The organism is Nocardioides sp. J9 (assembly GCF_007829375.1).
Classification (GTDB): domain Bacteria; phylum Actinomycetota; class Actinomycetes; order Propionibacteriales; family Nocardioidaceae; genus Nocardioides.
Genome location: NZ_VLJQ01000055.1, coordinates 124,299 through 166,494 on the forward strand (window position 1 = coordinate 124,299; position 42,196 = coordinate 166,494).

The following is a 42,196-nucleotide window of genomic DNA, read 5'->3' on the forward strand; positions in this document are numbered from 1 at the left end:
CAGCCGGCCTCGAGGGCGGCGTAGGCGTTGGCGAGGCCCTGGCCCCGGGTGTTGTGGAAGTGCGCGGTGACCTCGACCCCGGGAAGGCGCTCGATGGCCGCCTCGAAGAAGCGCCGCGCGTACGCCGGGTTGCACATGCCGGTCGTGTCGCCGAAGCCGAGCTCCGTGGCTCCCGACTCGGCGAACTGCTCGGCCAGGTCGAGCACCCGGTCCATCGGCACCGCTCCCTCGAACGGGCACCCGAAGGACGTGGCGATGACGGCGGCGTAGTCGAGTCCTTCCGCCACGATGCGCTTGCCCATCTGGCGGACGTCGTCCATGGTCTCCCGGACGGTCCGGTTGATGTTGCGCTTGTTGTGCGTCTCGCTGGCGCTGACGAAGAGGGCGATCTCCTCGAACAGGTCGCGGTGCTCGAGGGCGTTGTCCAGGCCCTTGCTGTTGGGGACCAGCACCATCCGCTGCACGTCGTCGGGGACGTCGATGCCGTGGAGGACCTCGACACCGTCGGACAGCTGCGGGATGACGTCGGGGCGCACGAAGCTGGCGACCTCGATCCGCTTGACGCCGGCGCGGCCCAGTGCGTTGATCAGCCGGATCTTGTCGGCGGTCGCGATCGTCTCCGGCTCGTTCTGGAAGCCGTCGCGGGGGCCGACCTCCCGGATCCGGACGGTCCGCGTCTCGTCCGCGGTGCTGTTGGGGAAGGCGGTCGTGCTGGTCATCGGTTCTCCTGCTCTGCGAGGCTCCGTTGGAGGTGTTCTCGGTGCTCGGGGGCGGCCACCTCGATGAGCCGCAGCGCCCGCTCGGCCACCGTGCAGCCGGTCAGCATCGCGACGCCGTGCTCGGTGACGACGGCGTCGACGTCCACGCGCGCGGTCGTGACCACGCCACTCGCGAGGACCGGGACGATCGTCGACTGCGACCGGTCACCGGACCCGACGGTCGAGCGCAGCGCGATGATCGAGCGCGCCCCGGTCAGCGACGCCGCCCGGCTGAAGTCGACCTGTCCCCCGACGGCGCCGATGTGGACGCCGCGGGCCAGCTCGGCCCCGACCTGGCCCAGCAGGTCGACCTCGATCGCCGAGTTGATCGAGACCAGGGAGCCGAGCCGCGAGAGGACGGCGGGGGCGTGGGTGTAGCTCGCCGCGCGGAACTGGACCGCCTGGTTTTCGAGCCGGCGGTAGCCGTCGGTGCTGCACAGGGCCGCACCGGTGACGATGAGGCCCGCGTCGATCTCCTTGCGGGCACCGGTGATGACGCCCTTCTCGGCGAGGGTGAGCACGCCGTCGGTGAGCATCCCGCTGTGGAAGCCGAGGTCGGAGTGCCCGGCGAGGGCCTCGAGCACTGCTGCCGGCAGCGACCCGACGCCGATCTGGATGGTGGACCCGTCGTCGATGATGCTCGCCACGTTGCTCGCGATGGCGCGGTCGACCTCGTCGGCGGGCTTGGCGGGAGCCTCGGGCAGCGGACGGTCCGTCTCGATGACGGCGGCGAACACCGACAGCGGCAGTGTCGGACCTCCGACGGTGCGCGGCATCTGCTGGTTGATCTCGGCGATGAGGGTGCGCGTGTGCCGCAGCGCGTCGGCGACGTACTCGACACCGGTGCCGAGCGTGACCGTGCCGTCCGGCCCGGGCGGTGACACCTGGACGAGGCCGACGTCGTTGGGCAGCTGCCCGGTCGCGAACATCCGCGGGATCGCGGAGTAGTGGCACGGCACGACGTCGAGGCGGCCGTGACGGCTGAGCAGGCGCAGCTGGCCGAGGCCGCCGTACGACACGACCGTCAGCTTCTCCGGGAGGTCGCCGGACAGTCGATCGTTCCACGTCAGCCCGGAGAAGGCGCGGATCGGACCGACCCGGTCCACCGCGTCGAGCACCTGGTTGACGAGGGGCTCGGGCTCCGCGCTGCCCTGGCTCCACCACACCCCGTCCCCGGGGTCGAGGAAGTCCGCGACGTCGAACACGACGACCTCAGACCCGCTGGACCAGCGTCGCGGTGCCGAGCCCGCCGCCGCAGCACATCGTCACCAGGCCGATCTCGACGTCGCGGCGCTCCATCTCGGCCAGCAGCGTGGCGAACAGGCGCGAGCCGGACGCGCCGACCGGGTGGCCGAGGGCGATGGCGCCGCCGTTGACGTTGACCCGGTCCATGTCGGGCTTGAGCTCGCGCTCCCATGCGAGCGCCACCGGGCTGAACGCCTCGTTGACCTCGAACAGGTCGATGTCGTCGATCGTCATGCCGTTGCGCTCGAGGAGCTTGCGGGTGGCGGGGATCGGTCCGGTCAGCATGATGAGCGGGTCGACGCCCACCGTGGTCTGGTCGAGGACCCGGGCGCGCCTGGTGAGTCCGTGCCGCTCGACCGCGGCGTCCGAGGCGAGCAGCACCCCGGCGGCACCGTCGGTCAGCGGCGACGACGACCCGGCCGTCACGACCCCGGTCTCCGGGCGGAAGATGGTCGCGAGACCGGCCAGGGTGTCGAGGCTGGTCCCCGGTCGAACGCTCTGGTCGCTCGTGCGGACGGCGCCGTCGAGCTCCATCGGGATGATCTCCCGCTCGAAGCGGCCGGCCTGGGTGGCGGCGGCAGCGAGGGCGTGCGAACGGACCGCGAACTCGTCGTTCTCCCTCCGGCTGATGCCCCACTGCTCCGCGATCCGCTCGGCGCTCTCGCCCATGGTCGGGAAGTCGTAGAGCTCCTTGAGCTCTGCGGGCCAGGCGGCGCCGTACATCTCCTCGATCCGGACGACCGCGTCCATCGGGACGTGGCCCATGTTCTCGACGCCACCGGCGAGCACCACGTCGTGCGTTCCGGACGCGATGAGGGCGGCCGCCATCTCCACGGCCGTCTGGGCGGAGCCGCAACGCCGGTCGAGGACGGTGGCCGGCACCTCGGGCGGGTAGCCGGCCTGGAGCCAGGCGTTGCGTGCGACGTTGCGCGACTGCTCGCCGAAGGGGGCGGTGCAGCCGACGACCAGGTCCTCCACGTCGGCGGGCTCGATGCCTGTCGACTCCAGCAGCGCGGTGTAGACCGCGCCCAGCATGGCATTCGGGTGCACCTCGCGGAACCAGCCGCGCTCGGGGTGCGCCCGCCCCATCGGGGTCCGCAGCGCCTCGACGATCCAGGCGTCCCGTCCGGTCAGCGCCATCTCAGATCACCGTCCCGCCGTCGACGGCCAGCACCTGGCCGGTGATGTACGACGCGGCGTCGGAGGCGAAGAACACGAACGTGCTCGCGATCTCGTCCGGCTCGGCCCACCGCGCCAGCGGAATCCGTGCCAGCGTCATCTCCGCGAGCTTCTCGTTGCTGCGGATGTTCTCGGTCATGGAGGTGGCGGCCAGCGGAGCCACGGCGTTGACCGTGATCTGCTTGCGCGCCAGCTCCTTGGCGAGCGACTTGGTGACGCCGATGATCCCGGCCTTGGCGGCGCTGTAGTTGACCTGCCCGATCGTGCCCACCAGGCCCGCCGCCGAGGTGACGTTGATGATGCGGCCGGTGCCGTCGGTGGCGAGGAAGGGCAGTGCGGCCTGGCTGACCGTGAAGGTCCCGCCGAGGTGCACGCCGACGACGAAGTCGAAGCCGTCCTTGTCCATCTTCGGGAACATGGCCGGCGCGATCGCGCCCGCGTTGTTGACGACCACGTGCAGCGTCCCGTCGGCCAGGTCGGCGGCCTGCTCGGCCGCCGCGGCGGCGCCCCCTGCGTCGCGGACGTCGAGCGCGGCCGACTCGGCGCGGCCGCCGGCGGCGACGATGKCCGCAGCCACGGCAGCGGCGGCGTCCTTGTCGAGGTCGGTCACCATGACCGCCGCGCCCGCCCGGGCGTAGGCCCGGGCGACGGCGGCGCCGATGCCGTTGCCGGCGCCGGTCAGGAGGGCGCTGCGGCCGGTGAGGTCGAACGGCGTGGTCATCAGTAGCTCCTCGGCAGGCCGAGCACGTGCTCGCCCAGGTAGTTGAGCACCATCTCCTGCGACAGGGGCGCGATGCGGGTGAGCCGGGCCTCGCGGAAGTAGCGGGCGACGTGGTACTCCTCGGAATACCCCATGCCGCCGTGCGTCTGCAAGGCCCGGTCGGCGGCCTCGAAGCCCGCGTCGGCGCAGAGGTACTTGGCCATGTTGGCCTCCTTCGCGCACGGGAGGCCGTTGTCGTAGAGCCAGGTGGCCTTGCGGAGCACGAGCTCGGCCGCGTCGAGCCGGGCGAGCGAGTCGGCCAGTGGGAACTGCAGGCCCTGGTTCATGCCGATCGGGCGTCCGAAGACCTCCCGCTCGTTGCCGTACCGCACCCCGCGGCGCAGGGCGGCGCGGCCGATGCCGAGCGCCTCCGCGGCCACCAGCATCCGCTCGGGGTTGAGGCCGTCGAGGATGTACTTGAACCCCTGCCCCTCCTCGCCGATGCGGTGCTCCTCGGGGATGCGGAGGTCGTCGATGAACAGCTCGTTCGACGTGACCGCGTTGCGGCCCATCTTGTGGATCGGGCGGATGTCGACGTGCGCCCGGTCGAGGTCGGTGAAGAAGAGGGTGAGTCCCTCGGTCTTCTTCGGGGAGTCCTCGAACTTGGCGGTGCGGGTCAGCAGCAGGATCTTCTCCGACTCGACTGCCTTCGAGATCCAGACCTTGCGGCCGTTGACGACGTAGTCGGAGCCGTCGCGGCGGGCGAAGGTCGTGATGCGTGTGGTGTCGAGGCCGGCGCCGGGCTCGGTCACGCCGAAGCAGACGTGCAGGTCGCCGTTGACGATTCGCGGGAGGTTCTCCCGCTTCATCTCCTCGGACCCGTGGACGATCACGGGGTGCATCCCGAAGATCGACAGGTGCATGGAGCTCGCGCCGTTCATCCCGGCACCGGACGCGGCGACCTCCTCGAGGAGGATCGAGGCCTCGGTGATGCCGAAGCCGTGGCCGCCGTACTCCTCCGGCGTGGTGATGCCGAGCCACCCGCCCTCGGCGAACGCGTTGTAGAACTCGGTGGGGAACTCCTTGGCCGAGTCCTTCTCGTACCAGTACTGGTCGTCGAACTTCGCGGCCAGCTCGGCCACGGCCTTCTTGATCGTCTGCTGGTCCTCGGTCAGCGCGAAATCCACAGCGGGCCCCGTCCTGGTCGGTCAGTCCGGGGCGAGACCCCGGGGGTTGTTATGGCTTGATTGTATCTAATGGTACGACCAATAACTAGGTCAAGAGGGCAGCAGCTCCAGACCGTCCGCAATCCGCTCGTTCCACGTCGCCACGGAGCCGAAGAGCTGCTCGTCCAGCCGGGCGCGCTTGAAGTGCAGGTGGAGGTCGTGCTCCCACGTGTAGCCGATGGCGCCGTGCATGGTCAGGGCCGTGTCCGCGGCGCGTCCCGCCGCGGCGGTGACCTGCGCCTTCACCGCGGCGGCATGGAGGGAGCAGTCCGGGAAGTCACCGTCGACGCTGGCCGCGGCGTAGTAGACGCCGGACCGGCCCGCCTCCACGTCCACGAGGATGGTCGCCGCAGCGTGCTTGACGGCCTGGAACGAGCCGATCGGGACGCCGAACTGCTGGCGCTGCCCGCTGTACTCCACGGCGAGGTCGAGCATCCGTTGCATCGCACCGAGCGCATCCGCCGCAGCGAGGACGGCCGCGACGTCCGTGGCCCGGCCGAGCACGGCCGCAGGGTCGACGCCGTCGAGGGCCTCCGACGGAGCGGACGAGAGGACCAGGTCGGCGACCGACCGCGACCTGTCGAGGAGGCGGCGCGGCGTGACGGTGACCCCGGGTGCGGAGGTCTCGACGACCCGGAGGTGCGCGGCCGCACCGCTGCCGGCGCGCACCACGAGGAGGCCCGCGCGGTCCGCGCCCAGCACCCTCGCGACGACGCCGCTCACGCGCCCGCCGGCATCGACATCGAGGGTGGGCGCCGCGTCGGGCGCGGACTCGGCGGCAACCGCGATCGCCGCGTGCCCGCCGTCGAGGGCCACCTCGACGAGGTCGGGACGCTTCGTCAGGGCCGAGAGCGCGAGGACGGTCGCCAGCCACGCGGAGCTGGGGGCCGCGACGCGGGCCAGCTCCTCGGCGGTGATGGCCAGCTCGACCAGGCCCCCGCCCTGACCGCCCAGCTCCTCGGGGATGCCGACTCCCGCCATGCCGTCGGCCACCCACCGCTTTTCGAAGCCCGAGTGGTCGGGCGCGCCGCCGTCGAGCCCCCACCATGCGCGGACCTGCTCCGACCCGGCCACGTCCCCGAGCCAGCCACGCAGGGCCTCCCGGTAGGCGTCCTGCTCCTCAGAGAACTTCCACTGCATGGCGCTGCCTTTCCACTGTGCGTTCGTCCAGTCGTCCTGCCTCGCGATGTGCCTGCAGAGCAGCGTCGACTGTTAGTTTGGGTACGACCAAAGGTGCGGTACGAGCCGCGAAGGAACGGGATGAGATGACTGACTCCACCAGCGCGGCAACTCCGAACGGCAGCGTGCGCCGCCCCGTCCAGCTCACGCCGATGCAGGTCCCGAAGGCCTCCGACGTGCTGGCCGACGACCTCCGCGAGCGGATCCTGCGAGGCGAGTTTCCCGAGGGGACCGCCCTGCCGCCCGAGCGCGAGCTCGTGGCGCAGACCCGGATGAGCCGGACGACGGTGCGCGAGGCCCTGCGGATCCTCGAGGTCCAGGGGCTCGTGCAGATCCGGACCGGCCGGGCCGGCGGCGCCTTCGTGCAGCGCCCGGGCGAGGAGTCGATCGCGAGCACCGTGAGCCTGCTGATCCGCGGCCGGCAGGTCCGGCTCGCGGCACTGCTCGAGACGCGCGAGGCCGTCGAGCCGGCATGCGCACAGCTGGCCGCGAAGTACCGCACCGATGCCGACCTGGAGGCGCTCGACCGCGCCAACGACGCCATCGCCGCCGAGGGCACGCTCGCGGAGTTCCTGCAGGCCAACGTCGACTGGCACGTCGCCGTCGCGGTCGCCTCGCACAACGAGCTGCTGACCGGCTTCATGGGGGCGCTGTCGCGGGCCATCTACGCCGCCACCGACAACCAGGGATTCATCGACGCCTCGGTCCGCAAGACCACGGTGCGGGCCCACCGCAGCATCACCGACGCGATCCGCAAGCGCGATGCCGCGGCCGCCGTACGACGGATGACCCGGCACGTGCACGAGTACGCCTCCGCGGTCCTCGAGGTCGAGGAGCGCACCGAGATCGAGGTCCCGGGCGACTGAGCCCGGGACGCCGGGGAAGGGGTGTGCGAGGTCATCGCAGGCCCTTCACGAGCTCGCGGATCTCGCCGACGGCCTGCGGGTTCTCCGCGCCCGACAGGTCACCCGGGTCCTTGTCCATGACCGCGGCGCGGATGGCGCGGCGCAGGATCTTCGCCGAGCGGGTCTTCGGCAGCCCGTCGGCGACCAGCCTCCGGACCCTGCCGGCCACGGTCGACNCGACAGGTCACCCGGGTCCTTGTCCATGACCGCGGGCCGCTCGACGCGGACCACCTGGCTCGGCGAGAAGGGCTTCCCGACCCCGTCGGCGACCAGCCTCCGGACCCTGCCGGCCACGGTCGACTCGTCGTCGGCGTCGTCGCGGGCGACGTAGAAGACCCACACCGCCTCGCCCTTGGTGTCGTCGGGGATGCCGACGACGGCGGACTCGGCGACGGACTCGTCGACGGCGACGACCGACTCGATCTCCGCAGGGGCCACCCGCTTGCCGGCGACGTTCATCACGTCGTCCGACCGGCCGAGGATGAACCAGTCGCCCGCGTCGTCGACCAGGGCGAAGTCGCCGTGGCGCCACAGCCCGTCGAAGGTCGACCAGTACGACTCGTGGTAGCGCGACCCCTCGGCGTCGTCGCCCCAGATGCCGCGCGTCATCGAGGGCCACGGCTGACGGCACACCAGCTCCCCGATCACACCGCGCACCGAACGCGCCTGGTCGTCGACCACGTCGACGTCCATGCCCAGCGCAGGACCGCCGAGCGAGCAGCTGCGGATCTCCTCGACCGGGTAGGGGCACAGGAACGAGCCGCCGACCTCGGTGCCGCCGGAGAAGTTGATGATCGGCACCCGGCTGCCGAACACGTCACGGGCGAGCCACTCGTAGGACTCGGGGTCCCACGGCTCACCGGTCGACCCGAGCACGCGCACGCTCCCGAGGTCCTGCGAGGGGAGGTCGCCGGCGGCCCGCAGCGTGCGGATGAGCGTGGGGCTGACGCCGAGCATCGAGACCCGGTGCCGCTCCACCAGCTGCCACAGCCGACCGGTGTCCGGGACGTCCGGCGAGCCCTCGTAGAGCAGGAGGGTGCCACCGTTGGCGTGGGTGCCGAAGATCGACAGCGGGCCCATGATCCAGCCCATGTCCGTGATCCAGCAGAACGTACGACCCGGCGCGATCTCGAAGCCGTAGGCCACCTCGGAGGCGGTCTTGGTGACGAAGCCCGCGTGCGTGTGCACCGCTCCCTTGGGCTTGCCGGTCGTCCCCGACGTGTAGGCCAGGAGGAGGACGTCGCTCGCCGACGTCGGCTCGACCACGGGGTCGGGGTCGTGCGCCAGCAGGTCGTCCCAGCCGACCTCGCCCGCCGAGAGCTCGACCGGCCCGAGGTTGCCGACGACCACGACCGTCTCCACGGTGGGGCAGTCGTCGAGCGCGGTCCGCAGCGCGGGCAGCATCGCCGCCTGCTTGCGACGGCGCACCGTGCCGTCGGCCGTGATGACCGCCTTCGCCGCGGCGTCCTGCACACGGCTGGCGATCGCCGGCGCGGCGAAGCCGGAGAACAGCGGGACGAGCATCGCACCGAGGCTCGCGACGGCGTACGTCGCGACGACCGCCTCGGTCGTCATCGGCAGGTAGATCGCCACGGCGTCGCCCTTGCCGATGCCACGTGCCCGCAGGCCGGCGCGGAGCCGGGCGACCCGGTCGTCGAGCTCGGCGAAGGTCAGCTGCGCGACGGTGCCGTCCTCGGCCTCGTGGACGACGGCGACCGCGTCGGGCGTCCTGGCGACCCACGCCCCCAGGCAGGCCTGGGTCGCGTTGAGGCCGCCGCCGACGAACCACTCGGGCCACTTGATGCCACGGCTCTCGTCCAGCACGGCCTCGAAGGGGCGGTGGAACGGGATGCCCAGGTCCTCGACCACGGCGCCCCAGAAGGCCGCCGTGTCCTTGACCGACGCCGCGCGGAGCTCGTCGACGTCGTCGACGCCCAGGGTGCGCATCAGGCGCGCCACGTTGGAGTTGTGGAGGTAGTCGGCGTCGGGCTTCCAGACGTAGGCCATCTCGATCGGGCTCCTTCGGATCAGGACCGCGGCATGCCGAGGATCCGCTCGGCCGCGATGTTGCGCTGGATGTAGGTGGAGCCGCCGGCGATCGCCGTGCCGCGGCCCTGGTTGGCGAGGCGGAGCCAGGACCGCGTGGCGGCGATCTCCTCGTCCTCCTCGTCGAGGTCGAACTGGCCGCCGAGCGGGGCCAGCGACAGCCGGAAGTCGGCGAGGTCCTCCACCAGCGGGCAGAAGTAGAGCTTGCCGATCGAGGTCACCGGCCCCGGGGGCGCTCCGTTCGCGGCGCCGGTGATCACCCGCTGGCTGATCGTCTTGTGGATGAGGGCCCGCGCCCAGAGGTCGGCGACCTCCTGGCGCACGACGGGGTCGGCGCCGAGCGGTCGTCCGTCCGGTCCCGTCATCCCCCGGATGTCGTCGACGACGTCCGCGACGGCCTTCGTCGTGTTGACGCGGCCGGTCGCGATCGCGACCCGCTCGAACGCGAGCGTGCCCATGGTGACCTGCCAGCCGCCGTCGACCTCGCCGACCACGGCCTCGTCAGGCACGAAGACGTCGTCGAGGAAGACCTCGTTGAACTCCGCCTCGCCGAGCATGTGCTGGAGCGGGCGCACGGTCACCCCCTCGCTGTCCATCGGCAGCAGGAAGAAGGTGATGCCTCGGTGGCGTGCCTTGGCGGGGTCGTTGCCGCCGGTCCGGGCGAGCAGGATCGCGTGCGCGGCAATCTGCGCCCGGCTGGTCCAGATCTTCTGCCCGCTGACCCGCCAGCCGCCCTCGACCCGGACGGCCCTGGTCCGCAGGCTGGCGAGGTCGGAGCCCGCGCCGGGCTCGGAGAAGAGCTGGCACCAGATCTCCTCGCCCTTGAGGATCGGTTCGAGGAGCCGCTCCTTCTGGGCCGGCGTGCCGAAGTGGGCGATCGTGGGGCCGCAGAAGTCCTCGCCGATGATGTTGAGCCGCTCCGGCGCACCCGCCAGGTCGCACTCCTCGCCGAAGATCGCGCGCATCCGCTCGTCGAGCCCCTGGCCGCCGTACTCCGTCGGCCAGGTCAGCCCGGCCAGGCCCGCGTCGTAGAGCATCCGCTGCCACTTCTGCCAGAAGGGGACCTTGTCCTCGAGGCGCGGCGGCTCGGGCCAGTCCAGCTGGGGGAGCGCATCGGCGATCCACGCGCGCACGCGACTCCGGAAGGCTGCCTCGTCGGGAGCGTCCGCCAGGTCCATGAAGCCACCCCTGCCTGGGTCCGGGCCGCCCGTGCGGACAGGCGGCGAGGGTCGAGTGCCGTGCACTCACGTCGGTCTCAACGTTACAATGGTCAGACCGAAACGGCAACGGACGCAGGCTTCACCGCCCTGCGCCCTCCGCGCTCAGTCCTCCCGCGCTCCGATGGTCGAGCGGAGGTAGAACGAGATCGCCTCGGCCCGGTTCTCGACCCGCAGCTTGCGCAGCACCTGCTTCACGTGCGACTTCACGGTCCCGGTCGCGATCACCAGCTGGTGCGCGATCCGCTCGTTCGTGGCCCCGGTCGCCATCAGGCCCAGCACCTCGAGCTCGCGGGCGGTGAGCAGGCCCTCGAGCTCGTGGGCCCGGTCGGTCGCGACCGGCCGCAGGGGTGCCGGTACGCCGACCGACGCCCCCTCGCTCCGGGTGACGAGGTCGATCGTGTTGGTGGCGACGTCGTCCAGCACCCGCTCCACCGTGCGCATCGCGTCACGGACCTGGTCCCGCTGCTCGCGCAGCCGCTCGAGGAGGACGGCGCGCTCGAAGACCTGGGCGAACCCGATCGCGAAGAGCCACAGGACGTCGCGGTCGAGCTCGACCATCTCCATCCCGCGGTTGTCCGCGTGCAGCAGGCCGATGGCCCGGTCGCCGGAGAGGACGGGGGCAGCGACGTACGAGGTCAGCACCGCCGCACGGGCCAGGGGCGCATAGACCCGGGGGTCCCGCTCGGCGTGCAGCACCATGGCCGGCTCCTTGCGGCGCACGAGCTCGCTCTCCAGCAGCAGCTCCGACAGCTCGATCGCGGGAAAGGCGCGGATCCACTCCGCGAAGGCGCGCTCCGCCTCGCCGATCGTGGTGGCGTGGCTGCGCCAGGGCCGCCAGGTCGCATCGTCGACGCGGGAGAGCATCACCCGCTCGAAGCCGCAGGCCTCGACGGCGACCTCGCAGGCGATGTCGAGGAGCTCGTCCTGGTCGGTCACGCTCCGGAGCCGGCTCAACCCGCGGTCCAGCTGGTCGAGGCGCCGCAGGCGCTCACTACCGAGGTGGTCGTGCACCGCCAGGCGCACCGCGTGCACGTCGTTCAGCACCTGGGCGATCTCGGCGGTCTCCTGGGGGCTCGGCGGGCGGCCCTCGTCGACCAGGCACTCCCGGAGGATCCCACCGAGGATCGCCAGCTGGCCGTCGAGCGTGCGCAGGTCGGTCGAGGGCACCTGGGCCATCTCGTCGGCGTACTCGAGCTCCTCGAGGACGTCGAGCCTCCACAGCAGGTCGACCGCCGCGACGTGCGCTGCACGTCCCTGCCCGGCGAGCTCGCCGCGGCGGCGCGCTGCCGCAGAGCTTCCGTGGTCCATCTCTCCCACTCCTGTTCGCGCGAGCGGCACGCCCCGGATCGCGCCGACCGTCCGCATCCGTGAACGATCGTTCCGCTCCATGTTAGTCTCCCGGCGTGGGACGCGACCGACGGATCCTGGAAGCCGCGGCGGTGGCGTTCCAGGAGAAGGGCTTCCACGGCGTCGGCATGGACGAGCTCGGCACCCGTGCCGGTCTGAGCGGGCCGTCGCTCTATCGCTACTTCAGTGGCAAGGACGAGATCCTCGCGACCCTTCTCAACGAGGCCATGGACGAGCTGCTCGCGGCCACGGCACCGGTGGAGGAGGACCCGGCCGCCGACCTGCGCCGGGCACTGCGGCACCACGCGGAGTTCGCCTTGGCGAACCGCGCCCTCGTCACGCTCTACCAGCGCGAGGTCGGCTCGCTGGTCGACCCCTGGTCGCGGAGCTTCACCCGGCGCCGCGGCCACTACACGCGCCGCTGGGAGGCGCTGGTCGCGCGGGCCCGCCCGGACCTCGACGACGCGACCGTGGCGGCGACCAGCCAGGGCTGCCTCGGGCTCGTCTTCTCGGTGTCGAGCTGGCCCGACCGGACCCTCGTCCGGCCGCGGCTGGCCGAGCTGATCGTCGACCTCGCGCTGCGGGGCATCGACGGAGCTGCCTCAGCGGCCTGAGCGGAAGTCCCACATGCCGGCTGCGATCCGGCGGTACTGCAGCTCGTCGGAACCCTCGGTGATCCGGTAGCGGCGGTGGTGCCGGTAGATGTGCTCGAACGGGTGGTGCCGGCTGTAGCCGACACCGCCGTGGACCTGCATGGCCCGGTCGGCCGCGTCGCAGGCGAGGCGGTTGCCACGCACGTTGACCATCGAGACCTTGTCACTCACCCCCGTACGCCCGTGCACGTCCATCTCCCACGCCACCTTGAGGATCGTGTTGCGCACCAGCTCCGCCTCGGTCTGGAGCTCGACGAGCTGCCACTGGACACCCTGGTAGTCCCGCAGCGCCGTCCCGAACAGGCGCCTCTCCTCGGTGTAGGCGACCGACCGGTCGATGCAGAACTGCGCAGCACCCAGCGAGCTCGCCGCCTGTCGGATGCGGTTCTCGTGCACGAACAGCTGGGCGCAGTCGAGGCCACGCCCCTCCTCCCCCACCATCGCAGCGGCCGGCACCCGGACACCGTCCAGGCGGACCTCGGCGTGGTCGGTCGGCATGTTGAACGTCCACCAGTAGAAGGGGACCTCGAAGCCGGGGGCGTCGGTGGGGACGAGGAACGCGGAGATCCCCTCGGCCTTGCCGTCCTCGCCACTGGTGCGTGCGAACACGAGGTCCACCTCGGCCACGTCGACCACGCTGTTCCACCGCTTCGCGCCGGTGATCACCCAGTCGTCGCCGTCCCGCACGGCGCGCGTCTCGAGCCACGTGGCATCGCTGCCGTGGTCCGGTTCGGTCAGCCCGAACGCCATCTCCAGGTCCCCACTGACCAGTCGCTCGAGGTACTGCTCCTTCTGCTCGTCGGTCCCGTACTCGTGCAGGACCAGGGCGAGCGGGAGGTTGGCGACCACGGAAGCCTCGTGGCTGAGCTCGGCGTGCAGGCCCGGCCCGCGGTGGGCGAGGTGCTCCCGGACGAGCGCCATGGCGACGTTGGTCGCGTCCTGGCCGCCCAGTGCCTTCGGCAGGGGGTAGCGGTAGAAGCCGGCCCCGTCCGCCAGGCGACGCGCCTCACTCATGATCTCCCGCCACCGCCGGGTCGGGACGCCTCCCCGCTCGACGTCGGTGCGGGCGAACTCTCGCCGGTGGTCGAAGTACTCGGGGTTGGCTTCCTCGATCGGCTTGATCCGGGTGTCGATGAAGTCGTCGAGCTCGGCGAGGAAGGTCGTGACGTCCTCGGGGATGGACCAGTCCATTGTCGTCTCCTGTGGTCGGCCCGGCCGTCGGTCGGGTGGCGCCGACGCTAGGTGCCGCAGGCCCGGGGCCGGGCGGGCCCAGGTGCTCGGGCTGTGGACTTCTCCACCGCCCCGACCGGGCGCGGTCGCGGAGTCGCGCAACCGGGTCGACGATGCGGTCAGGACTCGCCGACCACGAGGAGGGTGACGTGCGCGCTGTCGTGCGGCTCCCCGACTCCATGTCGTTCGTCGAGGGGGCGGGGATCTACATGAACTACGCCACGGCCTGGTACGCGCTCGACCGAGCCGGCGCCCGACCCGGCGAGACCGTCCTCGTCACCGGTGCCGCCGGCGGCGTGGGCACCTGCGTGCTGGACCTCGGCCCCGCCTTCGGCGTCTCCACGATCGCCCTGGTGTCCAGCCGCGACAAGGAGGTGATGGCACGCAACGCGGGCGCGACCCACGTCCTGCGCAGCGACGGGGACTGGCTTCCCCAGGTCCGCGAGCTCACCGGGGGTCGAGGGGTCGAGGTGTTCGTCGACATGGTCGGGGGCGACCGCTTCCTCGACACGGTGCGCTCGCTGCGGATCGGGGGACGCGGCGTCATCGTCGGGTTCGCCGGCGGGTCCATCCCGGAGCTGCGGATGAACCGGCTGCTCCTGCGCAACCTGACGCTGACCGGCATCACGATGGACGTCATGGAGACCGAGCACCCCGGGACGCTCGAGCGGGTCCGGCACGGAGTCCAGGCACTGCTCGACGAGGGCCGTCTCTCCCCCGCCATCGGTGCCGTCTACCCGATGGACCGCGCCGCCGACGCCCTCGCTGCACTCGACGACCGGACCGCGGTGGGCAAGGTGATCGTGCGGGTGCGGTGAGACCGCTCACCGCGCGTCTAGCGCTACGTGCCCCGCCCGCAGCACGTCGGTCAGGTGCCTGCTCGCCGTCACCAGCTTGGGATCGGGGTCCGCCTGCCGCCGTTCCCGCTTCCAGATCACGGCGATCGTCGAGGCCGTCTTGTAGTGGCACACGGCGAGGAACCACGCCAGGTCGCGCCGCACGCCCGCGGCGTCCTGCTGTCGCGCTCCCGCGGCGAGCCGCTCGCGTTCGTACACCTCCAGGGCTTCCTCGGCCGTCGGCAGGAGGGAGGCAGCGGCGCGGTCGGCCGCGGGCCGCGCGGCGTGGAAGACGTGCGCGGGCCGGAGGTGCATGAGCAGCCACGCGAGGTCGGTCCGGGGGTCGCCGAGGCTCCAGATCTCCCAGTCGATGACGGCTGACAACCGGTCCCCCTCGAACAGCATGTTGGCGAGCCGGAAGTCCCCGTGCAGCAACCGCGGCGCCACTCCTTCCGGGACCTGGGCGGCGAGCCTTGCGTAGAGCTCCTCGTGCCCGGGCGCGATGTCGTCGTCCACCGTCCCGAAGAGCCGGCGCCAGCGTTCGAGCTCCTCGCCCGGGCCGGTGACCGGCTCGGGGCCGAGGGAGAGGCGCTCCGGCTCGATCGACTGCAGGCGGGCCAGTGCGCGCACCGCGGTCCGGTACCGCTCCGCGACGGTCGCGGCTGCGGGTGGAGCGGGCGCCACGTCCAGCCCCGGCTCGTAGGAGTCGCCGGGGCTCAGCTCCATGACGAACAGCGGCGGCACCTCGGGGGGTGCGCCGCCGTCCTCGAGCAGGACCTCTGGCACCGGGAACCCGGCGGTCCCGTGCAGGGCGTGGAGGACCCGCGCCTGGCGCAGGACGTCGCGGTTGCGGACCGGCGCCAGGCCGGCGGGGGCCACCTTGAGCACCACCCCACGCTCCGGTCCCGCGCCCACGAGCGTCGAGGCGTGGGTGAGGCTGGAGACACCGCCCTCGAGGCGGCGCAGCCCGAGCAGCTCTGCCCCGGGCCAGCGTCGCCGCGCCACCGCGGTGACGCGGTCCAGGAGGTGTCGGGGGTCGAGGGCGTCGGTGTCGTCCATGTCGTCCATGTCGTCCATGCCGTCCGTGTCGTCCGTGCCAGCCATGCCTGCCAGCGTCGGGCGGTCATCGACCGGCAGCAACGGAGCGGAGGCCCCGTGCTGGAGAGGCCCACACCGCCGGGGGTGCTGACCGTGGGCCCCGGGGCCACCGCCCGGACACACTCCGCGCATGACGAGCTCGCAGGACAACCCCTACACGTCGTCGCCCTGGACCGGGCGATTCCGCCTCGACGGCAAGGTCGCGGTGGTGACCGGGGCCTCCAGCGGCCTGGGTGTCGCGATCGCCCAGGGGATGGCGGCCGCTGGCGCCGACGTGGCGATCGGCGCGCGCCGGCTCACGGGACTCGCACGGACCCGCGAGCTGGTCGAGGCCCTCGGTCGACGATGCGTGGCCGTGGAGACCGACGTGACGTCGGTGGCGGACTGCGACCGACTCGTGGCCGCGGCCGTCGACGAGCTCGGTGGGTGCGACGTGCTGGTCAACAACGCCGGTGTCGGTGGCGCCTACAACGCCGCGACCGAGGACCCGCCCGAGCACTTCCGGTCCGTGGTCGACGTGAACCTGTTCGGCTCCTACTGGATGGCCCAGGCTGCCGGGCGCGTCATGCCGCCCGGCAGCGCGGTGGTCAACATGTCCAGCGTCATGGCGGTGACGACGGCCCGGATGCCCGCAGCCGGCTACAGCGCGGCCAAGGCAGGCGTGCTCGGGATGACGCGTGACCTCGCCGCCCAGTGGGGCTCGCGGGGCATCCGGGTGAACGCCCTCCTACCCGGCGTCTTCCCGACCGAGGCCACAGCGCACTACAGCCCGCGCTACCAGCAGAAGCTGATCGACGCTCGGGTCCCTGCCGGCCGCCTGGGCGATCCCGTCGAGATCGCCAGCACCGCGGTCTTCCTGGCGTCGGACGCGGCCGGGTACATCACCGGGGTCGGGATCCCCGTCGACGGCGGGGTGCTCCTACTCTGATCAGGCGGCTGTGCCGGCTCAGTCCGCCGCCACGTCGATGACGACCTTCCCGAGGGCCTGCCTGCGGTCGAGGATGCCGAGGGCGCCTGTCGCCACCTCGAGGGGCAGCCGGTGGCCGACGTACGGGCGCACGCTGCCGGCGGCTGCGGCCGCCTCGAGGCCGGCGATCAGCTCCGGCGCGTAGCCGGGGAAGCGCTGCTCCCACGGGTCCAGGGCCACGCCGACGACGCTGAGGTTGCGCAGCAGCAGGCGGTTCAGGCGCACCTCGGGGATCGTGCCCTCGGCGAAGCCGACGACCATGAGCCGGCCCCCGACGTCGAGGGCGCGCAAGGAGTCGGTGACCCGGTCGCCACCGACCGGGTCGACCACGACGTCCACCCCGTCGCCGGTCAGCTCCCGCGCACGCACGGCCCAGCCGTCCTCGGTGCGCAGCACGACGTCCGCGCCGCACTGCTCGGCCACTGCGGCCTTCGCGTCCGACGAGACCACGGCGATCGACGGCTTCGCCCGGCCGCGGAGCAGGTCGAGCGTCGCCGTCCCGACGCCGCCGGCCGCGCCGTGCACGAGCACCGCCTGGCCGTCCTCGAAGCCGGCCCGGTCGAGGGTGAACCAGGCGGTGGCGTAGTTGAGGAAGAACGCAGCTGCGTCGATCCACGACATCGAGGGCGGGATCTGGACGGTGTAGCGAGGGATCCCGAGGACGCGCTCGGCCACCGCACCCCAGACGCTGAGGCCGGCGACGCGGTCTCCGGGGCGGAACCGGGACCCCGGCGAGGCCTCGAGCACGACGCCGGCGTACTCGCCGCCGGTGACGTAGGGCGCGGGCGTGCCGTGCTGGTAGGCACCCCGGCTCTGCAGCAGGTCGGGGAAGGCCACAGCTGCGGCTCGGACCTCGACGAGGAGCCGCTCGCCGTCCGCCCACGGGTGCGCTCCCCGGGGCTCGGGCAGGTCGTCGCGCAGCTCGAGCCCGTCCGGGCCGGTCGTCCGCGGCACCACCAGGCCGCGCATCAGCGGCGGGCCACCGAGGAGGTGACGGACCTCGTGTTCAGCTCGTCGCCGCCGTCGACGGTGAGGACCTGGCCAGTCACCATCCCGGAGCGGTCGTCGGCGAAGAAGGAGACGGCGTTGGCGATGTCCTCGGGGTCGACGAAGCCGTTCGGCAGGCTCTCGAGCCACGCGGCCCTGATCTCCTCGGGCATGCCGAGGATGCCGGAGGAGGCCGTCATGCCGGGAAGGACGCAGTTCGCGGTCACACCGTGGCGCAGGTTCTCCGCCGCGACGGTCTTGACCATGCCGATCAGCCCGGCCTTGGAGGTCGCGTACGACACCTGGGCGGGCATTCCCTGCGTGCCAGCGGTGCTGGAGATGACGACGATCCGGCCGTACCCGCGCTCGCGCATGCCGGCGAGGCACTGCTGCAGGACCCGGAAGGTGCCGGTGAGGTTCACGTCGAGGTCGAGCTGCCACTTCTCGAGCGAGAACGAGTGGGCAGCACCGAGCAGGGTGGTGATGGCCGCGTTGGCGACGTACACGTCGACCACGCCGAGGTCGGGCAGCTCGTCGCGCGCGATGTCGAGCTGCCAGGTGCACCCGGGCTCCTTGTCCAGCGTGACGACCTCGAAGCCGTCGTCCGCCAGGCGCCTGGCGATCGCCTGGCCGATGCCCCCCTCGCGACCTGCCCCGGTGACCAGGGCACGCCGCGTCATGCGCTGTCCTTCCCACGGGCCGCAGCGTCGTGCTCGGCGTCACCGATCGTGGGGATGGCAGGGTGCCCCTCGAGCCTGAGGACGAGCAGCGCGGTCTGGGCGGCGAGCTGGTCGTTGGCGTTCGCAGCGACGTCCAGGCCAGTGAGGTCGTGCACCTTGGCGAGGCGCAGGCGCACCGTGTTCTCGTGGATCCCCAACCGGGCCGCGGACTCACGCACGCTCCGCCCGGTGTCGAAGAAGCTCTGCAGGGTGCGCAGCAGGTCCGCCGTCCCCGGTCGGCCGTCGAGCAGTGCCCCGATGACGTCGTGGACGTAGCGCCGCACCGCACCGAGGTCGCCGTTCGCGACGAACAGCCGGGCCGGGCCGAGGTCGTCGACCGCGATCACCCGCTCGCCCGACCCGTTGAACCGGTCGACGCACAGCACGACCTCCCGGGTCTCGCGGTAGGCGCGGTGGAGCGCCGAGGCCCGGGTCACCCCGGAGACGCCCACGATGCAGGTCCGGTCCGGGAGCGAGCGGGTGAGGTGGCGCAGGACGCGCTTGACCTCGTGCACGAAGGCGACGGGTGCGCACCCCCCGGGCGCCTCGACGAGCAGGATCATGCCTTCGCGCCCGCGGGTCGCCAGCACCTCGACGCCCAGGTCGGCCGCGACCCGCGTGGAGACGACCTCCTCGTCGAGCGGGGCGGTGCCCTCGCACGGGTCCGCGAGGTAGACCAGGACCCGATCGGCATCGGCCTGGACGCCGAGGTACTCGGCGGCGTCGGCGATGTCGTCCGGCCGCGTGTGGCCACGCACCAGCTGCCGGGCGAGGGTGGCGCGCGCGTTCCAGGACGCCCGAGCGACCCGACGCTGCACGTCGTACTCCGCGGCGAGGTGGACGGCCGTCCTGCTCAGGAGGGCCGCGTCGTCGCGGCCCATCCGGCCCGACACCTCGGCGATCACCAGCCACGCGAACAGGCAGTCCTCGCGGCGCACCGGCATGAGCAGGTGCCGGCGCTCGATGCGCAGCGCCGGTTGCGCGTTGACGACCAGCGGTCCGGGAGCCGCGAGGTCGACCGGCCCGTGATGGGCCAGCAGGTGGTCGACGTCCGGCGGTCGGAAGTCCGACCCTCGGGCCCGCTCGGAACGAGAGACGACCCGGCCCTGCGGGTCGATCAGCCAGACCGGGTTGGCGGTCAGGCCGGCCGCGGTCTGGACGAGGCCGGCGATGCCACCACCAGCAGCGGCCGTCGCGGAGAGGCGCATCTCGACGGCGTAGCGGCGGGCCAGGTCGTCGTACCGCTGGCGGAGCTCGGCTGCGGACAGCGCCGGGGCGCCGGCCTCGGCGACGCTCATCGCGCCACCGCCCGGCACCGAGGCAGCACGCGGTCCGGTCCGGACGGGTTCGAAGCACACATCGTCGTCTCCTCGGCGGGCGCAGCGGCGGTATTGCTCCGAGATTAGAATGGTCAGACCGTTTCGGCAAGGGGTGCCGGACGTCATCGCCTCTCCAGCATGGCCGCTCGGAAGGCCCCGACCTCCTCGGCACGGAGCCCGTGGTCCACCAGCCAGGCCTCGGCGCCACCCCGGGCGCGCAGCCACTCGAGGAGGGACTCCACCTGCCGGGGCGCCGGCGCCTGGTCCTCGACGCTGCTGTCGGAGAGCATCTCGGCATAGAGGTCGTGGCGTCGCAGCCGGGTCAGGACGGGTTCCACGCTCGGCGCTGACAGCAGGTGCTCGGCGACGATGTCCTGCTCCGCGACACCGAGCACGGAGAGGAGCAGCGTCGCGACGACGCCCGTGCGGTCCTTGCCCGCCGCGCAGTGGAACAGCACGGCGTGCCCGCGCGGGTCCATCACGGCGCGGACGGCGCCGACGACCGACTCGGGCTGGGTCTCCAGGTAGGCCGCATATCCCGCCCGCCACGAGCTCTCCTGCCCCGCGCTCAGCCCCCAGCGGCACCACCGGACGCGGTACGCCGACCAGTCGACGCACTCCACAGCGACCTCCGTGCCTCGGCGCAGGTCGACCACGGTGGCGAGGCGGAGCTCGTCCCACGCGGCAGCATCGGCCTCGGCGAAAGCTGGGTAGTCACACCGGAAGACGCGGCCCGTGCGGACGCGACTCCCGTCCTCGGTGACGACTCCCCCCAGGTCGCGGAGGTTGTGGGAGCCCACCACCTGCCGGACACGGCTGGTGGGTTTGCGCGCGGGATCGGTCTCGGTGCTCATCCCTCGACCTTGCAGCGGTGGCGCGGCGTCGACCACCGACCCGCTGCGCGGGGGTGTGGACCTCCCCAGCGATGCCGACGACCGGCACAAAAGAAGACCGGACCGGGCCCTCGCAGGACCCGGTCCGATCTGTGCGGCGGTGACGGAGGGATTTGAACCCTCGGTGGACTTGCGCCCACAAACGCTTTCGAGGCGTTCTCCTTAGGCCGCTCGGACACGTCACCGCGGGAGACATTACCGGAGCGGCGCGGGAGGCCCGAAATCCGGCCCCGCCCTGACATCGGGGGCGCCGGGAGACCGGCGCCCCCAACGGGGCCAGGCGGGCTGGTGGTCAGCGGTTGGCCCGCGGGACCACTGTCTTGCTCAGGGACACGCCCGTGGCGCCGCCGGTCGGCGTGTAGACGATCGACAGGCTCGAGCTGGTGATGAACGAGCCGGTCCCGAGCTCGCGGGCGACGAGGGCGACGCTGTGCGAACCCTTCAGCACCGGCACGACGACCGTGACGGCGCCGTTCTCACCAGCGCCGGAGCCCTTGTAGTGGAGCTGCCGGTAGCCGGCGAGGACCTTGCCGTCGATCCGCAGCGAGTACTGCAGGCGGCCGTCGCCGGCGAGGGTGACGTCGTCCTCGGCGTACACCGTGGCGGTGATCGCGAGGAAGCCCTTCGCGGACGTGTTGAGCGACCGCGACACGATCGGCTGGTAGCTGGCGGTGACGAAGTCGTTGATGTACGTCGTGTACGCCGCACCCCACGCCCGCGGCTCGTCGCGGACGTCCTTGGCCGTGAGGCTCTCGTTCTTGATGTCGGCGCCGGTGACCGTGCCGTCCTTGATCTTCGCGCCGGTGATGATGCCGTGCGCGACGGCTCCGCCGGTGCTGCCCAGCAGCAGGGCGACGACGAGGACGGCGAGGGCGACCGGCGAGAGGCGTCCGCCGGGCCGGCGGTCTGCGGTGGTGGTCATGGGGGGCTCCTTCGATGAGGGGAGGGGTTCCTGCCTCTCCTCAGAGCGCGCCCGGACCGTCGCTGATACCGCGACTTCTCATGCCTCCACACGAGGTGCGTGACTTTCCACCGCGAAGTGCGCGAGTTCGCACCACGAGGTGTGCGGGTTCCCACCACGAGGTGTGCGAGTTCGCACCACGGAGTGTGCGGAGGCTCCTGCGGGCGACCGGTCGCGCCGGACCACTACCGCCAGCAGTGACCACTCGACGGGCCGGAAGTGACGTGCCGACCCGCCGGAGGTGACCACTCGACGCGCCGGAAGTGACCACTCGACGGGCCGGAAGTGACGCCTCGACGGGCGCGGCGGTCACCAGCGCGGGTGGATGGCCTCGCGCAGGTGGCGGTCGTAGATCGCGCGGACGCCGTCGAGCAGCTCGGCGGGGAGCGGGTCGAGCAGGCCGGCGGCGGCGTTGGCGCGGGCCTGCTCGGGGTTGCGGGCGCCGGGGATGACGGTGGTGACGCCGGGCTGCTGCCAGCACCACGCGATCGCGGCCTGGGCCGGGGTGACCTCGTCGCCGAGGGCGGAGCGGACGAGGCCGGTGAACTCCGCGGCCGCGGCGACGCCGGTGCGGTAGTCGACGCCGGAGAAGGTCTCGCCGACGTCGAAGGCGCTGCCGTCGCGGTTGTAGGTGCGGTGGTCGTCGGGCGCGAAGGTGGTCGACTCGTCGTACCGGCCCGACAGCAGGCCGGAGGCCAGGGGCACGCGGGCGATGATCGCGACGCCGGCCTCGGCCGCGGCGGGCAGCACCTCGTCGAGCGGCTTGAGCCGGAAGGCGTTGAGGATGATCTGCACCGACTGCACGCCGGGGCGGGTGATTGCGGACAGGGCCTGGGCGCAGGTCTCGACGCTGACGCCGTAGCCGGCGATGACGCCGTCGGCGACGAGCTGGTCGAGGGCGTCGTAGGTCGCGTCGTCGTCGATGACCTCCGACGGCGGGCAGTGCAGCTGGACGAGGTCGATGGTGTCGACGCCGAGGTTGCGCCGCGAGCGGTCGAGCCAGTCGCGGAAGCTGGCGAGCACGTAGTTGTCCGGCACCTGGTCGACGCGGCGGCCCATCTTGGTGACGACGGTGAAGCCGTCGTCGGCGTGGTCGGCGAGGAAGCGGCCGACGATCTGCTCGCTGCGGCCGTCGCCGTAGACGTCGGCGGTGTCATAGAAGGTGACGCCGGCCTCCGCGGACGCCTCGAGGACGGCACGGGCGTCCGCCTCGCTGACGTCGCCCCAGTCGGCGCCGAGCTGCCAGGTGCCGAGGCCGACGACGGAGACCTCGCGGGCCAGGGCGCTGCCGGGCCGGCCGAAGGGTCGCTGTTCCATGGAGGTCCTCCTTGCGAGGGGTCAGGAGCGGGCGCGGGCCAGCCGCGCGTCGACGGCGGCAGGGCTGAGGACGGCGTCGAGCGCGAGCGCGGCGCAGCCGACGAGACCCGCCCGGTCACCGTACGTCGCGGGCAGGAACTGCAGCTCGCGGGTCGCGAGCGCCGACGCCTTCGCGTAGACGGCCTCGCGCACACCGGCGGCGTACACGTCGTAGGCGCCGGCCATGTCGCCGCCGAGGACGACGGCCCGCGGGTTCAGCAGGTTGATGGCGACGGCGAGCAACTCGCCGACCTGGCGGCCGCTCTCGCGCAGCAGCTGCTTGGCCTCCGCGTCGCCGGCCAGCGCCTGCGCGACCAGGTCGCGGACGTGGTCGACGGTGCGGCCCTCCTCGCGCAGCCGGGCGACGAGCGCCCAGCCGGAGGCGACGGTCTCGAGGCAGCCGACGTCGCCGCAGCGGCACGGCCGTCCGGCGGCCTCCGCGACCTTGGTGTGCCCGAGGTCGCCGGCGCCACCGCGGGCGCCGGTGACGATGCGACCGCCGGCGAGGACGCCGAGCCCGATCCCGGTCGACGCCTTGACGACGAGCAGGTCGTCGGTGGGCGTGGCGTGGCCGAGGAACTCCGAGCGGGCCATGGTGTCGGCGTCGTTGGCGAGCAGGATCGGGGCGTCCGCCACGTCGGCGAGGTACGGCGCCAGCGGGACGCCGTCCCAGCCGGCCATGACCGGGGTGTCGACGCTGACCCCGCGCTCGGCGTCGACGACGCCGGGCAGGGAGACCCCGATCCCGAGCACGCCCAGCGCGGTGGCCGGGCCGGCGGCGAGCAGCGTGCGCAGCTGGTCGGCAACGACGGGCATCACGTCGTGGGGGCCGGCGCCGACCTCGTGGTCGACGGCGGAGGAGGCGAGCTCGGCGCCGCCGAGGTCGAAGACCGCGACCTGGGAGCGCGAGCGGCCGATGGCGGCGGCGAGCACGACGCCGGCGCCGGTGTCGAAGACCAGGCTCCCGGGCGGGCGCCCGCCGGTGGAGGCGAGCTCGGCGCCGGTGCGGAGCAGCCCGGCGTCGGTCAGCGCGGCGACCCGGGCGACGACTGCGGTGCGGGACAGGCCGGTGAGCCCGCGCAGGTCGGCGCGGGTGCTCGCCCGGCCGGAGCGCAGCAGCGCGAGGAGCTCACCAGCAGTCGCGGACTCGCGCGCCATCAGCCCTCACCCCGGCGGGTGGAGGTGCGGCGCAGGCGGGCGCAGGACATGACCGGAATCTAAGCACGACCACTTTGATCTCAAAAAGACCTAAGTAGGGTTCCCTCGATGCATCCTTTGGCTCTACCGTGGAGGGCGTGAGTGTGACTCCCGACCTCGAGGTCCCCGCCTGCGACTTCACCGTCTTCGGCGGAACCGGCGACCTCGCCCTCCGCAAGCTGCTCCCCGGCCTCTACGAGCGCGAGCGCCAGCGCAACCTCCACCCCGACACCCGGATCATCGGCGTGTCCCGGCACGCCCTCGACGACGCCGGCTACCGCGACCTGGTCACCCAGGCCCTGTTCGAGCACGTGCCCGAGGACCACCTCGAGGCCGGCGCGGTGCACCGGCTGACCCGCCGGCTGCACCACCTCGCCATCGACGCCCACGTCCCCGACGGGTGGCACCAGCTGCACGGCCTGCTCAAGGACCACCCGGGCCGCACCTCCCGCGGCGAGGGTCCGGCCACGCGCGTGTTCTACCTCGCCGTCGGCTCCGACCTGTTCGGCCCGATCTGCGACCGCCTCGACGACCTCGGCCTCGTCGAGCCCGACAGCCGCGTCGTCCTCGAGAAGCCGATCGGCTCCGACCTGGCGTCCTCGCGCGTCGTCAACGACGCCGTCGGGCGGGTGTTCGAGGAGGGGCAGGTCTACCGGATCGACCACTACCTCGGGAAGGAGAGCGTGCAGAACCTGCTGGTCACGCGCTTCGCCAACACCTTCCTCGAGCCGGTGTGGAACTCCCGCTGGGTCGACCACGTGCAGATCACCGTGTCGGAGACGCTCGGCGTCGGCGGCCGCGGCGGCTACTACGACCGCGCCGGCGCGCTGCGCGACATGGTGCAGAACCACCTGCTGCAGATGCTGTGCCTGGTCGCGATGGAGCCCCCGACGTACGTCGGCGGCGACCCGGTGCGCGACGAGAAGCTCAAGGTGCTGCGCGCCCTCAAGCCGCTGGCCGGCGCCGACGTGGACCGCCACACCGTGCGCGGGCAGTACACGACGTACGCCGAGGAGATCGGCCGGCAGAGCACGACCGAGACCTTCGTGGCGCTGCGCGCGGAGGTGCAGAACTGGCGGTGGGCGGGCGTGCCGTTCTACCTGCGCACCGGCAAGCGGCTGGCCCGCAAGGAGTCGACCATCGAGGTCGTCTTCAAGGAGCCGCCGCACGCGATGTTCCCGCACAGCGAGGGCGTCACGACGCCGAACCGGCTGACCATCCGGATGCAGCCCGACGAGGGCATGCAGCTGCACCTGACCGCCAAGCACCCCGGCCCGGGCGGCATCCGCATGCACCCGGCCTCGCTCGACCTCAGCTACGACGACACCTTCGACGAGCGCAGCCCCGACGCCTACGAGCGGCTGCTGCTCGACGTGATGCGCGGCATCCCGACCCTGTTCATGCGCCGCGACGAGGTCGAGGCGGCGTGGGCGTGGGTCGAGCCGATCCTCGACCAGTGGGAGCGCGCCGGCATCGAGCCGGTCCGCTACCACCCCGGCACCACCGGCCCGGCCGCGGCGGCGATGCTGCTGGCGCGCGAGGGCCGCACCTGGCAGGAGTGACATGACCCAGCAGCCCCTCCACCCCGTCCTGGCCGACGTGACCCGTCGGCTCACCGAGCGCAGCGCCGCCACCCGCACGGCGTACCTCGCTCGCGTGCGCGAGGCGGCCCTGCGCGGACCTGCGCGGGGTCGCCTCGCGTGCGCCAACCTCGCGCACGGCTTCGCGGCCGCCGAGGGCCCGGCGAAGGCGGAGCTCGCGCGCGGGCAGAAGCCGAACCTGGCGATCGTCACCAGCTACAACGACATGCTCTCGGCGCACCAGCCGTACGGCGACTACCCGCCCGTCCTCAAGGACGCGGTCGTCCGCGCAGGTGGTCTCGCGCAGGTCGCCGGCGGCGTGCCGGCGATGTGCGACGGCGTCACCCAGGGCCGCGACGGCATGCAGCTCTCGCTCTACAGCCGCGACGTGATCGCGATGTCGACCGCGATCGCGCTCTCCCACGACATGTTCGACGCCGCCCTGCTGCTCGGCGTCTGCGACAAGATCGTGCCCGGGCTGCTGATCGGCGCGCTGTCCTTCGGGCACCTGCCCGCCGTGTGGGTGCCCGCCGGGCCGATGGCCTCGGGCCTGCCCAACAAGGAGAAGGCGAAGGTGCGCCAGCTCTTCGCCGAGGGCAAGGTCGGCCGTGAGGAGCTGCTCGAGGCCGAGTCGGCGTCGTACCACTCGCGCGGGACGTGCACCTTCTACGGCACCGCCAACTCCAACCAGCTGCTGATGGAGGTGATGGGCCTGCACCTGCCGGGCTCCTCCTTCGTCAACCCCGACAACCCGCTGCGCGACGCACTCACCCGCGAGGCGGCGGCGGTGGCGGTGCGCCGCACCCAGCAGCACGATGCGGCGCCGGCCCTCGGCGAGATGGTCGACGAGAAGGTCGTGCTCAACGCGTGCGTGGCCCTGCTCGCGAGCGGCGGGTCGACCAACCACACGCTGCACCTGGTCGCGATCGCACGTGCTGCCGGGATCCTGCTGACGTGGGACGACCTCGCCGACCTGTCGGCCGTCGTACCGCTGCTGGCGCGGGTCTACCCCAACGGTGCCGCGGACGTGAACCACTTCCACGCCGCCGGCGGGATCGGCTTCCTGGTGAGCACCCTGCTCGACGCGGGACTGCTGCACGAGGACGTCGAGACGATCGTCGGCCACGGCCTGCGCCGCTACACCGAGGAGCCGGTGCTCATCGACGGCGAGCTGTCGTGGCGTCCCGGCCCGGCCGAGAGCCTCGACCTCGACGTGCTCCGTCCAGCCACCGACCCGTTCTCCGCCGACGGCGGGCTCAAGGTGCTGCGCGGGCCCCTCGGCACCGGGGTCGTCAAGACTTCCGCCGTGGCGGTCGAGCACCGCACGGTCACCGCGCCGGCGCGGGTCTTCGACGACCAGCAGGACTTCCTGCAGGCCTTCGCCGACGGCGACCTCGACGGCCAGGACCTCGTCGCGGTCATCCGCTACCAGGGCCCCGCCGCCAACGGCATGCCCGAGCTGCACAAGCTGACCCCCCCGCTCGGCGTGCTGCAGGACCGTGGGCAACGGGTCGCGATCGTCACCGACGGCCGGATGTCCGGTGCCTCCGGAAAGGTCCCCGCCGCCATCCACGTCACCCCCGAGGCCGCCGTCGGCGGGCCGCTCGCCCGGGTGCGTGACGGCGACGTCATCACCCTCGACGCCGGCGCCGGCGTGCTGCACGTCGAGGCCGACCTCGCGCATCGCGAGCCGACCGGCGCTGCGCCCTCGGGCGCGGCGCGGGCCGGCACCGGGCGCGAGCTCTTCGCCGCGTTCCGTGCGACCGTGGGACCAGCCGACGAGGGAGCATCGGTGTTCCCCTCGCCCGCCGCCGACCCGACCACCGCCCCGGAGGCTCCCCTTGTCCGCTCCTGAGTCCGTGCTCGACGTCGTCCCCGTCATGCCGGTGGTCGTCGTGCACGACCTCGCGGCCGCCGTACCCATCGCGCAGGCGCTGGTCGACGGCGGCTTGCCGGCGATCGAGCTGACCCTGCGCACCCCGGTCGCCCTGGACGCGCTGCGCGCCATCGCGGCCGAGGTGCCGGACATCCTGCTCGGCGCCGGCACCATCACCACCCCGCACCAGGCCGAGGCGGCCGTCGAGGCGGGGGCCCGCTTCCTGGTCTCCCCGGGCTCCACGCCCGCGCTGCTCGCGGCGATGCAGGCGACCGGCGTGCCGTTCCTGCCCGGCACGTCGACCGTCTCGGAGGTGCTCGCGGTGCTCGAGGCCGGGCAGCGCGAGATGAAGTTCTTCCCGGCCGAGGCGTCCGGTGGTGTGCGCTACCTCAGGTCTGTCGGCGACCCGGTGCCGCAGGCCCGCTTCTGCCCCACCGGCGGCATCACCCCCGCCTCGGCCCCCGACTACCTCGCCCTGCCGAACGTCGGCTGCGTCGGCGGCTCGTGGATCACCCCCGCCGACGCCGTCGCCGCGGGCGACTGGGACCGGATCCGCACCCTCGCCGCCGAGGCCGCCGCCCTCCGCTGACCCGCCTCACCCCACCCCAGCCCATAACACGGGGCGGTCGGTTCGTCCAGACCTTCGCGATAGTCCCGGGCCAAAAGCACCTTCCGGCGGCGTGTCGCGGTGCTTTTGACCCGGGACTACCGCCGTTGGCGAGCCTGGTGACCGGACGGGGTGGGGCGGTCGGGCTGGGGTAGTCCCTGACGAAAAGCACCGTCGTACGGCGTGTCGCGGTGCTTTTCGTCAGGGACTACCGCGCTCAGGCGCGGCGGCCGAGGAGGGCGAGCAGCTCGAGCAGGGGCGGGGCTCCGGGCGGGACCGGGAGGGGCGGGCCGAAGGCGGAGCCGCGCTCGGAGAGGGTCTCCGGGGTGGAGAGAACGGGCGGGCGAAGGACAGGCAGGCCGCGACGTCGGCGTCGGTGACCTCGAAGGGGCGGCCGAGGGCGGTCGCGAGGTCCCAGCCGTGCACGACGACCTCGTTGAGGGCGACGGCCGCGGCGACGTCACCGGGCAGGTCGATGCCGCCGGCGGCGGTCATGCCGTCGTACGCCGCCGGGTCGCGCCACGCCGCCGCCAGCGCGCCGAGGTCGGCGCCGATCCGGTCCCGGAAGCCCGGCTCGAGGCGGGGGCCGTCGCCGACGGCGCCCTGCTCGGTGCCCGGCACCGGCTCCTTGCGGGCTGCGCCGGTGAAGGCGACGGCGAGGCCGCCGACGTGGTCGACGAGGTCGGCGACGGAGTACTCCGTGCACGGGGTCGGTCGGGCGAGGTCCTCGTCGCGCACGGCGGCGACGAGGGTGGCGAGGGTCGTGGTGGCCGGTCCGAGGTCGAGGGTCATGCCCCTACCGACCGGCGGGCGCCCGCGGAATCATCGGTGGTCCAGCTCGGTGGCTCAACCGCGCTGCGCGGAGAAGAACCGCTCGAGGAGCGCCGCGGACTCCGCGGCCAGCACGCCGGACACCACCTCGGGGCGGTGGTTGAGACGCCGGTCGCGCACGACGTCCCACAACGACCCCACGGCGCCCGCCTTGTCGTCCCAGGCACCGAAGACGACCCGGTCCACCCGGGACAGGACGGCGGCGCCGGCGCACATCGTGCACGGCTCGAGGGTCACCACGAGGGTGCAGCCGGAGAGCCGCCAATCCCCGCGGGCGGCGGCCGCGGCGCGGAGCGCGACCACCTCGGCGTGGCCGGTGGGGTCGCCGTCGCGCTCGCGGACGTTGTGGCCGACGCCCACCACCTCGCCGGCGGCGTCGACGACGACGGCGCCGATGGGTACGTCGCCGCTCGTCAGCGCGGCCTCCGCCTCGGCGAGGGCGCGCTGCATCGGCGCGGCCCAGGCCGCCTCGACCGGTCCTGTCACGCTGTCACGCCGAGGGTCACGCGGAGGTCAGGCCCACGACGTCGTCGAAGAGCTGGCCGAAGCCCATGCCGCGGGCGATCTCCGAGAGCATCTCGTCGGGGTAGAGCTCGTCGTCGTCCAGCACCTCGGCGAGGAACATCGCGTCCACGCCCAGGTCGCTGAGCAGCTCGAGGTCGCCGGCGGGCTCGGGGTCGTCCTCGTCGTCGACCGGCGGCAGGCCGAGGTGCTCGACCACGTCGGCAGCCAGCTCCCACTCCGAGGCGGCGGTGATGTCGGAGAGCATCACCCGCACCTGCTGGCCGGTCACGCGGACGACGAAGAAGAAGTCCTCCTCCACCGCGACCAGCCCGACGACACCGCCGTCACCGGGGAACCTGCGCAGCGCGGACACGAGGGTGTCGACGTCGGTCGCGTGGTCGGGCGTGAGCTCGGCGACCTGCCACACCCCCTCCTGGCGGTAGGCGGCGAGCGCGAAGTCGACCGATTCGGTGGACGGGCCGGCTGCGGTCATGCGCCAAGCGTGACACGGGAATCGGGACAGGGCCAGAGGTTTGGCCCCCTCGCGCAGGACGGTCCCCACCGCCCACGTCACCCCGGGCGCCCGGGCCGCGGGGTGGCGGCAGCGCCGGGGAGTCCGACTAGGGTTGGCCCATGCGCACCCTGGTCGTGGACCACCCCCTCGTCGCCCACAAGCTGACCGTGCTCCGCGACCAGCAGACCGACTCGCCGACCTTCCGCTCGCTCGCCGACGAGCTGGTCACCCTGCTGGCCTACGAGGCCACCCGCGACGTGCGGGTCGAGACCACGGACATCGTCACGCCGGTCGCGCCCACGACGGGGGTCCGGCTCGCGACGCCCCGACCCCTCGTCGTACCGATCCTGCGGGCGGGCCTGGGCATGCTCGACGGGATGATGCGGCTGCTGCCGACCGCCGAGGTCGGCTTCCTGGGCATGGTCCGCAACGAGGAGACCCTCGAGGCGGTGACGTACGCCGAGCGGCTGCCCGACGACCTGACCGGCCGGCAGTGCTACGTGCTGGACCCGATGCTGGCCACCGGCGGCACGCTCGCCGCCGCGATCCGCTTCCTCGTCGACCGCGGCGCCGACCACATCACGGCGGTCTGCCTGCTGGCGGCGCCCGAGGGCTGCGACCGTGTGGAGCAGGAGCTCGCCGACCTCGACATCCCGGTCACCGTGGTGACGGCGGCGGTCGACGAGCGGCTCAACGAGAAGGGCTACATCGTCCCCGGCCTGGGCGACGCCGGCGACCGGCTCTACGGCATCGCGGGGGGCTGACCCGCTCCTGCCGCCCCCTCTCCGGAGCCCGTCGGACAGGGTCCAGGGCAGACGTAGATCAAATCATGATCATGATTTGAGCGCAAGGGACGTAGGTCACACGTAAGACGCCCCCCGTGAACCCGTGAGGGCTGTGTAGTTTGCTGACCGCTGCGCCCACACCCGGGTGCTGCCGTTTGTTGTGTCCCTCAACGCTGGAGGCTCGATGCTGATCGGCATCCCGCGCGAGTCGAAACCGGGCGAAACCCTGGTAGCGGCAACCGCCAAGACCGTTTCCCAACTGACCAACCTCGGCTACGACGTGATCGTCGAGACGGGCGCCGGCGAGTCCGCCGACCAGCCCGACAGCGCGTTCACCGCCGTCGAAGGGGTGCGCGTCGGTACGCCGGAGGAGGTGTGGGCCGCCGACGTCGTCGTCAAGGTCAACGCCCCCACCGACGAGGAGATCGGCCGGCTCCGGCGTGGCGCCACGATCATCTCCATGATGGCCCCGGCCCGCAGCCCCGAGCTGCTGGAGCGACTGCAGGCGCAGGGCGTCACCGCGCTGGCCATGGACGCCGTCCCGCGCATCTCGCGCGCGCAGTCGATGGACGTGCTGTCCTCGATGGCGAACGTCGCGGGCTACCGCGCCGTGGTCGAGGCCGCGCACGAGTTCGGCCGGATGTTCACCGGCCAGGTCACCGCCGCGGGCAAGATCCCGCCGGCCCGCGTGTTCGTCGTGGGCGCCGGTGTCGCCGGCCTCGCCGCGATCGGTGCCGCGTCGGCGATGGGCGCCGTCGTGCGCGCCTTCGACGTGCGGCCCGAGGTCGCCGAGCAGGTCGAGTCCATGGGCGCGGAGTTCGTGCACGTCGAGTTCGAGGCCGAGGTCTCCGCCGACGGCTACGCCAAGGAGATGACGGCCGAGCAGGTCGCCGCGACCGCCGCGATGTACGACGAGGAGGCGCGTGCCGCCGACATCGTCATCACCACGGCGCTGATCCCGGGCCGTCCCGCCCCGGCGCTGATCACCGCCGAGACCGTCGCCGGCATGAAGAACGGCTCGGTCATCGTCGACATGGCTGCGGCCAACGGCGGCAACGCCGCGGGCACGGTCGCCGACCAGAAGGTCGTCACCGAGAACGGCGTGACGATCCTCGGCTACACCGACCTCGCCGGTCGCCTGGCCGCGCAGACGTCGCAGCTCTACGGCACCAACATCGTCAACCTGCTCAAGCTGCTGACCCCGGAGAAGGACGGCAACCTGGCGCTGGACTTCGACGACGTCGTCCAGCGCGGCATCACCGTCGTCAAGGACGGGGAGTCGACCTGGCCGCCCCCGGCCGTCCAGGTCTCGGCCGCCCCGGCGGCCGCTGCCGCCGCGCCGGTCGAGCCGAAGCCCGAGAAGAAGCCGATGTCGCCGCAGGCGAAGGTCGGCGCCGTGCTCGGCGCGATCGCGCTCTTCTGGCTGGTCAACGCCCTCGCCCCGACCGACGAGCTGCGTCGCCACTTCACGGTGCTGATGCTGTCCGTGGTCGTCGGCTACTACGTGATCGGCAAGGTCGCGCACGCCCTGCACACGCCGCTGATGTCGGTCACGAACGCCATCTCCGGCGTCGTGGTCGTCGGTGCGCTGGTGCAGGTCGCCAGTGACGACAAGCTGATCGTCGGGCTGTCCGCGGTCGCGATCCTGCTCGCGTCGATCAACGTCTTCGGTGGGTTCGCGGTCACGCGCCGCATGCTCTCGATGTTCAGCAAGGGAGCCTGACCATGGACATCTTCTCCATCACCGGTGCGGCGTACCTCGTCGCTGCCCTGCTGTTCATCCTCTCCCTCGCCGGCCTGTCCCGGCACGAGTCGGCCAAGAGCGGCCTGACCTACGGCATGGTCGGCATGGCCGTCGCCCTGGTCGCGACCATCGCCACCGTCATCGACGTCAGCGAGTACGTCGACGACCGGGGCCTGGTCATCGCCCTGATGCTCGCCGCGGTCGCGATCGGTGCGGTCATCGGCCTGTGGCGCGCCCGCATCGTCGAGATGACCGGGATGCCCGAGCTGATCGCGCTGCTCCACTCGTTCGTCGGCCTCGCGGCCGTCGCGATCGGCTGGAACGGCCACATCCTCGGCTCCCACGAGGGCATGCCCAGCCTCGTCAACATCCACGAGGCCGAGGTCGCCATCGGCATCTTCATCGGTGCGGTCACCTTCACCGGCTCGATCGTCGCCAACCTGAAGCTGTCGGCGAAGATGAAGTCCGCGCCGCTCATGCTGCCGGGCAAGAACCTCATCAACATCGGCTCCCTCGTGCTGTTCGCGGTCCTGACCGCGGTCTACGTCTCGCTCGACACCCACGACAACGCCACTGCCGACGTCCTGCTGGGCGTCCTCACCCTGCTGGCGCTGGCGCTGGGCTGGCACCTGGTCGCCTCCATCGGCGGCGGTGACATGCCGGTCGTCGTGTCGATGCTGAACAGCTACTCCGGCTGGGCCGCGGCGGCGTCGGGCTTCCTGCTCGGCAACGACCTGCTGATCGTTACCGGTGCGCTCGTCGGCTCCTCCGGTGCCTACCTGTCCTACATCATGTGCAAGGCGATGAACCGCTCGTTCATCTCCGTCATCGCCGGCGGCTTCGGCATCGAGGCCCCCAGCGGCGACGACAAGGACTACGGCGAGCACCGCGAGATCCAGGCCGACGCGGCAGCCGAGCTGCTGGCCGGTGCGAAGTCGGTCGTGATCACGCCGGGCTACGGCATGGCGGTCGCGCAGGCGCAGTACCCCGTCGCCGACCTGACCGCGAAGCTGCGGGCCCGGGGCGTCGAGGTCCGCTTCGGCATCCACCCGGTCGCGGGCCGCCTGCCCGGGCACATGAACGTGCTGCTGGCCGAGGCCAAGCTGCCCTACGACATCGTGCTCGAGATGGACGAGATCAACGACGACTTCCCGGAGACCGACGTCGTGCTGGTCATCGGCGCCAACGACACGGTCAACCCGGCCGCGTCGGAGGACCCGTCCTCGCCGATCGCCGGCATGCCGGTGCTCGAGGTCTGGAACGCCCGCGACGTCATCGTGTTCAAGCGCTCCATGGCCGCGGGCTACGCCGGCGTGCAGAACCCGCTGTTCTTCCGCGAGAACACGCAGATGCTGTTCGGTGACGCCAAGGACAAGGTCGAGGAGATCGTCCGGCACCTGGACGACTGACCTCGCTGGGTACGACGAGGGGCCGGTCCCGCTGCGGCGGGGCCGGCCCTTCGTCGTACCGGGGGTCAGGTGGTGCGGTTCGCGAGCCCGTCGAGGCGCAGCATGTCCGACGGGTCGCTGTGCGTGCCGCCGGAGCCGACGTGCTTGTCGCTGATCTGCGGGCCGGTCCTGACCACGTGCACGAGCGCCATGGCGTGCCCGCGGCCCAGGCCGTAGTCCTCGGCGAGCCAGGCGACGATCTCGCCTGCCTTGGTGTCGGGACCGTAGCCGCGGGCGTGCGCCTCGTCGACGAGCTCCTGCGGGATGCGGCCGGTCTTCTTCTCGATCGCGTCGATGTAGGCCTGGAACGACATGGCTCCTCCTTGGTCCATCGGGGGGTGTGCCCGGACAGCCCGGCGCTGCCCCCGGGCCTCATCGCTCAGAGCAGGACCTGGGCCAGGCTCTCGTAGCGCGGCGTGCGGCGCGGTCCCTCCCCCAGGTGCGAGGCGACGACCTCGACGGACGCGAGCGGCCACGCGGGGCCGCTGTAGGACTCCAGCAGCCGCACCCAGCTGGTCATCCCCGTGGGCCGACCGCCGGTGCGGGCGATCGTGACGTGCGGGCGGAAGCGGGTGCCGTCGACCTCGATGCCGCAGGCGACGGCGGCGTTGCGGGCGCGGACCGCGAGCCGCTCGACGAGGTCGGTGGCGCCGGTGACGCCGGTGGCGAGGACGCGGGCCTGGTCGACGTTCGGGAAGACCACCGGCCCGGCCAGGGCGACGTCGGCCGGCTCGAGGTCGTCGAGGGACTCGGCCAGCCGGTCGACGTACTCGTCGACGCGGTGCTCCGCGGCGTCCGGCATGAACGCCAGGGTGAGGTGCAGGTGCTCCGGACGCGTCCAGCGGAAGCCGGCGGCGGCGCGCCGCGGCTCGAGGAACCCGTCGAGGTGCTCGACGGCGTGCGCCGGCGGGACGATCGCGGTGAAGACACGCACCGGCGCTAGACCTGGGTGCCGAGCAGCTGGCCGATCCCGTGCGTGACAGCCATGGCGAGCAGGCCCCCGAGGACGTTGCGGATGACGGCCGGCCGGACGGCGCCGTACCCGAAGCGGGCGCTGGCCCAGCCGGTCAGGGCGAGCGCTGCGGCGACGGCCGCGACGGTCACCCAGACGCGGTGGTCCTGGGTGACGAGCAGGATGGTCAGCAGCGGCAGCAGCGCGCCGAGGGTGAAGGAGACCATCGACGCCCACGCCGCTGTCCACGGGCTGGTGAGGTCGTCAGGGTCGATGCCGAGCTCGACCTCGGCGTGTGCCGCGAGCGCGTCCTTCTCCGTCAGCTGCTTCGCGACCTCGAGCGCGAGGTCCGGCTCGAGCCCCTTGTCGACGTACAGCCCCGCCAGCTCGGCGAGCTCGTCCTCCGGGTCCTCGCGCAGCTCGCGCCGCTCCTTGGCCAGCAGCGCCTCCTCGGAGTCCCGCTGGGTGCTGACCGAGACGTACTCGCCCGCCGCCATGCTCATCGCGCCGGCCACCACGCCCGCGACACCGGCGATGAGGATGGCCGTGCGGTCGGTGGTCGCGCCGGCGACACCGAGGACGATGCCGGCCGTCGAGACGATGCCGTCGTTGGCGCCGAGAACTCCGGCGCGCAGCCAGTTGAGGCGGTCGTTGAGGCCCTGCTCGTGGGGTTCGTCCTCGTGCGGACCGATCTCGCCGTCCGCCGCCTGGGTCTCCGTGGTCACCCCTCCATGATCCCCGATCGGGCCGGACTCATGCGAGCGCCTTCCGGCCGGTACGACGAGAGCCCCTCCCACGACGGGCGCGGGAGGGGCTCTCGGGGTGGATCGTCAGAGGCCGAGCTCGCGGCCGATGAGCTCCTTCATGATCTCGTTGGAGCCCGCCCAGATCTTCGTGACGCGGGCGTCGCGCCACGCGCGGGCGACGCGGTACTCGTTCATGAAGCCGTAGCCGCCGTGCAGCTGGACGCAGTGGTCGAGGACCTCGGACTGCACCTGGCTGGAGAACCACTTGGCCTTGGCGGCGTCGATGGCGGTGAGCGTGCCCTGCGAGTGGTTGAGCACGCACTTGTCGATGTACGCCTCCGCAGCCTCGATCCGGGTGACCAGCTCGGCCAGCAGGAACTTGTTGTGCTGGAAGGTGCCGATCGGGGCGCCGAACGCCTTGCGCTCCTTGGCGTAGTCGATCGTCTCGAGCAGGATCTGCTTGGCGTGCGCGATGTTGGCGACCGCGCAGCCGAGGCGCTCCTGCGGCAGCTTCTGCATCATGTGGATGAAGCCCATGTTGAGCTCGCCGATGATCTCGGCGTCGGTGACCCGCACGTTCTCGAAGAACAGCTCGGCCGTGTCGGACTCCTCCATGCCGACCTTGTCGAGCTTGCGCCCGCGCGAGAAGCCCTCCATGGTCGCCTCGATGCCGAAGAGGGTGATGCCCTTGGGGCCCTTCTCCGGGTCGGTGCGCACGGCGGTGACGAACAGGTCGCCGGAGTAGCCGTTGGTGATGAAGGTCTTGGACCCGTTGATGACCCACGAGTCGCCGTCGCGCACGGCCGTGGTCTTCAGCGCCGCGAGGTCGGAGCCGCCCGACGGCTCGGTCATGCCGATGCCGGTGAGGATCTCGCCCGACGCGCAGCCCGGGAGCCAGCGCTGCTTCTGCTCCTCGGTGCCCAGGTCGACGATGTAGGGCACCGTGATGTCGGCGTGGATGCCATGGCAGGTCGGGTACGCCGCGCCGACCTTGGCGAGCTCCTCCTGCAGGACGGCGTTGAACCGGAAGTCGCCGGCGTCCGCGCCGCCGTACTCCTCGGGGATGCTCAGGCCGAGGAGGCCCTGCTTGCCCGCCTCGAGCCAGAACTCGCGAGGGAGCGCCTTGTTGGCGATGTGCTCCTCGACGTTCGGCAGGACCGACCGGTCCACGAACTCCTTGACGGATGCGCGGAAGGCCTCGTGGTCGTCGTCGTAGATCTCACGCTTCATGCCGGCGACTCTACTCGCGAGTCACATACGCGGTCGTTGTCGTCGCGCACAACGCCGGGCGGGTCCGGGGTGGGCGCGGGACCGGTGGCGGCACCACCACGACCGGCACCTCGGACGGCCATGAGGCGCACCTCGCGCAGCCACGACGCGCACCTCGCGCAACCACAAGGCGCACCTCGGACGGCCATGAGGCGCACCTCGCGCAACCACAAGGCGCACCTCGCGCAACCACAAGGCGCACCCCGCGCAACCACAAGGCGCACCCCGCGCAACCACAAGGCGCACCTCGTCGGGCGCAGGACGGTCAGTCGGCGGCGGGCTCGACGCGCTTCGGCATGAGGAGGCCGGAGACGACGAGGAGGAGGGAGGTGGCCAGGACGGCGAGGAAGACGGCGTGCAGGGCGGGGTCGAGGACGTCGACGGGGAGGCTCTCCAGGTCGATGTCGCCGGCGACCTGGCCGCCACCGAGGCGGGAGGCGACGACGCCGTTGGCGATGGCACCGAAGACGGCGATGCCGACCGCGCTGCCGACCGAGCGGGCGAACATGTTGGTGCCGGTCGCGACGCCACGGTTGCGCCACGACACCGCCGACTGGGCCGCGACGATGCCGGGGCTGGCGACGTACCCGAGGCCCAGGCCGAGGACCAGGCAGCCGAGGGCGAGCAGCCACACCGGGCTGTCCGGGCCGACCGACGCCACCACGGCGGTGCCGGCGAGGCCGAAGAGGGCACCGGCGAGCAGGCAGGGCCGGAAGCCCCAGCGCACGTAGAAGCGGCCGGCGGAGCTGGCGGCGATCGGCCAGCCGATCGCGAGCGCGGCCACGGCGAGGCCGGACACGACGGCGCCGGCGCCGAGCACGCGCTGGGCGTAGACGGGGACGTAGGAGGTGACGCCGAGCATCAGCACGCCGACCACGAGCGCGCCGACGGTCGAGGAGTTGAGCACCCGGTCGCGGAACACCCACAGCGGCAGCACCGGGTCGTGGACCCGGCGCTCGACGGCGACGAAGGCGGCGAGCAGGACGGCGGCACCGGCGAAGATCCCGACACCGGCAGGCGACCACCACGCCCAGCGGATGCCGCCCTCGAGCAAGCCCGTCAGGACGAGCAGCGCGGCCAGCGCCAGGAGCACCGCGCCGCCGACGTCCAGCGAGCGCCGCTCCTTGCGGGCCTCGGCGGCCGCACCCTCGTGGAAGCGGCGGGCCAGCACGAGCGCGGCGACCAGGCCGAGGGGCAGGTTGATCCAGAAGATCCAGCGCCACGACAGGTGCTCGGAGAACAGCCCGCCCAGGGTGGGGCCGACGACGGCGGCGGTCGCCCACACGCCGGCGACGTAGCTCTGCGCGACGGCGCGCTCGGCGACCGAGTAGATGTCGCCCATGATCGTGATGCCCGCGGGCTGGATCGCACCGGCACCGAGCCCCTGCACCGCGCGGAAGACGATCAGCGCGGTCATGCTCCACGCCACGGCGCACAGCACCGAGCCGAGCACGAAGAGCCCGATGCCCAGCAGCATCAGCGGCTTGCGGCCGAAGACGTCGGCGAGCTTGCCGTAGATCGGGGTGGTGACCGCCTGGGCGAGCAGGTAGGTCGAGAACAGCCACGGGAACTGGGTGAACCCGCCGAGGTCCTCGACCACGGCGGGCACCGCGGTCGCGAGGATCGTCGTGTCGATCGCGACCAGCGCGGTGCTCAGCATGACCGAGGCGAGGATCGGTCCGCGCTCGCTGCGCAGCCCGACGCTCGCACGCGTCACGGAGGCAGCGGCGGGAGCGGTCACGACCAGCCGCAACCACCAGCGGTCGGCGGCCATTCCCGCCGACGCTCATAGACTCCGGCCATGGCCGCCCACGACACCCGGATGCTGCTGCTCGGGGCGGTCGCGCTGTTCGAGCCGGTCAACGGCTACCAGATCCGCCGCGAGCTGATGTCGTGGCAGGTCGACGAGTGGGCGCACGTGAACCCCGGGTCGATCTACAACGGCCTCACCACGCTGACCAAGCAGGGCCACCTGGTCCGCCACGACCTGGTCGACGGCGGGCGACCGGTGGCGGTCTACGAGCTCACCGGCTCCGGGCGCCACGAGCTCGAGCGGCTGCTCGAGGTCTCGCTGACCACCGTCGACCTGTACGACGGCGTCGGGTTCCACGCCGCGCTGGGCCTGCTGCCGCTGGTCGACCGGCCCACCGCCGTACGCCACCTGGCACAGCGGCTCCGGGCGCTGGAGGACCTGCTCCCCCACCTCGAGGGGGTCACCGCGCCGGGCCGGACGGACGTGCCGCCGCACGCCCTGCGCTCGATGGAGCTCCAGCTGCTGCGCGGCCGGGCCGAGCGGGCCTGGCTGGTCGAGCTGCTCGACGACGTGCGCAGTGGGCAGCTCTCGTTCCGCGACGAGCCGATGGCCTGGGCACCCGCGGACGACGACCCGGGCTGGCAGATGAACGCCGACCGGGAGCGCTACCGCGCGCTGCTCGGCCGCTGAGGCGCACACCCGCCGGCCCGATATCCGGTTGCGATTGGTTGCGATGAGTCCGCGCCGGTGGTGCGGTCGGTCCCGTGGGGCGCGCTCCGCGCTCCGGGTTGACAGCGCCGTGTTCAACCTTGAACATGGTGTTTGTTCAAGGTTGACCACGAGGGGACACGAACGATGATCCGAGCACGAGGACTCGTGCAGACCTTCCACACCGGCAAGGGCAGGCAGAAGCGCGAGGTGCACGCCGTGCGCGGCGTCGACCTCGACGTCGCCGAGGGCGAGGTGGTCGGCTTCCTGGGCCCCAACGGCGCCGGGAAGACCACCACGCTGCGGATGCTGACCACGCTGCTCAGGCCGACGGCGGGCACCGCGACGGTGGCGGGCTACGACGTCGCGACCCAGTCGGTCGACGTGCGGCGCAGCATCGGCTACTGCTCGCAGGTCGGCTCGACCTTCTCCGGCGCCTACGCCGGTGACGAGGTCGTCGACCACGGCATGCTCTACGGGATGTCACGCTCGGCGGCCGTCGCCAAGGGCCAGGAGCTCTTCGACAAGCTCCAGCTGGACGGGCTGTGGCGCCGGATGCCGAAGAACATGTCCGGCGGCCAGAAGCGCCGCCTCGACATCGCGATGGCGCTCATCCACTCACCGTCGCTGGTGTTCCTCGACGAGCCCACGACCGGCCTCGACCCGCAGGCCCGGATCAACCTGTGGCAGCACATCTCCGACCTGCGTGACCGCGAGGGCGCGACGGTCTTCCTCACCACCCACTACCTCGACGAGGCCGACGCGCTGGCCGACCGTATCGTCATCATCGACCAGGGCCGGATCGTCGCGAGCGACACCGCCGACAGCCTCAAGGCCTCGGTGGCCGGCGACCTCGTCGACCTCGAGGTCGGGGGCGCCGAGCAGGTCGCCGTCGCCCGCGACCGGCTCGCCTCGATCAGCAGCGACCTCGAGGTGGACGGCCGCCACGTCCGCGGCCGGGTCAGTCGCGCCGGCAAGGCGGTGCCCGGCCTGCTGCGCGACCTCGAGGCGTCGGGCGTCACCCTCGAGTCGATCGAGGTCGTCCGGCCCACCCTGGACGACGTCTTCCTCACCCTCACCGGCCGCTCGCTGCGCGACGCCGAGGCGGCGGCCGAGGCCGAGCCGGGCGCCACCACCGCCGTACCCGCGGCCACCGCCGAAGGAGCCTGACCGATGACCACCCTGCTCCGCGAGTCGTGGATCGTCTTCAACCGCCAGCTGCGGATGAACCTGCGCAACCCCGCGTGGGTGATCATCGGCATGCTGCAGCCGGTCCTCTACCTGCTGCTCTTCGGCCCGCTGCTCAAGCCGGTCATCGAGCAGCTCGGCGGCAACCACTACACGTGGTTCGTGCCCGGCATGCTCGTCCAGCTCGGCATCTTCGGGGCGTTCTTCGCCGGCTTCTCCCTCATCGGCGAGTGGCGCGAGGGCGTCATCGAGGCCGAGCGGGTCACCCCCGCGCACCGCTCCGCGCTGCTCCTCGGCCGGCTCTACCGCGACCTGGCGCAGCTGTTCGTGCAGGCGGTGATCCTGGTCGGGCTCGGCCTGGTCATGGGCATGGAGACCTCGTTCGGCGGCATCGTCGTCGGCGTGGTGCTGACCCTGATGCTCGGCGGCGCCTGCGCAGCGGCGTCCAACGCCCTCGCGCTCACCACCAAGAGCGAGGACGTGATGGCGCCCATCATCAACGTCGTGATGATGCCGGTCCTGCTGCTCAGCGGGATCCTGCTGCCGATGAGCTTCGGCGCCGACTGGCTCGAGCGGCTCAGCGACTTCATGCCGATCAAGCACGTGGTCGACGCGGTCCGCGCGTCCTTCTTCGGCGACTTCGACGGCTCGATGCTGTGGGGCGTCGGCTGGACCGTGGCGCTGTTCGCCCTCGCCGTGTGGTGGGGCACCGCGGTCTTCCGCCGCGAGAACGCCTGACGTCGACGGCCCGGCCGGGGCCCGCTGCCCGAGCGGCTACTCGGAGGACCCGTCCGACGGGTCGTCGCTCGGGTCGGCTCCCGGCAGGGACCCGAGGCCCTTCTCGATCTTGTCGAGGTACTCCTGCAGCGCGAACACCTCGTCGGTGGCGGGCTTCGTGATCTCCACGTCCTCGTCGAACTCGGAGAACTCGAAGGAGTCGACCTCGCTCTCCTCGACCCGCATCAGGTAGTGCGGCTCGGCGACGCGCACGTCGAGGACCTCACGGTTCGGGCCCTCCGTCTGCTCGATGCGCACGGTCGACTCACCGTTGACCGTGCCCGTGCCGACCCGGGTCGCCGTGGCCCCCTCACGGCCGTCGCGCTCGAGGAACTCGTCGAGGTCGCAGAAGGACTCGGTGCTCTCGACGAGGGACTCCTCCTCCACCCAGCGGTCGCCGATCACCGTCAGCAGCAGGGTGGTCGTGGCCGGGTCGTCGCTGCTGGCGTTCCAGAACGCGCGGTCGGCGCGGATGTAGACGGTCCCCCCGACGCGCAGCAGCTCCGCGGTGCCCCCAGCGGCCGCGGACGTCATCGTGCCCTGGCAGTCGCCGCGGGTGGTGGCGACGACGTCGACGGTGAGGGTGTCGGTGCCGTCGCCGAAGGTGCCGCGGATCCGGGCGGTGCGCACCACGGCCATGTCCTTCTCGGCGGCCTGCAGGATCGCGGTCGGCTCCAGGGACAGGAAGTCGTCCTCGGGGTCGTCCGGGCCGTCGCCGCCGGTGAGCAGCGCTGCGCCGACGCCGCCGGCGAGGGCGAGCGCCGCGGCCACCCCGCCGGCGACCCACCACCGTCGGCTGGGACCGGGCTGGCGGCCGGTGCCGGGGCAGGCCCCGGGCCGGGCACGGGGCTGGGCGCGGGGCTGGGCACGGGGCTGGGCGACCCGGGCACCGC

The 42,196-nt window shown here is 72.4% G+C and carries 39 protein-coding genes, 1 tRNA gene and 1 pseudogene; 13 read left to right on the forward strand and 28 right to left on the reverse strand.

Annotated features, from left to right (window positions below):
- Positions 1–11: 11 nt before the first annotated feature.
- From L615_RS24710 to L615_RS06205, 6 genes and pseudogenes are all read right to left on the reverse strand, one after another.
- A pseudogene (locus L615_RS24710) lies at positions 12–719 on the reverse strand (hydroxymethylglutaryl-CoA lyase); the annotation flags it as partial.
- The gene (locus L615_RS06185) at positions 716–1,963 is read right to left on the reverse strand and encodes an acetyl-CoA hydrolase/transferase family protein (RefSeq protein ID WP_145724471.1); all 1,248 of its coding nucleotides are present in this window, start codon (positions 1,961–1,963) and stop codon (positions 716–718) included. The pseudogene L615_RS24710 and the gene L615_RS06185, both read right to left, overlap by 4 nt.
- Before the next feature lie 7 nt (positions 1,964–1,970).
- The gene (locus L615_RS06190) at positions 1,971–3,143 is read right to left on the reverse strand and encodes a thiolase family protein (protein WP_145724472.1); all 1,173 of its coding nucleotides are present in this window, start codon (positions 3,141–3,143) and stop codon (positions 1,971–1,973) included.
- Position 3,144: 1 nt separating this feature from the next.
- Positions 3,145–3,903, reverse strand: a complete 759-nt coding sequence (locus L615_RS06195) for an SDR family oxidoreductase (RefSeq protein ID WP_145724473.1) — start codon at positions 3,901–3,903, stop codon at positions 3,145–3,147.
- Positions 3,903–5,069 (reverse strand): acyl-CoA dehydrogenase family protein, encoded by a 1,167-nt coding sequence (locus L615_RS06200; protein WP_145724474.1) that lies wholly within the window; start codon positions 5,067–5,069, stop codon positions 3,903–3,905. Before L615_RS06200 ends, L615_RS06195 begins: the two co-directional genes overlap by 1 nt.
- Positions 5,070–5,159: 90 nt before the next feature.
- Complete coding sequence (locus L615_RS06205) at positions 5,160–6,248, reverse strand: acyl-CoA dehydrogenase family protein (RefSeq protein WP_145724475.1); 1,089 nt, start codon at positions 6,246–6,248, stop codon at positions 5,160–5,162.
- Between the two features lie 125 nt (positions 6,249–6,373).
- On the opposite strand from L615_RS06205, the gene L615_RS06210 reads away from it, so the two are divergent.
- Positions 6,374–7,153: a FadR/GntR family transcriptional regulator gene (locus L615_RS06210; RefSeq protein ID WP_222430465.1), complete on the forward strand. Its 780-nt coding sequence runs from the start codon at positions 6,374–6,376 to the stop codon at positions 7,151–7,153.
- Between the two features lie 45 nt (positions 7,154–7,198).
- On the opposite strand, the gene L615_RS06215 is transcribed toward L615_RS06210, so the two are convergent.
- The 3 genes from L615_RS06215 to L615_RS06225 all read right to left on the reverse strand — a co-directional run bounded on the left by L615_RS06215 (position 7,199) and on the right by L615_RS06225 (position 11,766).
- Positions 7,199–9,199 carry an AMP-binding protein gene (locus L615_RS06215; RefSeq protein WP_222430466.1) on the reverse strand — a complete coding sequence of 667 codons (2,001 nt, stop codon included), beginning with the start codon at positions 9,197–9,199 and terminating at the stop codon, positions 7,199–7,201.
- Between the two features lie 20 nt (positions 9,200–9,219).
- Positions 9,220–10,416 (reverse strand): acyl-CoA dehydrogenase family protein, encoded by a 1,197-nt coding sequence (locus L615_RS06220; RefSeq protein ID WP_145724476.1) that lies wholly within the window; start codon positions 10,414–10,416, stop codon positions 9,220–9,222.
- A 144-nt stretch (positions 10,417–10,560) separates the two neighbouring features.
- Entirely contained in the window at positions 10,561–11,766 is a 1,206-nt protein-coding gene (locus tag L615_RS06225) for a LuxR C-terminal-related transcriptional regulator (protein WP_186449757.1), read from the reverse strand.
- Positions 11,767–11,861: 95 nt separating this feature from the next.
- On the opposite strand from L615_RS06225, the gene L615_RS06230 reads away from it, so the two are divergent.
- Positions 11,862–12,419 carry a TetR/AcrR family transcriptional regulator gene (locus tag L615_RS06230; RefSeq protein ID WP_028654515.1) on the forward strand — a complete coding sequence of 186 codons (558 nt, stop codon included), beginning with the start codon at positions 11,862–11,864 and terminating at the stop codon, positions 12,417–12,419.
- Here the strand turns inward: L615_RS06230 and L615_RS06235 are convergent.
- Entirely contained in the window at positions 12,408–13,649 is a 1,242-nt protein-coding gene (locus L615_RS06235; protein WP_028654516.1) for an acyl-CoA dehydrogenase family protein, read from the reverse strand. The two genes, L615_RS06230 and L615_RS06235, sit on opposite strands and share 12 nt — an antisense overlap.
- Before the next feature lie 188 nt (positions 13,650–13,837).
- Here L615_RS06235 and L615_RS06240 point away from each other — a divergent pair, with 188 nt between their 5' ends.
- A complete protein-coding gene (locus L615_RS06240) occupies positions 13,838–14,506 on the forward strand; it encodes a zinc-binding dehydrogenase (protein ID WP_222430467.1) in 669 nt (222 codons plus the stop codon).
- A 6-nt stretch (positions 14,507–14,512) separates the two neighbouring features.
- Here the strand turns inward: L615_RS06240 and L615_RS06245 are convergent, their stop codons facing one another.
- Positions 14,513–15,628, reverse strand: coding sequence for a phosphotransferase family protein (locus L615_RS06245; RefSeq protein ID WP_222430468.1), 1,116 nt, complete (start codon positions 15,626–15,628; stop codon positions 14,513–14,515).
- 124 nt (positions 15,629–15,752) lie between these two features.
- Here L615_RS06245 and L615_RS06250 point away from each other — a divergent pair, with 124 nt between their 5' ends.
- On the forward strand, positions 15,753–16,550 hold the full coding sequence (locus L615_RS06250; protein WP_145724479.1) for an SDR family NAD(P)-dependent oxidoreductase: 798 nt from the start codon (positions 15,753–15,755) through the stop codon (positions 16,548–16,550).
- A gap of 18 nt (positions 16,551–16,568) precedes the next feature.
- Here the strand turns inward: L615_RS06250 and L615_RS06255 are convergent, their stop codons facing one another.
- The 8 genes from L615_RS06255 to L615_RS06290 form a co-directional block, all read right to left on the reverse strand.
- Positions 16,569–17,558: a zinc-binding dehydrogenase gene (locus L615_RS06255; RefSeq protein ID WP_145724480.1), complete on the reverse strand. Its 990-nt coding sequence runs from the start codon at positions 17,556–17,558 to the stop codon at positions 16,569–16,571.
- On the reverse strand, positions 17,558–18,256 hold the full coding sequence (locus tag L615_RS06260) for an SDR family NAD(P)-dependent oxidoreductase (protein WP_145724481.1): 699 nt from the start codon (positions 18,254–18,256) through the stop codon (positions 17,558–17,560). The genes L615_RS06255 and L615_RS06260 overlap by 1 nt, the downstream gene beginning before the upstream one ends.
- Positions 18,253–19,593 (reverse strand): CdaR family transcriptional regulator, encoded by a 1,341-nt coding sequence (locus tag L615_RS06265; RefSeq protein ID WP_186449758.1) that lies wholly within the window; start codon positions 19,591–19,593, stop codon positions 18,253–18,255. The genes L615_RS06260 and L615_RS06265 overlap by 4 nt, the downstream gene beginning before the upstream one ends.
- A 143-nt stretch (positions 19,594–19,736) precedes the next feature.
- Entirely contained in the window at positions 19,737–20,468 is a 732-nt protein-coding gene (locus L615_RS06270) for a tyrosine-protein phosphatase (protein WP_145724483.1), read from the reverse strand.
- Between the two features lie 137 nt (positions 20,469–20,605).
- Positions 20,606–20,692, reverse strand: a tRNA-Ser gene (locus L615_RS06275).
- Positions 20,693–20,799: 107 nt separating this feature from the next.
- Entirely contained in the window at positions 20,800–21,429 is a 630-nt protein-coding gene (locus tag L615_RS06280; protein ID WP_145724484.1) for a hypothetical protein, read from the reverse strand.
- Positions 21,430–21,777: 348 nt separating this feature from the next.
- On the reverse strand, positions 21,778–22,785 hold the full coding sequence (locus L615_RS06285) for an aldo/keto reductase (RefSeq protein WP_145724485.1): 1,008 nt from the start codon (positions 22,783–22,785) through the stop codon (positions 21,778–21,780).
- Between the two features lie 21 nt (positions 22,786–22,806).
- Positions 22,807–23,982 carry an ROK family protein gene (locus tag L615_RS06290; RefSeq protein WP_145724486.1) on the reverse strand — a complete coding sequence of 392 codons (1,176 nt, stop codon included), beginning with the start codon at positions 23,980–23,982 and terminating at the stop codon, positions 22,807–22,809.
- Between the two features lie 137 nt (positions 23,983–24,119).
- Here L615_RS06290 and zwf point away from each other — a divergent pair, with 137 nt between their 5' ends.
- The 3 genes from zwf to eda are packed head-to-tail and all read left to right on the forward strand — an operon-like array spanning position 24,120 to position 28,066.
- On the forward strand, positions 24,120–25,583 hold the full coding sequence (zwf, locus tag L615_RS06295; protein WP_261376578.1) for a glucose-6-phosphate dehydrogenase: 1,464 nt from the start codon (positions 24,120–24,122) through the stop codon (positions 25,581–25,583).
- A gap of 1 nt (position 25,584) precedes the next feature.
- Positions 25,585–27,456, forward strand: coding sequence for a phosphogluconate dehydratase (edd, locus tag L615_RS06300; RefSeq protein ID WP_145724487.1), 1,872 nt, complete (start codon positions 25,585–25,587; stop codon positions 27,454–27,456).
- Positions 27,443–28,066: a bifunctional 4-hydroxy-2-oxoglutarate aldolase/2-dehydro-3-deoxy-phosphogluconate aldolase gene (gene eda, locus L615_RS06305; RefSeq protein ID WP_261376579.1), complete on the forward strand. Its 624-nt coding sequence runs from the start codon at positions 27,443–27,445 to the stop codon at positions 28,064–28,066. Before edd ends, eda begins: the two co-directional genes overlap by 14 nt.
- 219 nt (positions 28,067–28,285) lie before the next feature.
- On the opposite strand, the gene L615_RS06310 is transcribed toward eda, so the two are convergent.
- From L615_RS06310 to L615_RS06320, 3 genes are read right to left on the reverse strand one after another with little or no spacing between them, the layout of a single operon-like run.
- Positions 28,286–28,876 carry a TIGR03086 family metal-binding protein gene (locus L615_RS06310; protein WP_222430469.1) on the reverse strand — a complete coding sequence of 197 codons (591 nt, stop codon included), beginning with the start codon at positions 28,874–28,876 and terminating at the stop codon, positions 28,286–28,288.
- A 54-nt stretch (positions 28,877–28,930) separates the two neighbouring features.
- Positions 28,931–29,365, reverse strand: coding sequence for a nucleoside deaminase (locus L615_RS06315; RefSeq protein ID WP_145724505.1), 435 nt, complete (start codon positions 29,363–29,365; stop codon positions 28,931–28,933).
- 52 nt (positions 29,366–29,417) lie between these two features.
- Positions 29,418–29,912 (reverse strand): tRNA adenosine deaminase-associated protein, encoded by a 495-nt coding sequence (locus L615_RS06320; protein ID WP_028654529.1) that lies wholly within the window; start codon positions 29,910–29,912, stop codon positions 29,418–29,420.
- 140 nt (positions 29,913–30,052) lie between these two features.
- On the opposite strand from L615_RS06320, the gene upp reads away from it, so the two are divergent.
- The 3 genes from upp to pntB all read left to right on the forward strand — a co-directional run bounded on the left by upp (position 30,053) and on the right by pntB (position 33,871).
- Positions 30,053–30,697, forward strand: a complete 645-nt coding sequence (upp, locus tag L615_RS06325; protein ID WP_028654530.1) for a uracil phosphoribosyltransferase — start codon at positions 30,053–30,055, stop codon at positions 30,695–30,697.
- A 205-nt stretch (positions 30,698–30,902) separates the two neighbouring features.
- Entirely contained in the window at positions 30,903–32,441 is a 1,539-nt protein-coding gene (locus tag L615_RS06330) for a Re/Si-specific NAD(P)(+) transhydrogenase subunit alpha (RefSeq protein ID WP_145724488.1), read from the forward strand.
- A gap of 2 nt (positions 32,442–32,443) precedes the next feature.
- On the forward strand, positions 32,444–33,871 hold the full coding sequence (pntB, locus tag L615_RS06335) for a Re/Si-specific NAD(P)(+) transhydrogenase subunit beta (RefSeq protein ID WP_028654532.1): 1,428 nt from the start codon (positions 32,444–32,446) through the stop codon (positions 33,869–33,871).
- 65 nt (positions 33,872–33,936) lie between these two features.
- Here the strand turns inward: pntB and L615_RS06340 are convergent, their stop codons facing one another.
- From L615_RS06340 to L615_RS06360, 5 genes are all read right to left on the reverse strand, one after another.
- Complete coding sequence (locus tag L615_RS06340) at positions 33,937–34,224, reverse strand: DUF4287 domain-containing protein (protein WP_145724489.1); 288 nt, start codon at positions 34,222–34,224, stop codon at positions 33,937–33,939.
- A 65-nt stretch (positions 34,225–34,289) separates the two neighbouring features.
- Entirely contained in the window at positions 34,290–34,844 is a 555-nt protein-coding gene (gene thpR / locus L615_RS06345; protein ID WP_145724490.1) for an RNA 2',3'-cyclic phosphodiesterase, read from the reverse strand.
- A 5-nt stretch (positions 34,845–34,849) separates the two neighbouring features.
- Positions 34,850–35,587, reverse strand: a complete 738-nt coding sequence (locus tag L615_RS06350) for a VIT family protein (RefSeq protein ID WP_232221673.1) — start codon at positions 35,585–35,587, stop codon at positions 34,850–34,852.
- A gap of 105 nt (positions 35,588–35,692) precedes the next feature.
- Complete coding sequence (locus L615_RS06355) at positions 35,693–36,838, reverse strand: acyl-CoA dehydrogenase family protein (protein ID WP_028654536.1); 1,146 nt, start codon at positions 36,836–36,838, stop codon at positions 35,693–35,695.
- Positions 36,839–37,142: 304 nt separating this feature from the next.
- Positions 37,143–38,651, reverse strand: a complete 1,509-nt coding sequence (locus L615_RS06360) for an MDR family MFS transporter (protein WP_145724491.1) — start codon at positions 38,649–38,651, stop codon at positions 37,143–37,145.
- A gap of 27 nt (positions 38,652–38,678) precedes the next feature.
- Here L615_RS06360 and L615_RS06365 point away from each other — a divergent pair, with 27 nt between their 5' ends.
- The 3 genes from L615_RS06365 (at position 38,679) to L615_RS06375 (ending at position 41,264) form a co-directional block, all read left to right on the forward strand.
- On the forward strand, positions 38,679–39,320 hold the full coding sequence (locus L615_RS06365; RefSeq protein WP_028654538.1) for a PadR family transcriptional regulator: 642 nt from the start codon (positions 38,679–38,681) through the stop codon (positions 39,318–39,320).
- Between the two features lie 165 nt (positions 39,321–39,485).
- On the forward strand, positions 39,486–40,508 hold the full coding sequence (locus tag L615_RS06370; RefSeq protein ID WP_028654539.1) for an ATP-binding cassette domain-containing protein: 1,023 nt from the start codon (positions 39,486–39,488) through the stop codon (positions 40,506–40,508).
- Between the two features lie 3 nt (positions 40,509–40,511).
- Positions 40,512–41,264 carry an ABC transporter permease gene (locus tag L615_RS06375; RefSeq protein ID WP_028654540.1) on the forward strand — a complete coding sequence of 251 codons (753 nt, stop codon included), beginning with the start codon at positions 40,512–40,514 and terminating at the stop codon, positions 41,262–41,264.
- 36 nt (positions 41,265–41,300) lie between these two features.
- On the opposite strand, the gene L615_RS23150 is transcribed toward L615_RS06375, so the two are convergent.
- Positions 41,301–42,196, reverse strand: an 896-nt coding sequence (locus L615_RS23150) for a hypothetical protein (protein WP_186449759.1), incomplete at its 5' end; no start/stop codon positions are given.

Excerpts from the sequence above, each read along its gene's own strand:
- edd (WP_145724487.1), top strand. The coding sequence starts at position 25,585 with ATGACCCAGCAGCCCCTCCACCCCGTCCTGGCCGACGTGACCCGTCGG.
- L615_RS06190 (WP_145724472.1), bottom strand. The coding sequence starts at position 3,143 with ATGGCGCTGACCGGACGGGACGCCTGGATCGTCGAGGCGCTGCGGACC.
- L615_RS06370 (WP_028654539.1), top strand. The coding sequence starts at position 39,486 with ATGATCCGAGCACGAGGACTCGTGCAGACCTTCCACACCGGCAAGGGC.
- L615_RS06320 (WP_028654529.1), bottom strand. The coding sequence starts at position 29,912 with ATGACCGCAGCCGGCCCGTCCACCGAATCGGTCGACTTCGCGCTCGCC.
- L615_RS06255 (WP_145724480.1), bottom strand. The coding sequence starts at position 17,558 with ATGCGCGGCCTGGTGGTGCCGCGGACGACCGGCCCGGACGGGCTCGAG.
- L615_RS06250 (WP_145724479.1), top strand. The coding sequence starts at position 15,753 with ATGACGAGCTCGCAGGACAACCCCTACACGTCGTCGCCCTGGACCGGG.
- L615_RS06260 (WP_145724481.1), bottom strand. The coding sequence starts at position 18,256 with ATGACGCGGCGTGCCCTGGTCACCGGGGCAGGTCGCGAGGGGGGCATC.
- L615_RS06315 (WP_145724505.1), bottom strand. The coding sequence starts at position 29,365 with ATGCAGCGCGCCCTCGCCGAGGCGGAGGCCGCGCTGACGAGCGGCGAC.
- pntB (WP_028654532.1), top strand. The coding sequence starts at position 32,444 with ATGGACATCTTCTCCATCACCGGTGCGGCGTACCTCGTCGCTGCCCTG.
- L615_RS06270 (WP_145724483.1), bottom strand. The coding sequence starts at position 20,468 with ATGAGCACCGAGACCGATCCCGCGCGCAAACCCACCAGCCGTGTCCGG.
- L615_RS06375 (WP_028654540.1), top strand. The coding sequence starts at position 40,512 with ATGACCACCCTGCTCCGCGAGTCGTGGATCGTCTTCAACCGCCAGCTG.
- L615_RS06205 (WP_145724475.1), bottom strand. The coding sequence starts at position 6,248 with ATGCAGTGGAAGTTCTCTGAGGAGCAGGACGCCTACCGGGAGGCCCTG.
- L615_RS06225 (WP_186449757.1), bottom strand. The coding sequence starts at position 11,766 with ATGGACCACGGAAGCTCTGCGGCAGCGCGCCGCCGCGGCGAGCTCGCC.
- L615_RS06340 (WP_145724489.1), bottom strand. The coding sequence starts at position 34,224 with ATGTCGTTCCAGGCCTACATCGACGCGATCGAGAAGAAGACCGGCCGC.
- L615_RS06330 (WP_145724488.1), top strand. The coding sequence starts at position 30,903 with ATGCTGATCGGCATCCCGCGCGAGTCGAAACCGGGCGAAACCCTGGTA.
- L615_RS06290 (WP_145724486.1), bottom strand. The coding sequence starts at position 23,982 with ATGGCGCGCGAGTCCGCGACTGCTGGTGAGCTCCTCGCGCTGCTGCGC.
- L615_RS06285 (WP_145724485.1), bottom strand. The coding sequence starts at position 22,785 with ATGGAACAGCGACCCTTCGGCCGGCCCGGCAGCGCCCTGGCCCGCGAG.
- L615_RS06265 (WP_186449758.1), bottom strand. The coding sequence starts at position 19,593 with ATGAGCGTCGCCGAGGCCGGCGCCCCGGCGCTGTCCGCAGCCGAGCTC.
- upp (WP_028654530.1), top strand. The coding sequence starts at position 30,053 with ATGCGCACCCTGGTCGTGGACCACCCCCTCGTCGCCCACAAGCTGACC.
- L615_RS06245 (WP_222430468.1), bottom strand. The coding sequence starts at position 15,628 with ATGGCTGGCACGGACGACACGGACGGCATGGACGACATGGACGACATG.
- L615_RS06360 (WP_145724491.1), bottom strand. The coding sequence starts at position 38,651 with ATGGCCGCCGACCGCTGGTGGTTGCGGCTGGTCGTGACCGCTCCCGCC.
- L615_RS06235 (WP_028654516.1), bottom strand. The coding sequence starts at position 13,649 with ATGGACTGGTCCATCCCCGAGGACGTCACGACCTTCCTCGCCGAGCTC.
- L615_RS06355 (WP_028654536.1), bottom strand. The coding sequence starts at position 36,838 with ATGAAGCGTGAGATCTACGACGACGACCACGAGGCCTTCCGCGCATCC.
- L615_RS06220 (WP_145724476.1), bottom strand. The coding sequence starts at position 10,416 with ATGGACCTGGCGGACGCTCCCGACGAGGCAGCCTTCCGGAGTCGCGTG.
- L615_RS06280 (WP_145724484.1), bottom strand. The coding sequence starts at position 21,429 with ATGACCACCACCGCAGACCGCCGGCCCGGCGGACGCCTCTCGCCGGTC.
- L615_RS06210 (WP_222430465.1), top strand. The coding sequence starts at position 6,374 with ATGACTGACTCCACCAGCGCGGCAACTCCGAACGGCAGCGTGCGCCGC.
- L615_RS06310 (WP_222430469.1), bottom strand. The coding sequence starts at position 28,876 with ATGACCCTCGACCTCGGACCGGCCACCACGACCCTCGCCACCCTCGTC.
- L615_RS06365 (WP_028654538.1), top strand. The coding sequence starts at position 38,679 with ATGGCCGCCCACGACACCCGGATGCTGCTGCTCGGGGCGGTCGCGCTG.